This is a genomic window from Coleofasciculus sp. G2-EDA-02, from assembly GCF_040226375.1.
Lineage (GTDB): Bacteria > Cyanobacteriota > Cyanobacteriia > Cyanobacteriales > Coleofasciculaceae > Coleofasciculus.
The window spans coordinates 1-55,149 of sequence record NZ_JAVKEW010000119.1; the positions used below are offsets into that span (position 1 = coordinate 1).

Genomic DNA, 55,149 nt, shown 5'->3' on the forward strand with positions numbered 1-55,149 from the left:
TTACGGTTCGAGCGACTGGGCAGTTTGATATTTCTACAGCTAAAAGCAAGCTTCAGATTATCAACCACAAGTACTGCCAACCTATTCACCGACAGGATGGATACAGTTATGCCTAGTTTTCAACCTTTGTCCACAGAATCATCGATTAGAGGCAACGCGATCGCGTTTCAGAGATTGTTCAACCTGTTGGCATAAGATTCAGTGAGGAATTCTGAAGAAAGAGGCGAAGCAAAAGGACGAATTAAAGAGGCGATTACTCTAGTTATGCGTCAACTGACCAAGCGTTTTGGAGAAATTCCAGTGCCAATAAGCAGCCAAATTGAAGATTTATCTATTGAAAATTTAGAGGGTTTAGGAGAAGATTTTTTAGACTTCAACAGTTTGGAAGATTTGTCGAATTGGTTGGAGGTGCGATCGCACTAAAATCCTAACCACTGTAAAATGTTCCTCTTGTGACAAAAACGGTAACCTAATGAACTATCTCATGAATACTGTTACATTAGCAACGTGGATTCTCAGCCCTTTACTGGGACTGGCTATCTTACTATTCATCTTCCGGATTATCCTGACCTGGTATCCTCAGATCGATCTAAACCGCTTCCCCTTTAATCTGGTCGCTTTGCCCACCGAACCCTTTTTAGTCCCAACCCGCAAACTGGTGCAGCCCATTGGGGGTGTGGATATTACGCCGATTATTTGGGTTGGGATTGTTAGCTTATTGCGGGAGATTCTTGTAGGTCAGCAAGGATTACTGACCATGATGCACTGACTGCCCCTAACCCTTTAAGATTGGGCGGTTGCCATCATTTGCTCAACAAAATCCGTATAAACATCACCACTGAGAAACGCTGGGGTTTCTAAGATTTTTTGGTGGAAACTCAGCGTGGTTGCAACACCAGTAATGGCACATTCACGCAGGGCGCGTTTCATGCGGCGAATTGCGGCATCTCGGTTAGGTGCCCAGACGATTAACTTGCCGATTAATGAGTCGTAATAGGGGGGGATTTCATAATCGGTGTATACATGGGAATCCATCCGCACGCCGGGTCCTCCGGGTGGCAGATAACCGCTAATCCGCCCCGGTTGAGGACGGAAATTGCGTTCGGGATCTTCAGCATTAATCCGGCATTCAATCGCATGTCCCTTAAGCGTCACTTGGTCTTGAGTCAGTTTTAAGGGTTCGCCTTGGGCAATACGAATCTGTTCGGCAATTAAGTCCAATCCTGAGATCATCTCAGTGACGGGATGTTCGACTTGAATGCGGGTATTCATTTCCATAAAGTAAAAATTACCCATGGCATCCAGGAGAAACTCAATCGTACCCGCCCCAACGTAATTAATCGACTTGGCAGCCATGACGGCGGCTGTTCCCATTTTTTCTCGCAGTTCTGGGGTCAAAGCTGGACTGGGGGCTTCTTCTAGGAGTTTCTGATGGCGTCGCTGAATGGAACAATCTCGTTCTCCGAGATGAATGACGTTACCGTGAGTATCAGCGAGAATTTGAAACTCGATATGGCGGGGACGGACGATAAATTTTTCCAGATAAAGTCCTGGGTTGCCAAAGGCGGCTTCAGCTTCCCCTTGGGCGGCTTGAAACAGGCGACTCATCGCACTCTCGTCGGGAACCAAGCGCATCCCCCGTCCGCCACCACCTGCTGTGGCTTTAATCATCACCGGATAACCCATGTCTTTGGCAAGGGCTATGGCTTCGCGTTCACTACTCAACAATCCCTCACTTCCCGGTACGGTAGGTACGCCTGCCCGTTGCATGGTTTCCTTGGCGGTGGATTTATCCCCCATCGCCCGCATCGCTTCGGGTGATGGACCGATAAAGGAGATTTGATGATCGGCGCAAATTTCGGCAAATCGGGCATTTTCTGCCAAAAAACCATAGCCGGGATGAATGGCAGTGGCATTGCGCGTCAGGGCGGCGGCAATAATGTTGGGAATATTCAAGTAGCTTTTGCTACTGGGTGCTTCACCGATGCAAATGGCTTCATCCGCCAGTTGTACATGTAGGGCGTGTTGATCGATGGTTGAGTGAACGGCAACGGTGGCAATTCCCATTTCTTCACAGGTTCGGAGAATCCGCAGGGCAATTTCCCCACGATTGGCAATTAAGATTTTGGCAAAGTCCATAAAACAGCTTGCTCTATATCCGTATTCAGCTAATAGGCGAGGAGCCTCACGTCATAACTTTCAATTTGACGTGAGAGGAATCACCATAATATAATTTAGTACAGTTTGTATTGCTTAAAGTGGGGTTGGGCGTCGCCTCTCTATAAAACGCGAATCTCCTTTTGGAGAGGAGAAGCCTACAGTATAATCTTTGATTGACTGTAGGAGTACGTCACTAGCGCGGCGGGCATGGAAATACTTGAGCAGCTTCGTAGATACGATGAAGCAGGGGGAGCAGAGGGAGCAGAGGGAGCTGGGGGAGATGTTAGCTGTTGGCGTTATTTCTGCCTTCTTGCACTAGGATAAGGGGGATTGTCACCAATGGTTGCATCCTTGGGAAATCGTGGGCGATGTCTCTAATGGGATTCATCAACAAAATTGTCGAGAAGTCGTAATTTTCTCACAAGTGTTGGTATAATAAGTTAGCCAATGCGGATGTGGTGGAATTGGTAGACACGCACGCTTGAGGGGCGTGTGGCGTAAGCCTTGCGAGTTCGAGTCTCGCCATCCGCACTCCCTGGTGTATGACGGCATCGGGAAGTGATTCGCTTTGTTTGTGCAGGGTAGCCGGGGAAAAGAGGCGCGATCGCTTGCGTCTGGGTGCAGGTAAAATTTAGGCGATTAGGATTGAAGCTACCCCACACCGCTTGTATAAATAAGTTTGTATAAATAAGTCATTTGACAAATCTTTAAGCTTTCTTTGGATTTCTAAAGATTAATGGCGTGGGTGGAAAAAATCCAAAACCTTTGATCGGGTTAGCGCCTAGAGAAAGATTGCTGGTAAGATCCCTAGTTAATTTCTGGACTCTGGCGCGATCGCACGATTATCTGGAAATGGCTGTATTGCCGTTGAAGCTCAATACCAGTCAATAGCCAGTCAGTGATGTAGCAATTTAACAATTTGTAATATAATAGTTGATAATACTCAACAAAATTGTTCGGTTGACAACAATAGAGAGGTGAAGTTTATGTCTACAGTTTATAAGGAGCCAAACTTCATGCTAATCGATCTAACCGATAATGTTTGGGTCAATACCCTGATTCCCAGTGCTAACCATGCCGCGTTGCGTTGCGGATTTGCTGGATATCCGGTGAATCCTCGTTGGAATGCTGCCAAGTTTAAGGCGTGGAAAACTGGGCGTCAGTGGCGAGATGCACTAGCACGAGGCGAAATGGCGGTGCGTTCTCATGACTCAATCTTAGTTCCGGTTTGTGAGTTACACGAGGATGGATTAGATGAGAAAGAGGCGAATGCTTCAGACTCAAAGCCCGTTGCATCTGCAAATCATTCAAGGTTTAAGTTTCCGTTGAGACCTAAACAAATATTAGCCGCATTCCATGCTGTCTGAGCAAGACAAATTTTTTATGCCGGATTTTCAGGGAAGAGACGCGATTAATCGCGTCTCTCATCGTATTTTACAAAAAACAAGATGCCTGTACTAGAGATCCTAGCCTATGACAACAAGTATCTTAGAACGCAATCATATCAATATTCTTGGTAACGGCACGCAGACAATTATCTTTGCCCATGGTTTTGGTTCAGACCAAACCGCTTGGCGTCATCAATTCGCCGCCTTTGCCCCTAACTATCGTATTGTCCTCTTTGACCATGTAGGCGCCGGAAAATCCGATTTTTCTGCCTATAGTCCCCATCGCTACAGTAGCCTCTATAGCTACGCCGAGGATTTGCTGGAAATCTGTCATGAGTTAAAACTTACCAACTGCATTCTCGTAGGTCACTCAGTCAGTGGTATGATTAGCTTGCTAGCCGCGCTAATCGATCCCTCGTGCTTCAGTCAGCTTATTTTTGTCGGTGCATCTCCTCGGTATCTCAACGATGTGGGATATGTGGGTGGGTTTGAGCAGTCCGACCTAGATGCACTCTATGGGGCAATGTCGGCAAACTACTATGCTTGGGTGAGTGGTTTTGCTTCCATGGTGATGGGAAACCCTGAACGTCCGGAACTAGCAACAGAATTTGCGAATACTCTGACGGCTATTCGTCCGGATATTGCCCAAGCCGTTGCCCGGGTTATTTTTCAGTCGGATCACCGGGAGGAGTTACTCCGCCTGAGAGTACCGACTCTGATTCTACAAGCTAGCGATGATATCGCTGTACCCCTGCAAGTGGGTCAGTATATGGCAGATAACATCCCTGAGAGTCAGCTAATCAATATAAATGCAAGGGGTCATTTGCCTCACCTGAGTGCGCCAGATACCGTAACCCAGTCAATCGCGGCTTCTGTTTGTTCTTAACTTAAAGGGCGTTGATATAGGTGTCCTTTGTACCCGCCGCACTTTGGCGCTGACGACAAACTCTCCCTTGTCTACGACATCCTTCTTCACTTATTGTTGATGCTCATTATTGTCATTGGATCATCCTAATCAGCTTCCTACATTTAGACGATTTTTAATCGGACTATTGCTGATGCTGGTTGGTCTAGATACGCTTAATACCAGCAGGAGCTTGACATTGAGTTTAACATCGATTGTCTTTACTGTCATCGTTTTGTTTCCTCTACCTGCTTGGATTGTGAGTCCCTTCACCGCCACAAAAATGGGGGGAGGGAAGGAAGATGAGGGAGATACAAAAGTCAACTCAATACTCAATATTCAATACTCAAAACTTAGACAATCCCTAATCACCAATTCCCCATCACTGTCTATGCTAGGGTTGGTGGCGATAGTTGTCGGGCTGATTGGTAGTCAGTATCCAGATTTACGCCCTTGGCTCACAGGATTGGGTTTGGCAATTGGATGCGGTTTGCTAGTGCGTCGTTTCCTGTTAGAAATTGAATGGAAATTGGCAGCTGGTTCAGTACTCGCCGCGATCGCACAATCAGACATGAATACTCCTGATCAAATCATTGAGCAGGTTACACGCAAGTTGTACGAGTTATCCCTAGCCGACGCTGCGATCGCACTGCGTCAACTGGATCAGGTAACCGCCCAAGCCCTCGTCTGTTTTCCCCCTACAGCCCTACCCGATCAACTGACAACGCCTAAACTCTTTGCCGAAGCCCTAACCTATAAACGCACTCTATTCTATGCTAATTATCCGGCGACGCCCAAGGCAGCCCCTATCCTTGTCGCCAAAGGTACACAGTCTCTGGCGGTACTCCCCCTGCGAAAGGAGCAAACGACACAGGAGCAAGGTGCTATCTTATTACTCTGGTACCGTCAAACTTCCCTACCCTCATACCAGCGTCGCTTCCTGGATTTACTACTCGCACAACTCCACACCCTCCTACGTCTGCAAACCACCACGTTTCGCCTAGAACAGCTCAAAGCCCGCTACAATGCCATTCTAGAAATACCTCAGGGGGTAGTCTTTGTTGATATCGGTGGGGGACAAGGCTGGCTCAATCCTGCCGGAGCAAAGCTTCTGGGGTTAGAACCGGGTGAAGCGGAACCGAGTGCGATCGCGCAGGCGATGGCAATCTTACGCAGCCGCGTGGATAATCAGCAGGAAATTGCGACTCAGGCGGCACAGCTTTTTTCCCAACCGCAAGCAGAAATTCACGACTGGATCTGGAAGTTTAGTCAACCTCAACCGTTGGTACTGAGTGTATCAAGTCTGCCAACTGACGGTCAAGATATTCAAGGTCGCCTATGGTTATTTAATAATATCACTGAGAAATATTTTGCCCAACAGACATTAGCCAAACGTACCGCCCAACTGGAAATGGTGAATGAACAACTGGAAACGGTTAATGAAGCGTTGCGATTTACTCAGTTTTCTGTGGATCGGGCAGCTGATGCAATTTTTTGGATTGGGCAAGATGGACGAATATTATATGTCAATTATGCCGCTTGTCGGTTGCTGGGATACCCCCTGAATGATTTTCTGTCGATGAAGATTCATGACATTGATGCTAATTTTACTGTTGAGAGTTGGTCAGCACACTGGCAGGTTCTGAAACAATGTGGTTCCCTCTCTCTTGAATCTCATCATCGCAGCAAAAATGGTAAACTTTTCCCCGTAGAAGTGCGAATTAGTTATTTGGAATTTGACGGTAAGGAATACAACTGTGCCTTTGTCCGTGATATTACCCAACGTAAGCGATCTGAGAAGGCATTGCGTTGGGAACGAGAAAAGGCTGAGCGTTTATTGTTGAATATTTTACCCCAACCTATTGCCGAGCGATTAAAACAGGAAACCTGCCTCATTGCCGATCGCTTTGCAGATGTGACGATTTTATTTGCCGATATTGTTGGCTTTACCAATCTTTCGGCTCGAATGCCGCCCACACAATTGGTTTTTTTATTAAATCAGATTTTCTCCCGATTTGATCAATTAACTGAAAAGTATGGGTTAGAGAAGATTAAAACAATTGGCGATGCTTATATGATCGCCAGTGGTATTCCCACTCCTCGCAAAGATCATGCTGAAGCCATGCTCGAAATGGCATTAGATATGCAAATTGAGATTGCTCGCTTTAACAAGTTTCAGGATGAAAATTTTTGTCTGCGGATTGGGATTAATACTGGTCCTGTGGTTGCTGGAGTAATTGGCACTAAAAAATTTATTTATGATTTGTGGGGAGATGCGGTCAATACAGCCAGCCGCATGGAATCTCATGGTATTCCTGATAAGATTCAGGTCACAGAAGCTACATACAAACTCTGTCAAGACAAGTTTTTATTTGAAAAGCGGGGTCAAATTCAGATTAAAGGCAAGGGGAAGATGACGACTTATCTATTTATCGGTCGTAAATAATTTAATACTTGTTCATTGTTCTAATTTCTTCTGTTCTATTAAGATGCTTCTATCCATCCCTACACCCTACACCCTATCTCAGCCCAAAGACGCCGTGAGCAGTTAGGGCGGCTCCGGCGGTTTTGCTCTTAAGCTCATCCGCCAAGGTGAGGATACTGGGCTGCATTTAATTAAGATTTGTTATACAATTAGTAGTTTGGCGTAAATATATTGATTTTTTTTTAGTAATATCAAGAAGGCTGAAATTAGCAAAATAGGTAACATTTGTCAATCCGCTAAAGTACAGAAAATAATCCGAGAATTTGGCGGAAGCGAAAATATCGGGATTGTATAAAAATAAAAGTAATATTAATGAAGAGATGTAAATCCCTTTAGCAAATACGGAGAGACGAGGCTCATGTTCATGTCAACCCTGCTCTATCTGAATCACTACATCAGAATTGAGATGCCAAATCCAGACGTTGATAACACCATCTATGTGTCTATTTGCCGAGCTTCCGGAACCTATGATCCGGATGAGTGCGAACCTCATGTAACGGATTACCAACTCAGTGGGAAGTCCCCTGATCCAAACAATTGGATTAAAGAAGCCATGGATAGCGCGATCGCAACATTGGATAAAGCCGGGGTGAAATACTACAACCCAAAGTCTTTAACGGCGTATCCTACCTGTAGTCAACGAGTCGCTTAAGCCAACACCGCCGAATCCATCTGGTATCGTTGAGCCAGAAAAAATATCATAAGTTATTCTAGTCCTGTGACAATTGTCACCCTTGAGAAAATTTTTTGATTAGTCTCCTCAGAAGCGCTTTCACGCGGCAGGTTGTGCAAGGGCAGTTTTGTCATCCTATTTTATCGGCGATCTCCTGGATAGGAGTGTCTAAACCCGCCTCTACAAGGGTTTATTCCACTCATTTATTCATCAATGATCAGGAAATCATTGAGAATATATTACAATTAAATACAAACCGTATTATGAGAGTGCAAAATGGTTATCAGCGCTCAACTTGATTATGGCAGCATCTCCAACGCAGACAACGCTGAACAACTTGGGGAACTGCTGACGCAATGTTTCGCTAGTTCCCCTAACGATTGGCAAGTTTACCTAAATCGTATCGGTCAAGATAATTTCCGTCTCATCCGTCAAGGGGAAAAGATTGTTGGCGGTTTAGCCATTTACTCTATGGGACAATGGTACGGGGGTCAGTCTATACCCATGGCAGGAATTGCCGCCGTTGGCATTGCCCCAGAGTATCGGGGTACAGGTGCGGCTTATAAACTGATGCAATGCACACTCCAAGAACTTCATCAGCAAGGTGTACCCATTTCCACCCTCTACCCTGCTACCCAAGTTCTCTATCGCAAAGTCGGCTATGAACAAGCGGGGATTCGGTGTAATTGGCAGATACCAACCGAGACGATTCAATGGCGCGATCGCACTTTACCCATGTCTAGGGTCAAACCTATAGGCTACGAGGTTTTTCAGGATCTGTATTCTCAACAAGCACAAACCACTAACGGTAATTTAAATCGAAATCCAGCGATTTGGCAAAACCTGCTTGAAGCGCAAACTGATCAGCCCGTTTATGCTTATCTTATCGGTGAACAATCCCAACCGGAAGGCTACGTTATCTGTACCCAATCTCAAGAAGCCAATAACTTATTGCTCAATATTCAAGATTGGGCATTCCTTACCCCAGCCGCCGCACGGCGTTTTTGGACATTCTGCGCGGATCATCGTTCTCAGGTGAGGCAAGTACGCTGGTACAGTTCTTTGATTGATAGTTTAATGTTACCCTTACCGGAACAAACGGCTCAAATTCGTGATCAAAAACGCTGGATGCTGCGTATTCTTGATGTTTCTAAAGCCTTGGAAAAACGAGGATATCCTTTGCCGATTGAAACTGAATTACATTTACAGGTTCAAGATGAATTATTTGCCGCAAATAATGGTAACTTTATCTTGAGTGTTTCCCAGGGACGAGGAAACGTCACGCCGGGAGGAACTGGTGAATTCCGCTTGCATGTAAGGGCGTTGGCTTCTCTATTTACCAGTTTATTGACTCCTGAACAACTGCGACGGATGGGTTATTTAGATAGTACATCGGCAGCGTTGTCAAGAGCAACTTGGCTATTTTCTGGTTCATTACCTTGGATGCCGGATTTCTTTTAATCGGGATTAGGGATTGGGGTTTGCATTGGTGTTAAGTTAAGCTAAAGCCTATACCTTCAATTTAGGAAAGGGCGGGTTTTGCTCTAAATGTTATCGGTGATATTCAAGTTGAGTGGCTAAACCCGCCCCTACAATTGGCAGACGCTTCTTGCATCACGTCTCTACATGACTTTTTACTTTTTTTACTTGATTCATGTCACTCCATCAAACTTCTGGTCGCTGGCGCTTGGGATTAGTGCTATGTTTAATTACTGTATTTATGTGGGGTATTCTACCTCTAGCCCTAACCATAACCCTTCAGGTGTTGGATGTTTATACAATCACCTGGTTTCGTTTTCTTATGGCTTTTGGATTGCTGGCGCTTTATTTAACCACAAGACAACAGTTTCCCTCATTGCAGCAACTGCGTTCAGCGTCTCTGGGACTATTAGCGATCGCGACTCTATTTTTAGGGATCAATTATCTGCTATTTTTGCAAGGGTTGGGGCAAACTTCTCCCACAAATGCTCAAGTGCTGATTCAGTTAGCACCCATGTTTTTGGGTTTGGGCGCTTTAGTGGTTTTCAAAGAACGCTATACTCTGCGTCAATGGATTGGTGTGGGTATTCTGGTGTTGGGATTTACCCTATTTTTTCATGATCGACTCCAGACGTTACTCACCTCACGCTCTACCTATCTATTCGGTAATATAATTATCCTCTTAGCTGCTGTGACTTGGGCGATTTACGCTTTGGCACAGAAACAGCTTTTGCATAAATTACCCTCTACTACGATAATGCTGGTAATTTATGGCGTCTGTGCTTTATTGTTCACGCCGCTAACGACACCCCAATCCATCCTCAGTTTGAGTCCTTTACACCTGAGTTTACTGCTCTTTTGTGGGTTAAATACCCTGATTGCTTATGGTGCATTTGCAGAAGCCTTGGAACATTGGCAAGCCTCGCGAGTGAGTGCGGTATTAGCACTGACGCCGTTGGTAACATTAAGTTCAGTTTGGATGGCTTCGCGCTTTGTCCCCAGATGGGTTGCACCGGAACAGTGGACAGGTTTAGGGCTTTTGGGGGCTATGTTAGTGGTTTCGGGTTCGATTGCGATCGCATTAGGGCGTCGATCACCTTGAATACAGATTCAACTCGTACCCAACAGATACAGCACCAAGACTTTTAAACTGAAGTTCCCCCCATACAGATGTACTGCGCCCAGCGTCAAGCCTTATACCGTAATGGTTTGAGCGCTCAAGCCCCTCAAAAATCGTACCCATGTAGCACTTGCTATCATTAGCGATCGCTAATGATAGCAATAGACAAGAGATCGGTGAAAACCCTCGCTACATCAAGGTTGAGCGCGATTGTACCCATGTAGGGCGCGTCAAAAATCGCGCAAAGCCGCACGGTGAGGCAGTTTTGATTTTTTGGCTGGGGGAACTTCAGTTTAAATAAGGGCGGGTTTTGTTGTTCATTTATCAGTGACAAGTAGTTTGAGTGGCTAAACCCGCCCCTACAATTGACTTTTACCTATTTGCTAACTAATTAACTCGTTGTATATTAGTTCGCTTAGGGTCAAGAATTTTTTGCCCCAAACTGGGAAACTTAACCGCAATACTAATTTTATTGCCCGAACCGAAAACATGAGTTACTTCTCCGATACCAAAGGTATCATGACTGAGTAAATCGCCTTTTTTCCACTCTTTAGATTTTACTGTTGAACCTGAGGATTTTGACGAATTTTCAGTTGAGGCTGAAGGAGTTTTCTGTTTCACCTTCACCAAGGTACTACGAATTAAATCTTCGGGTAACTCATCCAAAAATTGAGACCGAACCGCAGGTTCACGATACCCATAGAGACGGCGTTCACGGGCGTGGGAAAGAAATAACTGTTCTTGGGCGCGAGTAATTCCCACATAACAGAGGCGGCGTTCTTCCTCTAAGGCAATAGGATCATCGATAGTACGGCTATGGGGAAAAAGTCCTTGTTCTAAACCAACCAGAAACACAACCGGAAACTCTAATCCTTTAGCCGAGTGTAGCGTCATTAAAGATACCGCTTGTTGTCCGTCTTCCAGATTATCTAAGTCAGACGCCAGAGACGCATTTGCCAGAAACCCTTCTAGGCTGGGATCTGCATTTTCTTCTTGGAATTGAACAACAGCATTATAGAGTTCATTGATATTTTCCAATCGGTTTTCAGCTTCGTCTGTGCCTTGGTTTTTCAAGTCATCAATATATCCCGATTCCTCCATAATAAACTTGATGATTTCTACAGCTTCTAAGTTTTCCGTATTGTCTTGGCACTGCTGAATCAATTGGGCAAACTTATTTACAGCTTTAGCAGAACGTCCAGCAATTGTATTTACCGAGGTTTCATCCCGGATAATTTCCCAGAGGGGAATGTTTAATTGTTGAGCTGCAACCACTAAATTATCAATCGTGGCTTTACCAATACCCCGGCGCGGTGTGTTTATAATCCGCAATAAACTTACTGTATCGCTCGGATTGGCAATGGTTCTTAGATAAGCCAAGGCGTCTTTAATCTCTTTGCGATCGTAGAATTTTAATCCCCCGATAATCACATAAGGAACTTGACCTCGCAGCGCATCTTCTAAGGGGCGAGATTGTGCATTTGTCCGATAAAGGATGGCAAAACTTCCCCAGTTCAGTTCTGGGTTTTGTTGATTCAGTTTCAGAATTTGTTGAACAACAAAATGAGCCTCTTCTAACTCATCTTCGGCGTGATGGCAGTAAATTTCTTCCCCTAAACCGCGTGTGGGTCTGAGAATTTTGTCAATTCGCTGGGTATTCTGTTCAATTAAATAGTTAGCCGCTTGGAGAATATTTTCGCGCGAGCGATAGTTTTCCTCTAATTTAACCATAGTGCTGGTTGTTTCATCAGGCAACCCATCGCCAAAGTCTTGCTGAAATCCTAATAAGATGGTGAAATCTGCCATCCTAAAGGAATAAATTGAGTTATGGACTAGCAGACGATTAGCTATATAAGTATGAGCTACATCGACTTCTAAGTCATACACGTCTCCCTCATACTCATCTTGCCAAACTTGCTCAATTTCCACCTCTGTTAAGGTATCATCCACCTCGACTAGCACTCTCATTCCGGGGTGGAGATGAGATAAAGGCATAAAATAATAACTTGTGCCACTGATTAATGCTTTGCGTTGAATTTCCAGTTGACCTGCATCGGCAATAGAATGCGCCATACTCACCGCTTCTTTGTATGAAACTCTCGCGGTTTCAACCCGATACTCTCGGCTATTTTTCCCTGAACGAATGCTAAAGCCAGCCGCTTCTAAGTTCGCAATATCACTACGATTAGAACACCATTGGATACGATGATAGCTAGCAGATTTTTGTCGCTCTAACCGAGGTGTACCAAACATAACCAGATTTAATGTCTGTCGTCGCAAACCATTCTGAGGACGGTAGTGAGGATAATCTGGATGCAGCCAGAGATCTTGCATTAATCGGTGAGCATTGGTGATGGTATCAATTTCTTGGTATAGGCGAAAAATCCACTCATCATTCAGACGCATACGCCGACCTTTACCATGAAATACTAGCGTTGGCAACCCATATTTAGCCGCATAATATGCTTCATAGTAAGCCGCTTCTTCATAAGAAGTCGTGGTTTTCAGTACCCAAAGCTTATCCCCATTTTCTTGGGCGATACGAACTTTAAAGCCGAGTTCATCGCATCGATAATCGTTGTGACGTAGACTTTTAGTGATGCCAACGCGATAGCCGCGATCCGCTCTGTACATCAGATACACATAATAATGCCCTTCAATGGGTGTCATTCTGGCAAGAACAATATGATGAGGTGTTCCACTTAATACCTGTTGACCCGCACGAATCGACCAGAGAGAACCACAAAAGTATCCTTTTTTGATATGAGTGATTTGATGGGGATAAAGTTGTTTTTGACCAGTCGGCGATAGAACCTTGTCTCCTACTTTCAAGGTTTCAATGGGTTTCTCGCCTGCGGGAGTTAAAACCTTGGTTCCGGGAGGAAAACACTGATCGGCATCACCGACAACAAATACGGAGCGATCGCGCCAATTCCATTGATTTTTTTCAGTTTCGCCGTTTGTGGTTAATAGGTGTATCAGTTCGTACTGGATACGGTTGGTGTCTTGATATTCATCCACTAAAATATGGCGAAATTGATTATACCAATATCCGAGGACTGATTCGTTTTGTTGGAAGAGTTGAACGGGGACTAAAATCAGATCATCAAAGTCCAGGGCATTGTTCGCCGCTAACTGGTCTTGATAATGGTGATAAACTTCGGCATAGACTCGCCCTTTATAACCCGACTGCTCTTTTTCAAAGTCTTGGGGCGATAAGCCTAAGTTTTTGGCGTTGCTAATCGCGTAGCGAATGGTACGGGGGTTAAATTTTTTATCGTCTAGATTTAATTGTTTGGTGACGATGGTTTTCACCAGAGTTTGGGCATCGGATTCGTCAAAGATGGAAAAATTACGCTTCCATTGGCGTCCTTTTTCATCTTGATATTTGTTGATATCATAGCGGAGAATCCGAGCAAACAAGCTGTGAAACGTACCAATCCACAGGGGTTTGATGTATTTTTTATAGACCTGCGATCGCAACTGGGTTTGTTCAACTTCTGGGAGTAACTCTAAACGTTGACCCCGCTTTTGAACAGCAAGTTGCTGGGCAAATAGGGTTTCAATCCGGGATTTCATCTCCCGTGCGGCTTTGTTGGTGAAGGTAACCGCTAAAATGTTTCCGGGATCGACCTTATGGGTAAGAATCAGATTGGCGATGCGGTAGGTTAGCGCCCTCGTCTTACCCGAACCCGCCCCCGCCACAACCAGCAAGGGACCGCAGAAATGTTCGACAGCGCGACGTTGAGAGGGATTGAGGTGCGTCAGAAAGTCAGTTGATTGAGTCATGGCTAGCTGAGGCAGGAGGGTAGGAGTTTGGCTATTCTAGTACAGGGTATCGTATTTTGAGGCAATCCTGTATCAGGAAGACGCCATCTGGCAATTATGATACTGTTGGCAATTTGTGTAGTTCTGTATGACCAGCAATACCCCAGCGACGAATACAACCCCTAGTCTCATTTCACCGGCGGTTACTCCAAAACCGGCTCCAGATACTCCTCCTATTAAACTAGGCATTATGGTATCAGGGAGTGGCACCAACTTTGAAGCCATCGCCCAAGCGATCGCAGATGGGCAACTCCATGCCCAAATTCAAGTGATGATCTACAATAATCCCGGTATCAAAGCCATCGCCAGAGCCGAAAAATTCGGCATTCCCATGGTTCTGCATAATCACCGGGATTACAAAAAACGAGAAGCACTTGATGCTCAAATTGTTGAAACATTGAGACAATACCAAGTTGAACTCGTCGTCATGGCGGGTTGGATGCGAATTGTTACCCCAGTCTTGATTGATGCATTTCCTAGTCGCATCCTCAACCTCCATCCTAGTCTATTACCCAGTTTCAAAGGGATTCACGCCGAGGAGGAAGCCTTAGCCGCAGGCGTCAAAATTACCGGATGTACAGTTCACTTAGTCAGCCCAGAAGTGGATAGTGGACTTATTTTAATTCAAGCCGCCGTTCCCGTGCTTCCGAACGACACGCCAGAGACGCTACACGCCCGGATTCAAGTACAGGAACATCGCATTTTACCCCAAGCGATCGCCCAAGTTGCGGCGGGGATGGCTTTAGGAGCCTAGAGTAGGGGCACGACATGTCGTGCCCCTACAGATGGTCGAGCAACTTCATATCAACTTCATATAAAACAAATCTGTTTTCACAGAATCTTTACAAAAAATGTCCAGCCAGGGGAGTATATTTACTTATATAAAGCTCTTATGCTTTTGATAAGTAAACATAATAATTAGCTGGGGTTTGCAAATAGTCGGGGATCTATCGCAAGTTTACGTTTCAACTTCTCGATGTCCCAATTTCCAAAGGAAACTGGACAGCCAATTGGTCGCCACATGAGCCACAATGGGAATCAGCAAATTCCCTGTACCGACAGCACTAACCCCCAGTAACAATCCCACAATCGTTGCCCAAACAACATAGGGCCACTGCTGGGAACCACTCAAATGTAAAATGCCAAACACCAAGCTAGAAATAATCACACCCAGGGCGTTTAAACCAATGGCGGGCAACATTACCCCCCGAAATAGCAACTCTTCACTCATACCCGGAAGTAACCCCAACCAAATCAGATCAGGTAATACCAATGGTTTTAAAACCAAGTTGAGGTAAACGTCAGCACTTTGACGGTATGCTGACCATAGGCGATAGACCACACCACTCATGGCGGTAATTCCCACGCCTATACCCAATCCGATGAGTAATCCTTCTAAGGTAAAGTCTAGGGATAAAAGTGTCACCGACCCAAATTTCAGCCAGAGTTTAGCCACGACGAGCAAAACAATCGCCGTTATCCCCATGGCAACTAACACTTGGGTGCGGGTGAGGGGTTCAAAGTCAGGGTTATCGGGAAGCTGTTTAGTCACTAACTATATAGATAAGCTACGCATAGACGACACAGAGGGACTCAGAGCATCAGCACTAATTCCAGCGCGATGTGCTACTAACATGCCCAGTGCCTCTAAATACGAGTGTACTCGCACAGCTTTGATTGCCAAAGGTTCTGGAGGCACTTGCATTGAGGTTTGGTTATCCTCAACGGCAATAATTTGAGTCCGTAACTGACTTAAGCTTAACAAGGCACTACCGCCACAGGCACTAGCGGGAATCACTACCGCATCCACATCCTCTGCCCAAATCTCTCCGGGTTGACGCCTCTTCACTTGAAATTGCGGGGCGCGACTTAATCCCACCAGCACACAGGGTAAAAACGTATAGCCTAATTCCTCGGCTGCCGATCGCGGCGACAAGTTGGGTTCTAGGGGAAGGGGCATTAATGCCGGGGCGTGGGCGCCAGGGACTTGGAAAGTTCGCACAATCAGGTGAGAGATCACGGCTTCTGCACCCGCTAGCGGATCGACCCCTTGTCCCTGTCGGTAGGCTTCTAGGGCTTCGCTTCCTAGATCATCAGGAAAACGAGCCACTACTGCGATCGCCTCTGCCTTTGCCTGTTGAATCAGCACTTCAGCCGATCGCAACAAACTATCCGGATTACCAATCGTACCCCAACTCGCACCCGATGGCGCTGTCCGCAGTTCCACATTTAAGGGGGCGTCAGTGATTACGTAGTCGGTCAGATTCAGTCCTAACGTGGCTCTGGTGGCATCAGCCGCTTGCAGATGGCGTAAACGCAGATCCGGTTCAATCCCTTGGTCGAGAATTAATCCCACCCGATTTTGATGCACAGGTTGTAACCCCCAGCATCCAGCGGCGAATTTGTCAAGCCCATAGCCTTCGACATAGAGGGCGTTGGGTAAATTCCAATAGAGTTGAGCACCATTGAGGACATTGGGGTGAGTGATTAGGCGATCGCAGATTTGCGCGATCGCTCTGGCGACGGGTAAAGCGTCTCCCGCATAGCCACCAATGGATGCGCCAATTCCTGTGGGAACGATTAAAACAACAGTATAAGGACGCACAATGATCAAGGGGTGGACGGTTGAGGATTAGTCTTGGTGACAATCGCTTCAACCTGAGCCTTTTGCTCCTGAGTATCCACAGATGTAACCGCCCAACGCAGGGGTTCTCCCTGTTTTTGCAGTTCCGTCTCAATCGCTTGATGGAGTTGTTTGGGTGACTCCTGGAGGTCAATTTCAGCAGTAATGAAGTGAGTCGTCATTTTTTAGTGGGGTAAATTACAATACAATGATGAATTGTCAAGGGGTACATATCTGGGTGGATGTCAACGCAAGTAGGTTGGGTTGAGGAACGAAACCCAACACCATCGCACTTCTGGAACATTTTCTGTCCTGACATGCTCCCCAAATGTTTCCCCATCAGGGTGAGTTGAGTCAAGTTATCAGTTTCTTACCAAACGTTATCGGTAAAACCCACCCCGACAATCCTGTGTCCTCTCGGCTGCCTCAAGAAGGTTGACCGAATTGGCGATCATAAACCTCGTCTTCCTTACCGGATTCCACTTTCAGATTGGAGCGCGGTAAGGCGATACAAAGCAAGACATACCCTTCCTCTTGCAATGCCGGTCCAAGTCCCATCCCTTCGCTTTGATCAACAGAACCCTCAATGATTTTAGCGGCACAGGTTGTACAAACGCCAGCATTGCAGGAATTGGGTAAATCTATCCCTTGTTCCTCCGCAGCCTGAAGAATCTTTTTGTCTTCTGAGACTTCTATAATGTGGGTTGTACCTTGGTGATTGATTTCGACGGTGTAAGTCTTGGGCATTATACCTCTTAGCGGCTTTCCAGGTTTACTTTCCCGGTGCGGGAAAAAATATTGACCGGGATTATTTTAACGTTTGGTGCCGGATTCCCGGCTATCCTTAAGTTTATTATGAGACCGATACTCTAGATTCTCATGGTTGATCCGATCGCATCCTCTCGTACTCACCCTGCTGAACCCTCCCTCCCGCCGTCTTGGAACTATGAGGCGACAGTGGCTCAGGTTGAGACGATTATTGAGCAAATCGAACGGGGGGAACTGGAATTAGCCGAGGTATTTGACCAATTTGCCTCAGCTGTCGAGTATTTGCGTCAATGTGAAGCCTTTCTGCAACAGCGACAACAGCAAATGGATTTGTTGATTGAGACATTAACCGATGAGTCAGATTCCCAGACTTGATCTCTAACTGTTTGCTCATCTGTTCGATAACTAATTACCTTGTTCAATCTAGCGTTTTTGGATTGGGTGGTGTACATTACCAAGGGTGCAAGCCTTGCGCCCCTACAGATTTTCTGTAAGGTGGGCAAGAGTCATAAACCTTGAAGCTTGTTATATCTTGCATCTGGCGATTAGAAATCACCGCTACACAAACAAAACCCACACCTACGTGGGTTAAAATCTAACTTGTTTAATTGTATTAATTATTCAGGTTTATTTCTGATTAGTTGATGCAAAAGAATGTCTAATCACCCCCAAGGGAGAGAAGGGCTTGATGCATCAGGATGTTGTTCTGGAACTTGAATTCCAGGAACCCAAATTCGTAATCTGTCCCATATATGGCGCAGTGTCATATACACTTCTGTAATATCAGTAATCTCAGTTTGAGCATCAATTTGATCTACCTGAGCTTCTGCTTGCTCACACATCTGCTTAAGCTGCTCAATAACCCTCTGCCTATCTTGTGAAGATCTTGCTCCCTGAAAATTATCTCGAATGAAGATAAAAATTTCAGTAAAAATTGGAATCACGGAAGATGAATCAATAGCACATGAAATTGTGTCCGAATATCCCCACCAAATAGCTCCTATGTCTGCCGCTGCTCTACCGAGTTCAGTTGCCGTATGACAAGCAAAAGCATAAACGGTACGTTGACTTAGCAGTTGTACATCATGTACATTATCACAGGACAAAGCTACATCCCCCTTGTGACCTTTCAAGGCATTACGAACACCGTGACACATAGCAAAGACAGGCAATAAATCCGCTTTAGACAATACGGCGATAAGTTCTTTGCGTGTTGCTTTCTTTTCAAAAATTGTGACACAATCCTCTGTTATAATTAGCTTTGCAATAGCGATATTTGCCTCAGTAGATGGATCATAAGCCGGAACAAATACAATCATTCAGATTCTCTCCGATTCGCTTTTCGCTTCATAAAATCTCGTGCTACTCTAAGTACATCTGATGCATATTGCTGACCAATCTCTGTACCTTCTTCAATTTGCTTTCGGAGTTCTCCTGCTGTAAAAAGCTCTCCTGTTGCCGTTTTCCAAATGACTGTAGTTGCCGGAATGATTTCCCGAATAAGCCCAGCAAAAACATCCCGACTAATATTACGGGAAACACTTTCAAAATGAGGTGTTGGTTGGTCAGCTAATAAGCGATCAATACCTTGTAAAAAGTTCCGCAGTGAAGGTGATCTTGCCTCCGCTCTATCAATATTTATATCTTTCACAAATTGCCAAGAACTAATAGTCTTGCCAAAAGCTAGTTCTGCATGACTTTTTGGACTTTTAATGTCTTCGGGTAACGGCAGTGCAGGTGATACTTCAATTCCCCATTGAGTTTTGGCGTTTTCTATAGCTGTAATCTCATCGGCAAACAGCCAAGCCTCAACTTCTGGAACAGCACAAAAGACTCCTACAGAAGGATATCCTAACCGTCTGTTAGCCTTGTCTAAAGCCTCTGGAACGCTTGCTGCATCACAGTTAACTAAAACAGCACAACTTCTTGTAATACCAGGAGGTAATCCTTGCAAGAAAGCTTTGAGGTTACTTTTAGCAACTGCATTTATTTTAATCTTATCTAGAGGATAATTAGCCGCTTCTAGAATCCAAGATATAATATGAATGTGATTTCTATTCTCAACAATAAGTTGAATTGATCCATCTTGCATAGTATCATAATACCTTAAATTAAAAACTTAAATTATAACTAAATCATAGGTTTAGTTATTTTTGCCATAACTTAAGCATAGCAAGATTGGTATATCCTGATCAATGGGCGTGACGAATTAGACTTATCTGCTAATTAGCTGACAATACTATATCTAGGGGTTTATGTCCTCAATTAGCGATCTCAACTACCACATATAGGGATTCTCTATATTTGCTGAACAGGTCTAGAGCTAATTTGAGCAATCGCTACTCACGCCAATAGATTATCAACCGCCACACTAAACCCCTCTAACACCTGCTGCGTTTTAACAACATCACCATGATTAAATAAAACCTGTTGCTGTTCTGTAATCACTAAAACCCATTGACTTTCCGGAAACACTAACCAAACTTCCTGACATCCTGATCGCAGATACTCTTTGACCTTACTAAAAACCTCTTCCGCCCCATCTGTTGGTGAAATAATCTCAGCAATTAAGGGGAAACTTTGAGATAAAACCGTAAAATCGCCAAATTGTTCCACCAGTTCCGGAGTGAGGTAAGAAACATCGGGACGACACCCCCGTTCTCCTGTCCAACAAGCTGATCCCGTGTAAACATGTCCTCCCTGACTACTGAATATTTGATGATTGATCCAATATCGAGCTAATCGTGCTTGAATTCGACCCTGTTTGGCGTTGATTCCTTGCTTCTCCACCAATTGCCCATCTACCCATTCTGTATGGTCAGGGGGATTTAGCAAATAGTCTTCGACAGAGAAAACTGGAGACTCAATCTGAGACTCCTGGGAATTCGCGATCGCGTATGCCATAATCATCCATTATCCTTTGCCACAATTATCCCCATTATCCGTAATTTGAGGAGTAACCCGTCACCCCCAACAAAGGAAAAATGACAAAGGACAAATGACCATTAAGCCAACATTTCCTGCGCCCGCTTAATATTTTTACGAACCGATTCTGCTGACGTATGCAGGGCGGCGCGTTCGGTATCAGTGAGGTTAATTTCCACAACTTTTTCCACACCTCGACATCCTAACCGTGTGGGGACACCAATAAAAATATCCTTTAAACCATACTCCCCATCCAGATAGGATGACACAGGTAAAAGTCGCGACTGATTATGTAAAATTGCTTCCACCATCGCGCAAGTCGAGGATGCAGGCGCGGAATACGCCCCCCCAGTTTTCATCAGATTCACAATTTCTGCGCCACCATGACGAGTCCGATTTACCAAGCGCTCAACTGTTTCCTCATCCATCAGTTCAGTAATCGGAATTCCTCGCACTGTGGAGTAGCGGGGTAAGGGTACCATTAAATCGCCATGACCCCCCAAGACTAACCCACTGACATCCGCAATCGATACACCTAACTCCATAGCAATGAAGGTTTGGAAACGGGCAGAATCCAGCATTCCTGCCATTCCCATCACCCGTGACACGGGTAATCCTAATATTTGCCAGACCAAGTAGGTCATCACATCCAGGGGATTTGTGACCACAATATAGAGCGCATCGGGCGATCGCGCGATCGCTTTTTCTGCCACCTCAACCGCAATCTTGGCATTAATTTTGAGTAAATCATCTCGATTCATCCCCGGTTTACGAGGTAAACCCGCCGTGATGATCACCACATCAGACCCGGTGGTATCCATATAATCATTGGTGCCAATAATCTCACGATTGTGACAATCCATCCCCTGTGCCTGCATTAAATCCAGGGCAATGCCTTGGGGAATACCGGGAACAATGTCTAAAAGTACCACATTTGCCAAATTGCGTTGGGCAATCCGGTGCGCCAAAGTGCTACCGACGTGACCCGCACCAATCACGGTGACGCGGTGATCATTGCAGGCGATAGGTAAATTAGAAGAAAATGCCATGGCTATAGATCGGTTTTGCGATCGCGACTATACAACTGGCGTGGCACAGCTAACATGGCGCAATTTTACAGCATTTTTGGGCGCAAGCCTGGATTTTTGACCAGGCTAATCGAGCAAATTAGACGTGTCACGCTACTACTTCACCCAGTGACTTCGAGTTGGTCGAGGCGAAACCAAATATTCGGGGTCGGTACATAGAACTTGACTAAGGCATACTCACCCCGCGTATCGACCACTTCCCCATCACTTTCAAACAGGTAAGGAGGAAAGCGAATATCACTGGATTTGGCTTCCACACTATTATCCAACTTTTCGCGATTCACGCGCACTAATGATCCTTTCTTGAGCTTGCCTGCCATTATTTATCTCTAATGTCGATATGAGTAAACGCTTCCAAGCCATTATCCCTCATAATTCACGTCTGAGTGTAGGGGCGACCCGCTTATACTAATTACTGCCGTTTACCCAGCGTCAGATTGCCGTGAACCGAAGCCGAGAAAACCACACTCAAAACTTTAGGCGCAGTAGAAATAACACAAGATTAAGAATTTGGAAACCCGCGCAGGCGGGTGCAAGTTTGTGTAGCTGCGGTTTCAACCGCCCAGCCAGTAGGTTGGGTTGAGACTTAAACTGAAATCTTACTTGGTCGTTGGTGACTGGCAGCTTGGGCAAAAATGAGACGAACGCCCAGACAACTTAATCCGCTCAATTGGGGTTTCACAGACGCGACAAGGCTCTCCCGTGCGACCATAGACCCACGCAACCCCACTATAGTTACCATTGACTCCCTGGACATTGAGAAAGCTGCTAAAGGTTGTGCCACCCGCCTCAATCCCCGTTTTTAACACTTGAATAATCGCCTGGTGCAGACGTTCAATTTGGTCTACATTTAATCGGGCGCAAACGGTTTGAGGATGAATCCCACTCACAAACAAGGCTTCATCGGCGTAGATATTCCCCACACCTGCAACCAGGGATTGGTCGAGGAGGGCGGTTTTGATCGAACGCTGAGACGTTTTCAGCTTCTGAGTCAAATACTCTGGAGAGAACGCATCCGAGAAGGGTTCAGGTCCTAAATTTTGCAGCCCCGTGATAATGCGATCGCACTTTTCCCCAGGTGGCACCCACCACATCCGACCAAAGGTGCGTTGATCGACAAAGCGCAATTCCTGTCCTTGAGGAAAAAACAAGCGTACTCGTGTATGCTTCTGTAACGGTTCCGTTTGCCGAATCCATAAAAGTTGACCACTCATCCGCAGATGCACTCCTAACCAGCTAGCATCCCCATTCTCAGAGTGGGTAAGTTGGGCAAGCAAATATTTACCTCGTCGGTGCCAATCGGTAATTCTCGTCTGCTTCACACCCTCCAAAAACGCAGCCACAGAAACAGGGTAGGCGATGGTGCGCGGGAGCAACACATCCCCACCCTGAATATCCTGGGCACAGGTAATTTGCTTGAGACCCAGACGAATTGTTTCAACTTCCGGCAATTCAGGCACGGCTTCGTGTGATACCGTTCCTTTACTTCTTAGCTTTCTTCTTAGCCGCTTCCACGACTATGAGTTCGTTTTCAGCAAAGTTATTGGTATTGATGCCGGCATAGTTGACTTTATCGAAACGGACGATGACAGGATAGATAATGCCGCTCTTGTCTACTGTTGCCACGACTCCCACATCGTTAAACCAGTAGGATTCTTTGCGTTTAATCCGAACTTTCGCGCCGCGTTCTATTTCTGCCATATCAGTTTTTCCCTTACGAATCTAGTTTTACAGCGTACTACTGGATGAGGGGTGTCTGCTTACTCTGTGTTTTAAGTTTTATTACAAAGATGACTTTAAAAGCCCCTTGTTTCCAGATATAGAGGGAGATAGGGCGGGATGGCGGGGTGCGGGAGCATTGTAGAGACGTAGCATGCTACGTCTCTACACCGATGGAACTCCTACTCTCCTACCCTTTTGAGTCTAATCCCGCCATCGCACCTGCACGAAATGAGCCGGTCGTCCCCAGATATCCGAGGTATCGCTAATATCCTCAACAGCCAGATTAAAGGGAATAGCCGTGGTTAGGTAGCGTTGAGCTAGGATACCAATGTCAGGGGCAAGTTGGGTAGCTGTGGCGGTGGCTAGACCTAAACCAATTAGTTGCTCAATCGGACCACGGGGTAGGAGGAGATGGGCGCCTAGGGCAAGTCCAGCCGTTAACATCATGCCAACGGAGAGATTCGTACCGCAACGAGGATGTACAGCTAAATTCCATTCCCCTTGGGTGAGACGGTTCAACGCCAGAGGAACCGCACGTCTTAAGTCTGATAAATTCACCTGACCGTAGAGGTAAAATCCTTGTTCGGTGGATAAACCGCCTAAGGTGTCATTATCCATCTCATGCACGGTGGTGGCTGTACCCGCACGACTACTACCGGGGCGTGACGTATAGTTGACATTGGCTAAATCAGCCAGAACCCAAACCGTAGCATGTTCAAGAGCATGAACCTGACGCAGCATTAACAGTTCTTGTAACCCTGGTACAAAAGGCAGTTGCTTGAGTAAGTCAGTATCTTGGCTGGGATAGGGCGTGGGAAAGTTAAAATCCCAAGTCTGAGCAGAATTCGTATAAGTCATGGCAGGAGTACTCTCAAACTAGCCGATATTCTTTCAACTTTAGCGTTCGTTATTGGGGAAGTGTTGACCCTTCGCTTCGCTAGGCTCAAGGGTATGGCGCGTGAGTGTTGAATTTTGAGTGTGTAAGGGTGGGTTTCACCATTATCGTTTCTGACCTCACAAAAGATGTGACTCGCGCCCGCCCTCATTTCCCCTGCACCTGGGCATCCCCGCACCCTCCGCACCCATAACGACGCGATAAGTTTTGCCGCGATAGAATACCAGGTAAGCATTGCTGTATCTAGACACCGTACATCTTATTCCTCTCTAGTGGTCTCCCCCGTGCAAAAAACGCTCTCGCATCCTCTGGTTTCCCCCGTGCAACAAGAGCGAAGCATCCTATGGCTTCCCCCTTTTTAAGGGGGACGGGAGGGGGATCTATAAGGGGGACGGAAGGGGGATCTATTGGGGGACGGAAGGGGGATCTATTGGGGGATCTATTGGGGGACGGAAGGGGGATCTAAAAGGGAAGATGGGGATCGCAATTTGACAGACGTAGCAGGCTACGTCTCTACATAACTTTTGACGTTTGACTTAACCTCATGAGTAATTTTCCAGACTTATCCAGCCACGGTTTCAGGGTCGTTCGAGAATTAGGTCATAATCGCGCAGGTGGGAGAGTCACCTACCTGGCGGTGCCAATTCCTCCCCTGACGTCAAAGGGAATACTGAAAGAACCCGTTGTGATTAAACAGTTTCAGTTTGCCCAAAGTGAGGCACACTGGTCTGATTATGAAGCCATCGAACGGGAAATTCAAGTGTTACGTGGATTGAATCATCCAGGAATTCCTCAATATTTGGGTTCATTTCAAACCGCAACCGGGTTTTGTTTAGTCCAGGATTATAAAAAAGCCGCGTCTTTAGCTGTTCGGCGTAGTTTTGACCCCGATGAGATTAAGCAAATTGCTGTTTCATTACTCAATATTCTAGTTTATTTACAAAATCGCATTCCGCCGATTAGTCATCGGGATATTAAACCGGAAAATATCCTAGTCGATGATGAGTTAAATGTCTACCTGGTTGATTTTGGGTTTGCCCATATCGGCGGTAGTGAAATTGCCATGAGTAGTGTGGCGAAGGGGACGATTGGGTTCATCGCTCCGGAATTACTGTTTAATCAACAAGTGAGTGAGGCGTCGGATCTCTATGGGTTAGGCGCAACGCTGATTTGTTTACTCACGGGTATTGCCTCAACCGATATTAGCCAGTTAATTGATGAAGACTATCGGATTAATTTTAAACATCGGGTTCCTCGGCTGAGTTTACGTTGGATTGAGTGGCTGCAAAGGATGGTGGAACTGAAACCAAAAGACCGTTTTCTAGATGCGGAAACCGCGTTAGAGGCGCTGAATCCAATTTATGTGATTCGAGTACCAGAGGTGAATCTCAATGTCTCGTGTTTGGAATTCACGGCGAAGAAATTGGGGGAAAAGATAACTAAAAAGGTCATTCTGACAAACTCTGTTCCCGATACGGTATTGGCAAGCCGTTGGCAAATTGCCCCCCATCTGAGTGATCCCCCGCACACGCCTGATTTCCATGAATGGATTTACCTTGAACAAAGTCATTTCGTCAGTAATCAAGTGCTGGGCAAAATTACCGTTGATACGCGCAAGTTGATGGCGAATAAGCTCTATGAGCGGGAGATATTAATTCACAGCAATTCCCATCCGGAAACCCAAAGCTTAACCCTAAAGGTGAAGACAGCACCTGTGCCGATTCCAGCGAAGAAATTACCCTATTTTTCGGTAGGATTATTGATTTTCTTTGCCGCCGCCGCCACCTGGGTGGAAACAATGGCATGGGATGGTATTGTGAGTCATAGTGGCACAGTTGGTGTTGCGATCGCGATTTTCATTTCGGTGTTAGTGGCTCTGTTGGGACTTGTGGCGGCGATTACGTCGGGGTGGATTAGTCAGGGGATGGCAAAGGTGCGATCGCGCTTTGGGGTCAAGGTGAGAGCCCTAGATACCGTGGCTTCCGTTTTTTTTGCAGGTGTCGCGGCGATATTTGCCGCCCGATTTGGCGCTCAATTTCGGGCGACGGATATGGCAATTGCGGCATTTGCGGCGGTGGATGCGGTAGTATTTATGGCGGCATTTGAAGGAGAAGGCGTTGCTCAAAGTTGTGTGCAACGGGGGTTTAGTCAAGGGTTAGCATTTGGGGTTTCTGTCTTATCCGCCGCCTTGGGAATTAGTTTAGGAATGGCTTTAAAGTTAGGGTTTGTCAATGGCATAGTTTTGGGAGCAATTTTAGGCACAGGTTTTCCTTTAGCCACGTTGATTCTTTATCCGCCATTGGATCGGGCAAAACGCATTGCGCGTTATCGGAAATTTGAGCAGGATTTAATTAAACCGTAATCAGAAGGCTGATGAATCAGGGCGGGTTTTGTTGTTCATTTATTGGTTACAAGTAGTTTTAGTCGCTAAACCCGCCCCTACAATTGTTCCTAAATCTGCCCCTACCATTGCCGTGGTACGTCTCGATAGATTCCTATTAAAATACTAATGAAATTTGATGAACTCGATGCCCAAATGCGGGTTTATGAAACCGCCCATGCTCACTACGTTTGGCCGGGATTATTTTCGCTGGCGACAAGCAGATGCCCACAGAAATGCGTTAAACTCTCATAGTTATTGGTGTTTGCGGAAAGATGGCAAAACTGCCAGACAAGCCACAGCTCGGTTAGAACGCTTATCGGTGGCGGATAAAAATGAATTGTTATTCCAGCATGGGATTAATTTTAATCATGTACCGAATTGGCATAAACGAGGGGTAGGATTGTATTGGGAATCCTATCAAAAGCCGGGATTAAATCCCCTGACTGGTGAGACAACCGAAGCAAGAAGAAAACGGATTCGACAGGAGTTAAATCTGCCAATGAAAGACCAATATAGTCAGTTTATTCGCGATTTATTGAGCGAAATTAATCGGTCGTCAAGGCATTCCTAATTCGTCGGGACAGTCGTAATTCGTAGGGGCAAAGCATTCGCGCCTAGATATATCATTGAACTGACCAAATTTTCATCGCGAATGCTTTGCCCATATCCCAGCCATAAGTCATAGATTAGACAAATTGTACCAATGACCCATAACCAATGACCAACCATGAACGATTTCCAAATATTAAAACAAATTTTTAATGCCTTTGATCCCTTTCGCCCGTTACCTCCCGGTGATCCTACCTATGTGGATTGTGAAGAGGTGCGGGGTGATTGTGATATTTTAATTGAACTAGGACGGTCAATTTTATTATCAGATAGAGTTACCTGTAATCTCTATGCCGGACATCGGGGGGCGGGAAAATCTACAGAATTGCTGCGGTTATTAGAAGCATTAAATGAATTTATCACCGAACAGAAGATAAAGCATACTGGATAGGTTATCACCTAAAAACACCGTAGCCAGTAGGGTGGGCATTGCCCACCTGATAGATTGGTAAAATAGTGGCATAAATTTGACAATTAAACCGGGCGCACGTCGGTGTAATGTGCAACTCAATCATTGGTCAATTGGCGATAACCCAAAGATTCGCCGCCTGTTGGCGCAAGATTCCTTAACTGATGAAGAAAAGGAACAAATCCTACAAGCGCTGGATAACTATTTTGAACACCTGAAACAAACCGCAGGTTATCAGTCTCGCGATTTAATTGTGCTGCATCCCGATATCCCCAATCTGGACATAATGCTATCTAAATTTGACCGTTGTCACTACCACACCGAGGACGAAGTGCGCTACATTGTTGCGGGTGAAGGGGTGTTTGGTTTTGTGCGTCCCGATGGTTCTCAGATGGAATTAACCGTGCAGCCAGAAGAATATATTAATGTCCCCGCGAATACAGAACATTGGTTTCATCTCACTCCATCCCGACGGGTTAAAGCTGTGCGCTATTTCACCACGACAGAAGGTTGGGTTCCAGAATATACGGGGACAGCGATTAATTTTGAGGCGTAAATTTAGCCACGGTAGGAGCATAGCACACCTAATTTTATGGATTAAAATTCCGTCCGGAAACCGTAGGGGCGCACTGACGTGCGCCCTTTGCCGACGTGCGCCCTTTCCTGACGTGCGCCCGATTCAATCATAAAAATGATCCCGCAATTTTAGCCGTGTCACGCCTGTAGGGGCGGGTTTAGGAACTAACACGACTTGTCATCCATAAATAAACAACAAAACCCGCCCTCCGCCCTAATTGGGTTTTCATTATCATTGAGTAAAGGGCGACCCGATTCAATTGAGTGGATACAAGTGTTAGTTTGTGCAAGCGGGTCGCCCCTACACGAGATTCAAATGTGACCTAATTTTTCCCAAAAAACCCATTTTTCGTCTTAATCAATTCAATACATCGTTAAATACCATTTAATTCCAGCGATTACACCAAGATGAACAGGATAAAACAAGTAAAACCATCGCGTTTTTATTCCCGCTTTTGCATTATGTAGTAGAATAAATAAGGGTGCAATAACTCCAGCCAATTCGATAAAACCACCCCCAACTGCGACGTAAAGGATATGCAGTGAGATATAAACCAACCACCCTTTTAAATTAAACTCCCCCGGCTTCAACTTTGACATTAGATAGACGATTGGCAGCGTAAAGAATCCTGCCTCGAAACGAGCGGCTATGGCAATCGTGGTAAACAATAAAACAATAGCCGCCTTAAGCAGACCATTATTAACCTGTTTAGCGAGTCGAATCGCCATCACGCCAGCCGCCAGCACGAACAAAATATTCAGGGGAGGCGTTGCTGAGAAAATTAAGGAATAAACATGAGAATAAATGGGTTGTGAGACAACTCCCAGAAGCATAAGTCTAAATACATAATTCCAAATATTTGAAGTGTAGTTTTCCCCTTGTGCCGCTAGCCAAGCAAAGAGAGGGAAGCTCAAACGCCCGAGAGCAACCATAATCGTTACTTCTGGGAAAAATACCCGTCCGACATGATCGATAAGCATCAGCAGACAGGCGATTAATTTAATGTGAAATGAATTTAGCAATTTTAATACTATGTCTTGGTTATACCAAATCTGGGTTAACTACCCCCTGGATAATTCAGTCCGCCCAGGCAACTTAGTTTGTGTGGTTCCGCGATTAAAATCGCCGTGGCTTTCCCGATAGGAGTGGGTTTAGTAGAGTTATCGGTTTTTTCCCAAACGTTATCGGTGAAACCCGCTCCGGAGAGAATTTATCCCTTGATCCACCCTAAGAGCGATGAAGGATGCTGGTTGAATTACCTAACCTGGTAGCTTAGCAAAACCAATCAGAATATAAATAGGAGAGTTTACATGGCTGATAATTATAGAGCAGAACGCACGGTTTCTGCGGTATTTAAAGAACAAGATCAAGTCGATGCCGCCATCCGACGCCTGGTGAATCGCGGCGTTCCCTCAGATCATATCTCGGTGATGGGTAAAAATTTTCAATCTCAAACCCGAATTACCGGATTTATTAGTAAAAAAGATGTTATTTTAGGCGGACTCAGAACCGGGGCAATTTTTGGCTCCTTATTTGGTTCGTTCTTAAGTCTGTTAACCGGTGTGGGTGTTTTATTGATTCCCTTTGTGGGTCCTGTGGTGTCAGCCGGTCCTTTGAGTGCCGTACTATTAGGGGCTGCTAGTGGTGCCCTCGCCGGTAGTGCTGGCGCGGGTTTAGTCTCGGTACTGGCTGCTTTAGGAATGCCAGAAGAAAAAGCAGCGGTTTACCAAACACGTCTACAAGCTGGTGAATTTCTAGTGATGGTAGAAGTTCCAGCGGGAAAATCGGGAGAATATCAACTCTTACTGCAAAGTGCAGGTGGGGAAGAAGTCCATACCAGCGATATGACGCTACCTCGCCCCTGTCCCGGCAAATGTAACGATCCTAGTGATTTGTCTCCCGAAGTGCGATCGCATCTATCTGAAGACGCTCAGAAAACATTCATCGAGCGCTACAATAGCGTGTACGATGAGAATCAAGACCCGATCCAGGCAGAACAAGCCGCTTGGCAAACCATTCATCAGCAGTATGAACAAGACAATACGATGTTGACCCTATAATTACAGCGCGGGACTTCCCACCGTTTAAGCTAAAGTGATTGTTGTGTAGATAGTTGAATTAAGATGTTACGCAAAATTTCCTTGGGAACGGTGGGACTGTGGGTTGGGGGAGTACTTACTATCATCGGCTTTGTGGCTTATGCCACCGAGAACGCGACCTTAAATTTAGTAGGATTTTTCTACGGCGTCCCCATCTTACTGGGTGGTTTTGCCCTGAAAGCTGCCGAACTCAAGCCTGTACCCTTAAGTCAACCCACACCACCGGACGTGTTACAACAGCGACAGCAGACGGCTACTCCCATTCAAAACCAAATTCGCCAAGATGTGATGCGTTATCGTTACGGTCAAGACGCTCACCTGGATAGCTCCCTGGAAAGTTTGGGTCTCTCTCCTAGCGATGAGGAACGCCCTGTCCTCAATAGTTTACGAGAAACTATAGTGGATGGCGCTTACACTTTAGTACTGGAATTTTACTCGCCACTGATTCCTTTTGAAACATGGGAACAAAAGCGGGAAAAGATTGAGAAGTTTTTCGGTCCGAATATCCGAGTTGAATTGAGCCAATCTGAGGAAGACCAGGTTGATGTGGCGTTGATTGCGGCATCCCAAACCTGATTAAATTGAGACTATTAGGCACGAAAGTGGGGAGATGGTGTGCTGTTTAGCTTTATAACCCAGCCACCTCCACTTTCTTGCAGATTCTTTCAATGAGTGAATCCATGATCTAGTGAGCCTCAGATGCTTGGCGATGCTGATGTTTAGAGCCATACAGCTGACTCAAAGGTGTGGAACTAATACTATGGACGAGAATAGAGGCAAAAATCATCAAGCTGCTAACTACCCAAACCTGATGATTACCTGTGAGGCGCAGCGCTAAATGAGAGTAGTAAAGAGCCGCAACGCCAATTGGACCAAACCAACCCACGAACAGAGAATCTGAGACACCGTGTAGGCGCTTAATCCAAGGACTGAGAGCCAAGATTGCGGGGAGGCGGCGCAAGAGCAAGACGGCTACCACTAGCAGTAAGCCTTTCCAGCCCAGTTGCAGCCAGTCTTGCCAGGGCATTACCAAACCCAATAACAGGAAAATGGGTAGAGTAAAGAAGCGATCCACAGCTTCTTGGATGCGCTCTTCCTGAGTTCTTTGCTGAGTATTCACGAGTCCATCAAAGACTAATCCTGTTATAAAAACAGCTAGAATACCATCGCTACCTAGTAACTTCGCTGCCCCCAATGCCAAAAGTGAAAGGGCAATCGTATAAGCGAGAACCGACTTTTTCTCAATTAAGTCCTTTTTTTCAGCCCAGACTAATAATCGACCTGCCGTATGACCCAAAAATACAGCCACTAAAACAGCGACACCGATTTCCCAAAGTATGGTGTGCAGCAACCAATGGGAAAGAGCTTCTTTTGGCGATCGCGTCAGGAATAGAATGGGTAGATAAACTATCGGATACGCTAACCCATCATTCAACCCTGATTCACTGGAAATGAGGTGACGTAGGCGTCCGGGAATATTTTCCTCAGCAATGACACCCGTAACAATATCCGTCGAGACAACCGGGTCAGTTGGTGTTATCACTGCCCCAATCAGCATGGCTACCCCAAAGGGGATATCCAATAACCACCATACCAGTAAACCACTGCTCAACCACATTAGGGGCATGACTAGCCCCAGTATCACCGTTAAAGACTTCCAATGTCGGGGAACATATCCTTTGGGTATGCGGAGAGCAACACCCATTAAACCAATGGCAAGGGTTAAACGAGCGGCTTCCTCAATTAGGAGTTCTTTATTGCCCCACCAGCTACTTATATCAAGCCACCCCAGAACATCTGAACTCATCAGAACGCCCAACAGCAGCGCAATCGTCGAGTCGGAAAAATACATCCGCCGCAGTGGTTTAGAGAGTAGCCCCACAGCCACAACCAGTGCGGCGATGGCGGTTATAGCAATGTTTAGCTGATTCATGATGAGTAGGATCGCGCCGGTTGACAGGGATTTATTGACAATTTAGTTAATATTTTTTTAACTAAATTATCGTTTTTACCAAAATTTGAATCATTCTCTCTAAGTTAAAACAAAACTGTAATGTTCTAAATATACCCCTAGGTAGATTATCGTGAGAGTAAGGCAATTACATTGAGATACATAAACTACCTGAAAGGTTAATTTTAAAAAGTCCATTTTAAAATAACTCCAAATCTTTGAGTTCAGTAGTTCTTTTTTACTACGGCTTTTATAGCCGCACGATATACCATTGCAAATATTCTCCAGGTTCCATGTCTAATTCACAAGAGGTTTCCATTAAATACTTGGCTTGCTCCTCTACAGAGGAAAACTGCTGCAAATCACGGGGTAAATTATCCTGTCGTGTTGCTAAAATGGATTTAAGTTTTTCCAGTAACTCCTCCGGTGTGATAAATTGCTCAGGTTGATTCGTTTCCAGAACCACATAAGCATCTTCTTGATACATGATTGAATCTGGCATGGTTCATTTCAGGATTTAGTTCAACAGTTAATAAAAATCGTTAATTACATCCACGGTAACTAGAATACTGCCAATGGGCTAGATTATCCACATAGCCGAGCAGCAGGAGACTATTATAAATATACTCTCCTACATTTAGCTTCAACTGACTAACATCATTATGTTTCTCTCCCTAGAATACGAAAGAGCCTTAGAATCCCTCGGCTATGACTATTTTGATGAAGTCGCCGCCGCCGAATTTCCCTGTCATTCCCTGCGGTTCCGCAATGACCAACTGCTGCCAATTTTAGGGTTAGACCCGCAAAGGGTAGCAGATAGTGATTTTATCCAGGCTTTTGGTAAATTTGTGGGTATACGACCCTTTTTAGCCTTGCGTTATCACGGGTATCAGTTTGGCGAATATAATCCCAGATTGGGAGATGGTCGCGGGTTTCTCTATGGTCAAGTGCGGGGAACCGATGGTGAACTCTATGATTTTGGCACGAAAGGTTCCGGGACAACTCCCTATTCTAGGGGGGCTGATGGTCGATTGACTCTTAAAGGTGGAGTACGGGAAGTCCTCGCGGCGGAAGCGTTGCATAGTTTGGGTGTGCGTACTTCTCGCTGTTTAAGTCTGATTGAAACCGGGGAACAGTTGTGGCGAGGGGATGAACCATCTCCAACTCGTTCATCGGTGATGGTACGGATGAGTCGTTCTCATATTCGATTTGGCACGTTTGAACGGTTGCGCTATTTTAAGCGTCGGGATTTAATCAAAACGCTGCTTGATCATGTAATCAACTGTTACTACACCCATCTATTGCAACAGAAGGATAGAGTTGAGCAATATCGCCAATTTTATGCAGAGTTAGTGAAACGAGTGGCAGAGTTAGTTGCCCAATGGATGGCAGCAGGATTTTGTCATGCTGTTTTAAATACGGATAATATGTCGATTACGGGGGAAAGTTTTGATTATGGTCCCTATGCTTTTATCCCCACCTATAATCCTGTGTTCACGGCGGCGTATTTCGACTATTACGGACGCTATTGTTATGGCAATCAACCAAGTATTTGTCGGTTAAATTTGGAAATGTTGCAGCAGCCGTTAGCCATGGTGATTCCGGTTGCTGATATGGAAGCTGGGTTAACGGCTTATGACGAACACTATCATCAAGCTTATCGACAGTTGATGCTGAATAAGTTGGGATTTGAGCAAGTGAATAAACCCCAGGGCGATGAGTTATTGAAGAGGACGATTGAGTTGTTAAAAGAAACTCAGGTGGGATATCATGCCTTCTTCACTGAATTAACCCAGCAGTTTCACCCAACTTGGCGCGATGATGCTTCACAAATTTTTCATCAGGCGTCTTTTTGCCAGTCTGCTGAACAGGAATTATCATTAGCCAATTGGCGCGAATTATACCAACATATCTTGCAGGATTTGTCAACGGATGATTTGGAGAAAATGACTGAGCGGTTACAGGAGAAGAATCCGAAAACTGCATTACTACGACCTGTTATTGAAGAAGTTTGGGCAGCTATCGATCGCGAGGATAATTGGCAACCCTTTGATGAGTTGGTGAGAAGCTTACAAGCGAAACAATAACTTGTTCTCTCAGAAATGACTGGACTTTGGACAAAAGAAAAAGGGTTCGCCCACAATGTTGACGAACCTATGGATAGAAAATCATGAAAATCAACTAAATTAAGACGCCCGATGAGAGTTTTTTTCTCTTGTTTTGTCTTTTTTGAGAACAGGATGTCGCTGACGAGGAGGTACAGAATGTCAACTGAGTTGTGCGGGTAATGATATAATCCCTGGTGATTACGCTTCAATGACAACTCGTAAATTGCCGCGTTTTCGCACAACTCGACAGGCAGTTGCTCCACTAGAGCGCTCAAATTCTAAATCTAATACCGTCTGCCCAATTTTTAGGTTTTGTAGTGATAGATACTGAACGGATTCAGGAAGCGTGGGATCAACAATTCGGAGGCAATTCCTGGGCGTATCGGGTATCAAGTTCACCATCACCTGGAGGAGTTGGAAAATCGTCCCCGTTGCCCAAGCTTGGGGTGAACAAGCCACAGGATATCGCACGGGGGTGCTATCGGGGGTGCGTTCATAGCCACAGAAGAGTTCGGGTGGACGATAATAGGGTTGTTGGATGGTCATGTCGATAATCCCTTGAGCCACTTCCAACGCCTGATCCACTAGTCCTAGCGATCGCAATCCGGCAATAATCATCCCGTTATCGTGATGCCATACTGATCCGAGGTGATAGCCCATGGGATTATACGCGGGAGAGAAGCTACTTAAGGTGCGAATTCCCCATCCACTAAACATATCCGGCGCTTGCAATCGTTCGGCGACATTTTGTTCCTTGTCTTTTGATAAGATATCTAATCCTAGACAATGCCCCGGATTGGATGTGATACTATCTACAGGTTTTCCCTCACCATCCAACGCCAAAGCACAGTAGCCGAGATCGCACAGCCAAAAGTCCCGATTGAAGCGGGTTTTCAAGTCTTGGGCTTCCTCATGCCAACGTTCTGCCAAATCTAACCGCTTTTTGATACGAGCAAGCTGGCTTAAGCGCATCTTCGCCCCATAAACATATCCTTGCACTTCCGCCAGAGTAATCGCCCCTTCCGCTAACTTCCCTTTGGCATCAACAATACAGTCTCCAGAGTCTTTCCATCCCTGATTCCGAAGTCCACCTTTAGATTTGCACTCATAGCTAATATAGCCCGTCTGCTGACAACGGCGATCAATCCAATCCATCGCCGCTAAAGCATTATCCCATAACTGATCCAACAGTTGCTGATCATAAGTCCAGGCATAATAATCAGCATAGAGCATCAACCACAGGGGCGTGGCATCGACTGTACCATAATAAGGCGTGTGGGGGAGTTCGCCACAGCGAGCCATTTCACCCAGACGCAACTCGTGGAGAATCTTACCTGGTTCTTCTTCCCGCCACTCGTCCTCAAGTTTACCCTGATACTCCGCCAGGGTAATCAGCGTTTGACGCGCAATCCCCGGATCGAGGATCAGCGTTTGGGTTGCAGCAATCAGGGAATCCCGTCCAAATAACGTGGAAAACCAGGGAATTCCAGCACAGAGAATCTTACCCTTGCCAAAGGTTTGACCTAAAAGATAGATATCCTGTTCAGCGCGTTCAATAATCTGGTTTAAGACTCGATTATCCGTGCGAATCCGAGTCACCCCTTCTCGCCAATCCCGCTCCTCTATCGCCTCCGCCGCGATCGCTTGTTTTATGGTTGTCGGCGCGTTTACCACAGAAGCTGGACGATTGTCAACAAAGGGCTGTAAGCGATACCCAAATTTCTGGGTTTCGTGAGAATTCAATTCCAACCGCCAAATTGCCGTATATCCCCTAAATTCATCAGGCTGACGGTGATAAAACTGAATTCGAGACTCCATCAACACCTGATCCAATCCCTGATAGGCTAAGGTAAGTTCCCCGGTTTCCTCAACCAAGGATTTTATATCGCAGTCCAAAGCATTATCCTCTTGAGGGATAACCTGTCGCATTAAAGTCCCTATCTGCTGACGGAGATAACCGCGAATTTGGAATAGATCGGCAAAATCGGCATCAAAACTTAAACTGAGTTCAAACTCAACGGGTTGGGTGCTGTAGTTGGTAATCTTCAGGTTTTCAAACAGTCCACCCTGTAGTACAATATCGCGTTGAATGCCAATCGTTTCCGCCGGAATACGTCCCTCAACATAAGGATTCGCACAGAGAACCGAAAGGGCAAAACCTCGTCCGGCTGTACTGCTGAGTAAAATGGGTGAGAGTCCCTCAATCTGTAACTCTAGGCGACTGAGAAACCGAGTATCTTGACAAAATAACCCCAAGCTTTTATCGGATTCGTCATCAAGACATCCGGCAATATTGCCTAGGGGATCAGTAATCAAGAATAGGTCGTCATCTTTCATCGTAAGTGTCGATTGGAGTCGTTTTGTCGTCCTGCATTGCAACTCTGGAATCGGCACTTGTTCAGCCGGCGCAAAGGTTCTACCGTTGAGTTTTAGGATAGTTAGAGCTGTTGCTGTTTTGTCGTTCCGGGTATCTGTATCAGACATAATTGAAAACCTAAATATAAAACATCAAACGTCAAACATCACCCATCCGTATTCGTATTGTTAGGAGTTCGTAGGGGTTCGTAGGGGCGAAGCATTCGCGCCCAAATTTTTCGGTTGTACCGTTTAATTATCATCGCGAATGCGAGAGTCCAGTCAACGGGCAAATATGACGCTAAATCATAGATTTTGGTGTGGGCTGATTAGGTGATGGGCGGGTTTAGTCAAATTTCGGAAAAGTGCCAAACAGTTATCTGTAAAACCCGCCCCTACAGATTGTTTCCTTCTGCGACATCCGTCCACATCCGAGGCGACAATGGGTATCTTATACGCCAGTGCCGCGATCGCAGCTGATCCAAACGGCTCATATCGACTGGGAATAATGCAGACATCGGCGGCGGTGTAGTAGAGCCAGGGGTTGTCTATGAACGGTTTTGTTCATGATTCACCTCATTCAATTTTATCTCTGATATCTTCTGTCGGGTGCAGAAGGTTTAACGTATGTCTTGAAACCTTCTGCCATCTGCCATCTGCCTTCTATAAACTTAGCTAGCTAGAAGCGTGGGGACGTGCAGATGACCATTGTGAGCAAACCGTTCGGCTAGAATTTGGTTGTAGACGGCTTCGTATCCATCAACCATGCGTTTCACTGCAAAGTTGGTTTCAACATGTTCCCGACAGGCTTGTCGATTCAGTTGAGGTATTTTCACGATCGCATCCACGCATTCATCGACTGTATCGCAGAGGAACCCTGTCTTGCCATGAACGATAATTTCTGGGGCTGAACCTAATGCCATGGCAATCACCGGAGTGCCAGATGCCATAGATTCAATCATCACCAGTCCAAAGGGTTCGCGCCAGGTAATCGGGAATAGCGTCGCCACCGCACCTCCCATCAATTCATTTTTCTTTTCGTGATTGGCTTCACCCAAAAACTCAATTTGTTTACCATCAATTAAAGGTTCCACTTCCGCCTCAAAAAAGGCTCGATCTTTGGGATCAACCTTACCCGCTATTTTCAAATGCCATCCGGAACGCTTGGCAATTTCAATCGCTAACCTGGGTCCTTTTTCCGGGGATATGCGCCCAACAAACGCCAGATAGGGTGGCTGTTTGGGCTGAGAGTAAAACGTAAACCGTTCGGGTGCGATCGCGTTATAAACCGTTGCCACATAATTCAGTCCCAACTCAGGGCGCTGCTGGGAATTGGAAATACTGACAAAATGTTGTTGACGATGCTTGGTAAAAATCTGCTCAACTAATGGCGAAAATGTACCATGAATTGTATGCACAACTGGCGTTTTTGTCAAGTTCGTGTATGGAAGCGCCGGGTAATCTACATGAGAATGAATCACATCAAATTCATTAGCTCGTTCAAAAACTTTGCTCAACTGCATCTGCTCATAAATGGCGTATTCTTGATGCGTTACGTCGAGAGAACGCAAGGCTTTTTTACATCCTGATGCCAACTTTGCCAGTGTCTCTGAATCACCGGATGCAAACAATGTTACCTCATGACCCCGACGGATGAGTTCATCAGTGAGTAAACTCACCACTAATTCTGTACCACCATAAGCTGGGGGAGGTACACGTTCCCACAACGGTGCAATTTGAGCAATCCGCATTTTGAAAATTTCCATTAAATTCCCATTTAAAGTGAGATGGAATGAAGAAACGTTAGTAATTTGGGGTTAATTAACGTGGCGCTGGTCACTTCAACAAGGGTGTTCTTCGGATTCGCGACCTTGTTTGTTAAGGTGTATGGATCAAATTATACCAAATTTTAAAGGGGAGCTAGTTTTGCCAATTCGTGAACTCTACCCCTGACAGGTAGGGAAAACCGTATAGTGACTTTGTTCCTCGTTCATCTGAGGTTTGAATCAGGGCGGGTTTCGTTGGTCACTTATCACTATCCCCATTCATTAAATCCCTAAACCCGCCCCTACAATTGAATGATTATTGGAATGATGATTGGAGGAGAGCGATCGCACCTTACTTTTCCCCGATCCGGCGTTATTTATTTCTCCCTCGCGTCAGAAAAGCTTAAATACTACAACTATATTGCATAACCTAATTTTCTAGACGCATTCCGGGGTATATTTGACAAAAAAGCCAGTTTATGCATCTACTGTCTGCTTCAAAACAGACAACAGGTGGAATCGGGATACAATGATCCACCTGTGAGAGGAAGTGCGATCGCAGGTTCATGACCCCAACAACCCCACTTAAAATTGAGCCAACTGCTTGAAAATCCTCAGCACCGTATATAAATCATTACCCGGATTCAGCACGACGCTAATAGCATGGGCTCTCGCATTCGCGATGAACATTTAATCGTACAACCAATCCATCTGGGCGCGAATGCGAGAGCCCCTACCGCCCCTACGGGGTCTACCGTCCCTACGAATGACCAATGACCAATGGGTTTTATCGCGTCCCACTCAATTTCCGCCCTAACCGATGGAATCCCCCCATAGCTCCCACTAACTCCGGATACACCGGCACCAATGGGGACTTCTCTCGACTAAACCGCACCGCCAATGTGCGAATCAAGGTCAAGATTTCCGGGCGTTCAATCTCCGCGATCGGGAATTGCAATAACGCCTCCAATGTCTGCGGTGTACCAATCCGACTTAATGCCATTGCCCCTTGCTCCCGGACAAACCAATCATGATCCTTGAGCAAGGGCATTAATGCCTGCAACGCGGGTGCAGTACCAATACGTCCCAAGGCTGTCGCCGTTGCGCCTCGGATATCGCCATCGCTATCCTTTAATAAAGGAATTAACGCCTGTAGCGCCGTTGGAGTTCCAATTCTGCCCAATGACTCAATCCCCTGTTTTCGCACCCGTTTATCCTGATCTTCCAACACTGGGATTAACGCCGTCATGGCGGGAGTTGTCCCCATCCGCCCTAACGCCGCCGCTGCTTCCTGGCGCACCACCGGATCAGTATCTTCTAACGCCGGAATTAACACCTCCAACGTCTGGGGATTTCCCGATCGCGCCAAAGCCTCAGCCGCTTCTTCCCGTACCACCGGATCAGCATCTTGCAGCGCTGGAATTAACGCATCCATTGTTTCCCTTGTCGCAATTTTCCCCAATACCATCGCCGCTTCTTGGCGAATCTGATTCTGGGGATGATTCAAAGCCTGGATTAACGCCTGCACTACTGTAGGATTTTCCAGATGAATCGCGCCACTGGCTTGCCAACGGACAAAGCTATCCGGGTGATTGAGCACCTTAACCAATTCCTGCAAGGCTTCTGGTGTGCCAATCTGCGCCAATGCCATCGCCGCTTCCCCCCGCACATAACTATCCTGATCATGGAGGGCAACAATTAACGCCTGTATCGCCGCCGATGTACCAATCCGCCCCATCGCCGCCGCTGCTTCCCCGCGAACCACGGTATCCTCATCCCGCAGGGCGGGGATTAAAGCTTTCACGGTTTCGGCATCGCCAATATAACCCAAGGCGGTAGCGGCTTCCCCACGCACATACCAAGGTCCGTTATTCAGGGCTTTAATTAACGTGGCGACGGCTGGGGGACTGCCAATTTGACCCAAGGCGGCAATTAACGCGGCGACGAAATCCTTGCGGGTATAATAGTGTTTCTCATCCAATTCCTGCTGTAACTTTTGTGCCATCTGGGAATTGGTTTGCCCCAAGGCGACAACGGTGGAAGCAATGAAGCCAAGGAAGGGATAATGGTGCCACAGTTCATAAATGTGGTCAATCACTTCGGTGATTAAGGGATGAGACAATTGATCACATTCGGCGATCGCACGTCCAGTTAACAGTAATAGGGTGGAGAAGATATCATCTTTTTCCTGAACAATGCAGGAGAGTAAGGGAATTGGATCATCCATCAATCCCGCCAGGAGACTAATGCTTTGATGCCAATCATACTCCCACAAATGGGCTTTCACCAACGCCATACCCTGACTGGGATTCTCTTGAATCTGCCGTCGTAAATAACAGGCGGTTAAATAATCCTGAGTAATCCGGTGAATAAACACATAACGATCGCCTTCTTGGGTCAATCGGTGTATAATTCCCTGTTCTCCAGATAATTGTACCAGAAGTTGGGCGGGGGTTTGTTGGCTTAAGGGCTCTAACCCCTGATCCTGGGCGAGGGCGTTGGCGATTTCCTGTTTCAATTCCTGGGAATCAAACACATCTTGCCCTTTACAGGTCAACTGATAAGCCAAGTCTTCCAATAAGCGGATTTTCATCCCACTCTCTTGCGCCCGATGGTGCGTCCATTGACTCAGGAGATACTCGACGGTTTTGTGATAAATTTGACCACGACGGGCGGGTAATGTCAGGACTTGCTCATAATATAAGCTGCACAGTAAATATAGTAATCGGGGATTTTGTGCCAAGCCACGCAGTTGGGGATTTTGTCGCAGTTGTTCAATTAAGCTAGCCGCAGAAATCCCGTCCTTTTCTGAATCTGTGCCATGTTTAAACCAGGTATGAATAAACCGTTCAATCTGGGGTTGACTCAAGGGAATAATTTCGACTTCCTTTGCCCCATTAATAAACGCGCCGCCATAACCGACTATCCGCGAGGTACAAATAATCGGACAGGGATGGGTTTCCAGGAATTGGTTGAGTTTAGCGGCTAAAGCATTGCGATCGCGTTTGGGAACTTCATCTAAGGCATTGAACAACAACAGACATTTCCCCTGACGCAATTTCGCCTCTAACCAGGGTTGAATATCTACCCAGGTTGTGGGATAATCGCGTTGAACCAGGGATGCGATCGCCACGGTGATATCATCAGCGGTTTCATCCAAATCCACTAAGCGGATAAATAGGGGAAAAACCACATCCTCAACGGTAATTTTGGCATCCACCAATTTTTGCCGTTCACCTGCTGCTGTCAATGCGGCTTCCCGTCGCAGTAGCGCACTTTTACCCATTCCTGGATCAGCCAAAACCATCAGGCGCTGATAGTTTTTCTTTGCCTGTTCCCAGGGAACGCGATAACGTTTGGCTTCCACGTCGCGACTTTTTATGGCATAAGCGCGTTTAAGTTCAGCCTCTGATTCCGCGTATCCCCAGAAAGTTTCCACCTCATGGCGATAATTGCGTTCGCGGGTAACTTGAATGGGGATATAGAGGGATTTACGGGGAATCGGGTGTTGGGTGTGTAAAAGGGTTTTATATTTAAAATGGGATTCGATATCCTCGAGGAATCGGCAAACCGACTCAATATGTGGATCATGGTTCAGTGGGCGAGGATCTTCGGTGTGGGTATCTTGAGAACTTATCATATTCGTACCCCTGTTGATTAAAGCGGTTTTGTATCAAGCAGCAAAAGTTATAGCGCTGGCTTATGGATGGCACGCTTCGTGCCTACTACGAGCGAACGAACTTGGGTGAAGTCAGGGCTATGTACGGTGTCGGAGTTGCGATCGCGTTTATTCTGGATGGTCTTAACTCACGACTTAAAGCGGATCGCTATACTATGATCTTATAATTATATCCGTTATGATTCTAGGTTTTCATCCCTGAACCCAATTGTGTCATTCTGAATGGAGCGAAGCGGAATGAAGAATCTCTACAAACGTGCCGCTTGCCACAGATACTTCACCAAGCCTAGTCTACCTGCAAAGGCAGTGAATAGAAAAGCATAACATATTTTAAGCCAAATTGTGTTATTTTTAGGGGAGCGATCGCGCAACGAAGACTATGTGCCAATATGTCGCAAACACATAGCACTACGTCTCAAACCAATCCGCACTCAAATCACGCCATTGAGGATTTGCCGATTCAATCAAAGCAATCTTTTTAGCACGCAACCACCCTTTAATCTGTTTTTCACGGGCAATAGCTTCCCTAACATCTGAAGTTTCCTCATAATAAACGAGTCGATTAATATTATATTTTTGAGTAAATCCAGGAATCAGCTTTTGTTTATGTTCGTATACGCGACGATATAAATCATTTGTCACGCCAGTGTAAAGCGTTTTTGAACGATTCGTCATCATGTAGACATAATACGTATTCACTTTCTTGGTTGGATTAGCATAATTGGAGCATTTTTCGGAATATGAAACCTTGGTTTCTTCAGCTGAGTAATGAGATGCTTCGCTCCGGACTCCATAGATGCTTCGCTTCGCTCAGCATGACATTGTTATATCACTATATTAGTGTCATTCTGAATGGAGCGAAGCGGAATGAAGAATCTCTCGCCTATGTAGCACCTCCATCGGATAAAAGTTAATTGACGCTCCTCGCCTTAAAAGTGCGAGGATTCTTGGTTCTTAGACACACCTTACAATTATCTATCCTTGCGGCAATCCTTAAACCAAAAGCCCGTAGAAAACTACTAAGCGTCGAGTCTAAGTTAGATAACCCCAGAGGGAGCCTGCTCCCCAAGCGTTTAGGCTTTCTCTATCGAGTTTAACCCGCCTCTTCTAAATCGATAAAAAAACCGTATCAAAAGATACAAAATAGAGTGAGACGATCGCATAAATCCATAGACTCCAGTGATAGAAGGACATGACATGTTCCCTACCGATGGTGATTCAACTTAAATGGATTGCCAGTGCTATATTATCCTAGTTATAATAAAATCACCTAAATCTTAAAAAAATGCCATGAATGATTTATTCAGAAATACTTTTATACAAGCATTAGGAGTGGCGGCATTAATTTATATTAGTTTTCAACTTCTGGATTGGGGTATAGAGGTAATCCTTCGTATTTTAAGAAGTTTCGATAATTGGTATAGAATCTATGGCTCGAAATGGGCTGAAGAAGTTGCCATTACCTTTGGTGTACTTTATCTGCTTTTCGCGGCTGTGATTAATAGTAGAAGTCGTTAACAGGGCAAAGGTTTAGAAATAGAAAAAATAGATTTTACGGTTAAAGACGTTTCGTGCATCGCGTCTGTAGGGGCGGGTTTAGAGAATTACGTTTCGCTATTGATGATAACGTCAATTCAAAACCCGCCCTGATCATCTGTCGCTTTTGAGTCTCCCCCTCACCCCATCTCCCTGCACTAATTATCCATCCGTCGCACAGCGAAACCCAGCCAAAATTTGACGCACACTGGGATAATACCAATTACGGAAACTACACCGCATCGCCCACGGACGAGTTGTCCAGCTACCGCCGCGCAAAACCCGATGTTTGCCATCAAAATAGGCTTGAGAATAGCCGCGATAGGGATAACTAACAAATCCTTTGTATCCATCAAACCAACTCGCTGTCCATTCCCAAACATTCCCCAGCATGTCATAGCAACCTGATGCACTTTGCCCTTGGGGATAGGCGTTGACGGGAGTGGTGTGTCCTACCGTATTATCGTAGTTACAAGCATAAGATGTGGGTTCCGTATCACCCCAGGGATAAATGCTCCGACAACCATTTTGTGAATCCCAACTCGCCGCTTTTTCCCATTCAGCTTCACTGGGTAATCGCTTGCCGACAAAATTAGCATAAGCCTCGGCTTCATACCAACTCACACCATAGACCGGATGATTATCCCAAAAAGGTTCATCAGACCAATAGAGGGGATAGGCGACAGGATTATCCTGCAACCACTTCCATCCTTCCACAGACCACCAATTATGATTTTGATATCCCCCCGCTTCAATAAAGGCGCGATACTGTTGACAGGTAACCGGGTAGCGATCAATCCAGTAGGTGTTTAAAAAGACGCGATCGCACGGACTTTCATTATCCATCGCATCAATCCCATCACTTCCCATTTCAAACTCACCCGCCGGAACTTCTATCATCTGTCCTTTATCTGGGGTCTTATCTCCTTTAGGCTCAAAGGGATTATTCAGGACTAATGACCCAGGCGTGCGCCCAGTTTGGTAAAGGGTATTATCATTAGCAGATAAGCGGTGTAATTGCAAGACAAAGGCAATAGTTTCAGCATGTTGACTCTCATGTTGAAGTAACCACCGCCATAAACGTTCTTGGTGATCCAGGGGCGCAATTTCTAGATAGTCAAAGACTTGAGTCCTCACAATATCCAGATAGTGTCGAATTTCTGCCAAGGAGGGTAAATTTTGGCGATCGCACTTGGGTAAACCATCCGCCGCAAAGAGCCGATGATACTCTGGAAACAGGGGTTTGTTGCCAGCATAGCGTTCTAGAATCCAAGAGGCTTCCGTAAAAGCAATGTGACCCAAATGCCAACCCACGGGACTAAATTCCGGATGAGCTTGTCGGTAAAATCTGGTCTCATCAATGCCTTCAACGAGAACTAAAGTACCCATGCGGCATTTTTCCATCGTTTGACGGATGCTTTTTCTGCAAACATGAATTGATGTAAACTTCACAATAGTCTCCCACTCCAACTCGACTAGTTTTGGCACAACTTTTCCTCCAGTTTCTGGCGAATCGGGTTCACAAGCAAGATAGTATGTAAACGCAACGACATAGAGCAAGTCAACTACCGCGCCTATGCTAAACATAGACGAGGTATCCAGCCGTACAAGATGGATGACAAAGAACAAATGACAAATGACAAATGACAATTTCCTTCCCGCCAAAACCCAGCAGCTTACTGAATCTACATCAATTGCCCTCGCCCGTGCGATCGCACGCCACGATCTTCTCACACCCCTTACCCCCCAACCCATTGCCACAACATACATCCAGCAGGGACAGGGGGAAACACCCATCCTGTTACTACATGGCTTTGATAGTTCCCTCTTAGAATTTCGCCGCCTGTTTCCCCTCTTAGCGGAACACCAGGAAACATGGGCGGTAGATTTATTAGGATTTGGCTTTACCGATCGGGTATCTGGGATTAAGTTTAGCGCCAGCGCCATTACCACTCATCTCTATTATTTCTGGAAAACCCTAATCCAAGTCCCCGTCATTCTGGTTGGGGCGTCAATGGGAGGGGCGGCGGCGATTGATTTCACCCTCACCTATCCCCAAGCATTGAAAAAGCTGGTATTGCTCGATAGTGCAGGTTTCACCAGTCCCCCACCCATTGGCAAGTTCCTGTTTCCACCCTTTGATAATTGGGCGGTTGAGTTTCTGCGGCGTCCCAAGGTGCGAGAAACTATTAGTAAAAACGCCTATTTTGATCCGACATTTGCTTCTGTCGATGCCTTACTGTGTGCGGCGCTGCATCTAGAAATGCCGGGATGGCAGCGGGCATTAATTTCATTTACCAAAAGTGGGGGATATCCACCTTTTGGTCAAAACCTTAGCCAAATTCAGCAGCCGACGTTGATTTTATGTGGAAAAGATGACCGGATTTTGGGAACCAAGTATGCCCACAAGTTTGAAGCAGTTATTCCTAATTCTCAACTAATCTGGATTGATGACTGTGGTCATGTGCCGCACCTAGAAAAGCCGGAAATAACGGCAGAATACATACAGCAGTTTAGTTAGGGAAGGGAACCGGGAATATTGTAGAGACGTTGCATGCAACGTCTCTACAATGTTATAACCATTGTTTAAATGGATGCCGAACCAAATTAGCATTATAATATTTAGCATCTCCCGTCACTTCTTGACCAATCCAATCGGGTAAATCTAACTCTTGATTTTCATCACTCAGTTCTACTTCGGCAAAAATCAATCCTTCATTTTCACCGATAAACTCATCCACTTCCCAGACCAAACCCTTAAACTCTATCCTATAGCGCGTTTTTTCAATCAAGGGGCGATCGCACAATGTCTCTAGCATCTCTTGAGCATCTGATCCGGGGATAGGATACTCATACTCGGCTCTAGAAAAACTCTCAGTTTTCCCTTTAATCGTCAGATAGCCCTGATCTCCGACTAAACGCACGCGAACCGTCGTCAGGTTTTGGGTAGCAATATAACCTTGACGATAGAGCATTCCTTGACCAAGGGTGCGCCATTGATCGCCTTTAACTAAAAATTTTCGTTCAATTTCGATTGCCATGGCTGCAATTAAAGTAAACTAAAACTAGTATGAAGTACCCAAAAATTTACCAAGCTGTCTACAATTCCTGTCGCCGAGTCATTGCCATTACAGCATTGACAGTAAGTTCAGGCAAATTACCCAAAGTGGGCAACCTGTCCGATCCTGAGCATACCATCGGCAGGTCATCCCCCTGCCAAACCCAAACCTGTTGACGGGTGGGGTCAATTAACCAGGCTAATTGTGTACCGTTGCTCAGACAATGGAGAATCTTCTTCTGTAAGTCTAGGGTACTTTGGTCAGGGGAGCGAATTTCAATCAGCCAGTCTGGTGTACCATCGAATGGTCCATCCTCCTCAGGAAGACGCGCGATCGCAATAATGGAAATATCCGGTACAGGTGAGTAGGGAGGCACTAAACAGCGTAATTCTTGCACCGCTTCAAACTCATCGGTATGACGGTTAATATAATTAACCAGATTACGTTGTAGACGCGAGTGAAACAGAGTCGGCATTGGCTTTTGAATAGCACACCCATTAATCAACTCCCATGCCGGAGAAGACTCAATATTGGGTTGAGACAGAAACTCAGCGAGTGGGGTAGTTATGAGTGGACTCATAGCAATGCGGTTCGGATCAACTCTAATTTAATTTTTTCTCCCCCTGCATCCCAACAAGGGCGGGTTTAGTTAAGTTATCTGTTTGTGCCGAAACGTTATGGGTAAAACCCGCCCCTACAGATTGGCTTCTCCTGCTCCCGGAGCACCTGTGCCCCTGTGCACCTCTTAACTACCAATACCCAAACGCACCGCCAACGCGGGCGTGAAGGGAATCAATGTTGCCACCATTAAAAACAGCGCCACCAAACCTAAAATTGCTCTCGTATCATCGGGTTCCGTAATTTCATTGAGACTAGGACGCTCCAAAGAACGTTGCAAAAACAAAATGATAATTGCCCAATACAAAATCAATGGATTAGCTGGATTCGCTAGCGCCACAATTCCCAAGATGATCAACGTAGCAATCGTCGTGCCGCGAGCCGTTTTGCGTCCGTAGATAGCTTGAACAACCCGCCCCCCATCTAACTGTCCGGCGGGCATTAAATTCAACGCGCTAATCACTAACCCCAACCAACCCGTAATCGTTAAGGGGTGAACATCAACAATCGGTGCTTGCATAGACGAACCCAAAATGATCCGGGCTAACCCACCAACTAAAACCGAACCTTGGAAAAATTGAGCCGGAACCTGAAAGGTACTGCCTTGATGAGACAAAACCAAGCCCAGCAGCAGCAGTAACACCGACGCAATACCACCCGCCCCAGGTCCAGCTAAAGAAATGTCAAACAAAGCTTTACGGTTAGGCACCAAGGATTCAAAGCGGGTAATCGCCCCAAAGGAACCGATTTGTAAACTGGGAATAAAAAAGGGGAAACTTAGGCGAACCTGATGACGCCGTGCTGCCCACCAATGACCGAGTTCATGAACTGCCAAAACTATGCAAATCCCCAAACCCAGAGGTAAGGTTTCCTTAAACCGTTCAGGCGTGGTAAACAAATCAAAATTGAGCAAAAATCCGGCAGCTTCTAAGCTAGTGGCGAGGGTAGACACCAGCAACACCCCTGCCAAAATTTTCTGTGGAATCGTTAGCGGTTGGGGATCGTTGCTACTGGGTAAAACAATCACCACCGGCTTCCCTTCAGGATCTTCGACTAAAAAGAGTCGGTAGCGATCGTCCAACCGTTGTTCTAAACTGGCAGATAAACGGGAATGCACCGCCTCTGGCTCACCGCCGCGCAGATTCCCCTTAAAGATCACCCCTTCCTGGTAGGGAATGGTTTCTGTGGCAAAGAATGTATCGATACCAAAAATTCCCTGGATAGTTTTGAGATCTTCTGGCGAAATGGGTGTAACATCAGTCCCTGCCGGACCACTACTGTCGGGTGATGGAGAGGTTTTTGCGGCACTGTCTCCTGGCGACGGCAAATTTTGGCTGTCGCTGGTATCTGATTTCTCATGGAGTAACTGGTTGGCACGCTTGTGCAAGATGGCATCTTCACCTTCCTCGCGCAAACGTTTGCCTAGGAAAATATAGATCCCGGTTGAAACCACCAATAAAAATAAGATACCAACAATATTCAGATAAATTCCGGCAGCCAATAGGACAAAAAATATCAGCCAAGGAACCGTCAACACCAGGGACTGCAACCAGGCGAGGATGCCAAGTTTGCCGTAAGATAGGGCACGCTTAAATCCCCAACCGATGACACCAAGTGCGACAAGGAGAAGTAAAACTGTTGCAGTCGTCTCTGATCCGTTGAACATGTTTAATGAAACTTGTAGCAGCTAGAGGCAATAGTTCTACTGTAACTGAGTCGGGAAGCTGCGGGAAGTCGCCCTTGATGAATCACTCACCACTGTTCTGATACGTGAGTAATGCTTGTCTAAGATTGCCTTGCTGTTGACTCAACAGGCGATCGCAGACTGTGGCATCCTCTCCTGTCCAGTGCATCAGTAGTGCCAGTTTAACCCGCCGCCCACTGCTCTCGAGTAAAAACCCGGCTTCGTCTCGGCTAAGGTCAGTCAGGTCTTGTAGAATTCTTAAAGCACGGTCATGGAGTTTTTTATTGGTGACCGCGACATCGACCATGCGATTGCCGTAGACTTTGCCCAGTTGCACCATCACACCCGTAGACAGGATATTCAATACCATTTTGGTCACAGTTCCGGCTTTTAAGCGCGTTGAACCGGCGAGGATTTCTGGCCCGACAAGTAAGCGAATATCTAAATCCACCTCATAACTAACTTGTTCGGCGGGGACACAGGCGAGCAAAATTGTCGTGGCGCCTCGCTGTCGTGAGGCTTGCAGCGCCCCGCGCACATAGGGTGTTGTCCCACCTGCGGTAATGCCAACTACGACATCGAGTTCCGTCACCTGACGATGCGCGATCGCTTCGCTGCCATCTTCTTGTTGATCTTCCAAGTTTTCCGAACTCCGGATTAACGCCCCTGCACCACCCGCGATAATCCCTTGCACCAGTTCGGGTGGGGTACAAAAGGTGGGAGGACATTCAGCCGCATCCAATACCCCTAAGCGTCCGCTGGTACCTGCACCGACATAAAACAGACGCCCCCCTTGTTTCAGGGCTTGCGCCGTGCGATCAATCGCTTGTGCCAGTTGAGTCCGAACGGCGGCGATCGCACGAATTGTTTTCTCATCCTCGCGATTAAACAAATCCACTAACTCTAGCGAGGTGAGTTGGTCTAGATTCTGACTCTGAGGGTTCACCTGTTCCGTTAGCAGATAACCCCGCTCCTCCAACTTTTTCATCGCTTATCTCGTGAGACTCTGGGTTCAGCGAAGCAACCCGGAGAGGAATAGAGGTCAAACCGTGTCGCAAGGGCGCGATAAGGTTTGACAATCCAGGTGAAGGCACGATGATTAACCCCGTGCTTCGCTGCAACAACTGGACTTTTCTGACAGTAAATTGCCCTAGTCTTTTCCAATTAACGTCACTAACTGAAACTTGAGTTTTGGTGTCTCCAGAACACCAACCTATATAAATCTTTCCCGCTTTTTCGGCTACAACCTTGTCTCCTTTTCTGAAGTTATGACGAGTAACTGTACCGCCATACTTGCGTCGCCTGCCACCCTTAGATGGAACACAAAGATGTAATTGTCTGCGACTAACGGGCGGTCTACGGACTACCGCAAACGACGCTGGTGTAATCTGAACACCACCTTCCCAGTTACCATGCTTGGCTTTACTGGAATGCCATTCCCGCCATTGAACAAACTCAAACGTGGCTAAGGTCACTCCATCGACGGCGTGTGTCACTGGTGTAGAGCAAGCTTTGTTTTTCTTGTCTTTGGCTAATCCCAACCACTGTCTAAGCTGCGTCGTTCCGTTACCGTCTCTTTGCCATCCCTGATGAGTTTTAACTGGAGCTAACTTAGATAGCCAAGTTAGCATCTGTCGTTGCCCTACCATTACCGGAGAGAAGCCGACACCAGAACGAGCAGACTTGCGACCACTGGTTTTGTCCACATCAGCCATGACTAACTCATAGTGAATGGCGCTAACAGGGAACAACTTAAACAGCTCTTTAACCACCCGCAACTCTAACTGTTTATTAGCTCGAATCGAGGGAGGTAGTTTAGCTTGTCTACGATTCTCAAACCGCTTTTGACGATGACACCGCTCAGAGTAGGGTAACTTTCGGTTAATTCGTCTTCCCCGTCTTGCTCGACGTATGACTCGCCGTAATTCCATCCGTTCTTTAACCGTTTTGAACGGTAGAACTAGATGAGCCATCCAGAGGGTGGCAAGCTTTGATTGAACGGCGGCGCCTGAGTAGCATTTGCCTGGGTCTATTCCTATGGCTATCGGCTGAGTGTTCTCCCCTGTTTCAAAGGTTAACTGAATGGCAAAACATTCTAAATCGTTATGCACAACTTTAGCTTTACCTTATTTTAACCAACGTCTAGCACGACTAGCTTTGGTTGGCATCAAGGGTTTACCTGACTTTGATAGAACTGGTACTCGTAACATGGAGATAATCCTCACGAGTTAAGTTATCAGTTATCAGTTACCAGTTATCAGTTACCAGTTATCAGCCAATTACTGACCACTGATAACTGACCACTGACCACTGACCACTATGTCCCTTCCCGCATCTAAACCAAGATGTCCTGTACAGACGTAGCATGCTACGTCTCTACTAGCGACTTGACAAAAAGCCTTAAAGATAACTTGGACTAGGGAAGTATCCAAGAGTTTGTACCAGGTTTAGACTCTGTGCGGTATTCAACGGTTTAAAGGGTCCGTTTGTCCGGCAATCCCTAACCAAAGAGCGATAGCTAGGTTAGGGTTGTTGAATTACTTCACTATAATTGCGCTTACAACAATCCCTCTAGCTGACGGCGAATTCGATCCAGATCCGAGATCTCTGGCTCTTGAGTTGGCGCAGCATCGGCTTGCCAGTCCGTTTTTTCCACATTTTTTTCCGGCGGTAATGCCAACATCCCGCTTTCAACTAGCTGGCAATCATAACCGGCACTTTGGCAGAATTCTTCAATTTCCTCAACCTCCAGCGCTTCCACAGAGGAGCTAGGGAAATCCTGGGCTTCTAGCATCCCGCCAAAACGGATCGCGTCGTCCTCTGACTCAAACATCAACACCACATTGCGATCGCCGATTTGCAGGGTGTGAATCCCCTCGTTTTCTGTACGAGCATTGAATAAGAGAACATAGACTTGTTTTGGTGCAATCATAACCTGTTCAGATGGGAGTGATCGACAGACAAAAAAATCGTCTTTACCCAGAATATCGGTTTAATACCCAATCTGCTTTTATTGCCCCCAATACTTCCTTTAAACCTTCTGCCTTGGAGCCTTCTCTTCTGCCTTGTCCTTAAAGCAATTCTCCTATGGGGGAAGCCCTGGCTCTTCAGAGCAGGGAGGAACACCAGCCACTCGACCATAACGAGCGATAAATCTCTGGTTTGGGTTCTGTTGATGGCACAACCACGCCCACATCTGATCGCCGCAGCAGAAGTGCCACCACTCCCCCGGATGGCGCTGAAATCCTGCCTTTTGCATGATATCCCGTAACAGTTGCCGATGGGCATGATAGGGGAGTTGCCACTGTTGGGCGTAGTAATCTGGATGAGATCGGGGTGAGAGTTCGTCAATCTCCGAACCCATGTCAATCGTCTCACCCTTGTGATTAACCAGAGTAATATCCACGGCTGCACCGGTACTATGAGGCGGTGGGGTTAAGGGGTCAGGACTCGGTAATGCCCAAATCTGATAAACTTGCTGCCAGATGATCTGGCGTTGTGTTTCCGATAGAGTCGCTGGGTTTAGGTTTTGCGATCGCACGACTTCAGCGAAAGTATGGTTGACCATAAATTGCTGAACCGCTACCGGACGATAGGCATCAAAAATCAGGATACGCCAACCAGGACATCGCTGTTGGAGGTCATTTTGAGCTGCAATTAATGCCTCCAAAACCGTCTGGCGCAAATGATAGGGAGACGTCTTCCCATAAGGAGCGCCCAGTTTTTCATAAGGATGAGGGGATTCCACCGCGAACTGCTCTAAGGGTATGGGAACGAGGGGTTCTCCACAGTCTCGAATCAGAATCTGGTAATAGGGTTTCATCATGATTTGTCTTTGGTCATTAGTCCTTTATTTTCTAGCACCGCCATCAGACTAATAACTCAAGACAGGTACAAAAAATCCCCTGACCGTCAGAACAAGCGTTCAGGGGCTAAAGAATACAGTGTTTCCTTTTAGAACATATCCAAATCAAAGAGCGAAATAATCAGTATATTGCCGGAAATTTGGCAGTTAGTTCCTTTGTATCACCGTAGAATCACGGAGAAGTTCGTGTAGTTTTGTAAATAAATGTTAAATTTATTAAAAAATGCGGGCTGTCAGAGTATGATCAGCTCAGCTATGGTTAACTAAAATCAAGTTTGAGAAAGGATAAAGAAAAAGGACTTACGCTGAGACACGGAGATACTGCTTAGATAACTCAATGGCGTAAGCCCTTAATAAGTCGTATGTGCTTAACTACTATTGTGTATTTCTACTTAGGTAATTTCCTCCGCAATAGTTATGATTCTTAATACGCGATTTAGCGGATTTATCTCTCTCGACAAGAAGCGTCAAAACTCTCACACTAGGTCAGGGCGGGTTTAGTTAAGTTTAACCGACAGTGCCAAAACGTTATCTGTAAGACCCGCCCCTACAGATCGGCTGTTCCCTCTGCTACTTCTCTATCTGCACAGCTACTTACCGCTTCCCGTCTCCGCTCTTATGGTTGCAAGTCGCTTCCGGAATCGGATCGTAACCCCCTGGATGAAATGGATGACAGCGTAAGATGCGCCGCAGTGCGAGGATACTCCCACGCCACACTCCAAAGCGTTCAATGGCTTGTAGGGCATAGGTTGAACAGGTTGGGTGAAATCGACAGGTTGGCCCAAAGATAGGGGAAATAAAGGTTCTATAGCCTTGAATTAGCCAAATTAATAAAATTTTCATCATTACAACTTGATACTATGATAATGTATTGCCTAAATCTTCACAACCCGCCATTCATCCCGTCGCGCTCAAGGGAGGGTCTTCTGGCGGATCGCTCAGATAAGGCACTCCTGTGTTATTCGTGTTAACTCTTGCTTGACTCATTACCTTTGTTTGAATCAATTCCCGCGTTATGGCTCCAGATTAGTATTGTGGCACTGGGGCTAGGTGTGATTGTGCTATCCGCTGAGACACTCCATCGTCACACTTCGACGAGTTCAGAATTAGCACGCAAAGTGGTTCACATCGGTACAGGCAATGTGATTTTAGTGGCTTGGTGGTTACAAATTCCCGCCTGGGTTGGTATAGCCGCATCCATCATCGCTAGCGCGATCGCACTGTTGTCGTATTATGTGCCATTTCTGCCCGGTATCAACAGTGTAGGACGTAGAAGTTTTGGCACTTTCTTCTATGCTGTGAGTATTGGTATCCTCATCGCCTGGTTTTGGTCGCCCCATCAATTCCACTATGCTGCCATTGGAATTTTAGTCATGACCTGGGGAGATGGACTAGCGGGACTGATTGGTCAGCGATTTGGGCAGCATAAGTACCAAATCTGGGGGATGACAAAAAGCTGGGAAGGTTCTGTGACGATGACTCTGATCAGCTATGGAGTCAGTTGGTTAATTCTATTTGGCGTCCAGGGTAATGTTTGGCAAACCTGGTTAGTGCCTATAGCTGTCGCGTTAGGGGCTACCGCTTGGGAAATGTTCTCGAAGTGGGGCTTGGATAATCTTACCGTACCTGTAGCCAGTGCGGCTTTGGCGTTTTACCTTCATCAACTGTTTCCTCTAGTTTGAGTTTGATGATCATAATCTACACATTTTGTAATATATTGTTAATATAGTTAAAAAATCATCCTCAAGACAGATCACGTTTTACAACACTTTCTTGCCAAACGTAGATATAGCATGAACTTCTTCAATCCCACAGAGCCAATTATTCGGATCAAACAGCACGAACTCGACTACCAAGACCGTCAAGGATTGTTACGCCTGCATTGGCAACTCGGACACAAGACTCTGCTATCTGCCTTTTATACCCGTATCGACCAGGTATTCCTGTTCTGGGGTCTAATTTGTGCCCTGATTTTCATCACCGCCCAATTTTTGCCGATTAGCTGGAAACTCCAAGCCGGACTTTGGTCAGGACTCACCCTAATGGGCACCGCAGCTATGGTGGTACTCACTAACTTTTGGGTAAAAGTCGAACGCCTCAACTGGTTACTTTATTTTTGGGGAGTCCTTATGGTTGGTGGTGTCATTCTCACCGATTTGAGCATCTTCCTGGGTTGGGGAAATGTGTTGATTCGCCTTTGTCCTCTATGGTTGGGATTGTGTGCCGTGGGTTATTTAGGGACAGGAATAGGGATGCTATCCGCCTAACACTGGACAACCGTGGACAACACGATCATTCCATTGATGGATAGCCAGTCTCAGCAAACGCTACGTTATTGGGGTCATGGAATCTATGGGTGCTTGCCAGCTCATAGTTTAAAAGCCGTCTAGGTT

49 protein-coding genes, 1 tRNA gene and 5 pseudogenes are annotated in these 55,149 nt (G+C 46.0%); 23 read left to right on the plus strand and 32 right to left on the minus strand.

Annotated features, from left to right (window positions below):
* Positions 1-201: 201 nt before the first annotated feature.
* Entirely contained in the window at positions 202-423 is a 222-nt protein-coding gene (locus RLO19_RS13200) for a DUF4351 domain-containing protein (protein WP_446357037.1), read from the plus strand.
* Between the two features lie 61 nt (positions 424-484).
* Positions 485-769 (plus strand): YggT family protein, encoded by a 285-nt coding sequence (locus RLO19_RS13205; protein ID WP_446357039.1) that lies wholly within the window; start codon positions 485-487, stop codon positions 767-769.
* Positions 770-783: 14 nt separating this feature from the next.
* Here the strand turns inward: RLO19_RS13205 and accC are convergent, their stop codons facing one another.
* Positions 784-2,139: an acetyl-CoA carboxylase biotin carboxylase subunit gene (gene accC, locus RLO19_RS13210; protein WP_446357041.1), complete on the minus strand. Its 1,356-nt coding sequence runs from the start codon at positions 2,137-2,139 to the stop codon at positions 784-786.
* Positions 2,140-2,609: 470 nt separating this feature from the next.
* On the opposite strand from accC, the gene RLO19_RS13215 reads away from it, so the two are divergent.
* The 7 genes from RLO19_RS13215 to RLO19_RS13245 all read left to right on the plus strand — a co-directional run bounded on the left by RLO19_RS13215 (position 2,610) and on the right by RLO19_RS13245 (position 10,191).
* Positions 2,610-2,691 (plus strand) — tRNA-Leu (locus tag RLO19_RS13215).
* 455 nt (positions 2,692-3,146) lie between these two features.
* Positions 3,147-3,527, plus strand: a complete 381-nt coding sequence (locus RLO19_RS13220; protein ID WP_446357043.1) for a hypothetical protein — start codon at positions 3,147-3,149, stop codon at positions 3,525-3,527.
* A 106-nt stretch (positions 3,528-3,633) separates the two neighbouring features.
* Complete coding sequence (locus RLO19_RS13225; RefSeq protein ID WP_446357045.1) at positions 3,634-4,434, plus strand: alpha/beta fold hydrolase; 801 nt, start codon at positions 3,634-3,636, stop codon at positions 4,432-4,434.
* A gap of 217 nt (positions 4,435-4,651) precedes the next feature.
* Entirely contained in the window at positions 4,652-6,898 is a 2,247-nt protein-coding gene (locus RLO19_RS13230) for an adenylate/guanylate cyclase domain-containing protein (RefSeq protein ID WP_446357046.1), read from the plus strand.
* Positions 6,899-7,295: 397 nt separating this feature from the next.
* Positions 7,296-7,589, plus strand: a complete 294-nt coding sequence (locus tag RLO19_RS13235; RefSeq protein ID WP_446357048.1) for a hypothetical protein — start codon at positions 7,296-7,298, stop codon at positions 7,587-7,589.
* A 297-nt stretch (positions 7,590-7,886) separates the two neighbouring features.
* A complete protein-coding gene (locus RLO19_RS13240; protein ID WP_446357050.1) occupies positions 7,887-9,071 on the plus strand; it encodes a GNAT family N-acetyltransferase in 1,185 nt (394 codons plus the stop codon).
* Positions 9,072-9,264: 193 nt separating this feature from the next.
* Positions 9,265-10,191, plus strand: coding sequence for a DMT family transporter (locus RLO19_RS13245; protein WP_446357051.1), 927 nt, complete (start codon positions 9,265-9,267; stop codon positions 10,189-10,191).
* 405 nt (positions 10,192-10,596) lie between these two features.
* Here the strand turns inward: RLO19_RS13245 and RLO19_RS13250 are convergent, their stop codons facing one another.
* Positions 10,597-13,998, minus strand: coding sequence for a UvrD-helicase domain-containing protein (locus RLO19_RS13250; RefSeq protein WP_446357053.1), 3,402 nt, complete (start codon positions 13,996-13,998; stop codon positions 10,597-10,599).
* Positions 13,999-14,125: 127 nt separating this feature from the next.
* Between RLO19_RS13250 and purN the strand changes: the two genes are divergently transcribed.
* Entirely contained in the window at positions 14,126-14,791 is a 666-nt protein-coding gene (gene purN, locus RLO19_RS13255) for a phosphoribosylglycinamide formyltransferase (RefSeq protein WP_446357054.1), read from the plus strand.
* A gap of 204 nt (positions 14,792-14,995) precedes the next feature.
* Here purN and RLO19_RS13260 read toward each other — a convergent pair whose 3' ends face one another.
* From RLO19_RS13260 to RLO19_RS13275, 4 genes are all read right to left on the minus strand, one after another.
* Complete coding sequence (locus RLO19_RS13260; RefSeq protein WP_446357056.1) at positions 14,996-15,589, minus strand: CPBP family intramembrane glutamic endopeptidase; 594 nt, start codon at positions 15,587-15,589, stop codon at positions 14,996-14,998.
* A gap of 3 nt (positions 15,590-15,592) precedes the next feature.
* A complete protein-coding gene (locus RLO19_RS13265; RefSeq protein ID WP_446357109.1) occupies positions 15,593-16,645 on the minus strand; it encodes a DUF3326 domain-containing protein in 1,053 nt (350 codons plus the stop codon).
* Between the two features lie 2 nt (positions 16,646-16,647).
* Complete coding sequence (locus RLO19_RS13270) at positions 16,648-16,842, minus strand: hypothetical protein (protein ID WP_446357058.1); 195 nt, start codon at positions 16,840-16,842, stop codon at positions 16,648-16,650.
* Positions 16,843-17,086: 244 nt separating this feature from the next.
* The gene (locus RLO19_RS13275) at positions 17,087-17,407 is read right to left on the minus strand and encodes a 2Fe-2S iron-sulfur cluster-binding protein (RefSeq protein WP_446357060.1); all 321 of its coding nucleotides are present in this window, start codon (positions 17,405-17,407) and stop codon (positions 17,087-17,089) included.
* A 132-nt stretch (positions 17,408-17,539) separates the two neighbouring features.
* Between RLO19_RS13275 and xseB the strand changes: the two genes are divergently transcribed.
* On the plus strand, positions 17,540-17,803 hold the full coding sequence (gene xseB, locus RLO19_RS13280; RefSeq protein ID WP_446336494.1) for an exodeoxyribonuclease VII small subunit: 264 nt from the start codon (positions 17,540-17,542) through the stop codon (positions 17,801-17,803).
* Positions 17,804-18,090: 287 nt separating this feature from the next.
* Here xseB and RLO19_RS13285 read toward each other — a convergent pair whose 3' ends face one another.
* The 8 genes from RLO19_RS13285 to RLO19_RS13320 all read right to left on the minus strand — a co-directional run bounded on the left by RLO19_RS13285 (position 18,091) and on the right by RLO19_RS13320 (position 24,021).
* Positions 18,091-18,747 carry a hypothetical protein gene (locus tag RLO19_RS13285; RefSeq protein ID WP_446357061.1) on the minus strand — a complete coding sequence of 219 codons (657 nt, stop codon included), beginning with the start codon at positions 18,745-18,747 and terminating at the stop codon, positions 18,091-18,093.
* Complete coding sequence (locus RLO19_RS13290; protein WP_446357062.1) at positions 18,744-19,520, minus strand: hypothetical protein; 777 nt, start codon at positions 19,518-19,520, stop codon at positions 18,744-18,746. Before RLO19_RS13290 ends, RLO19_RS13285 begins: the two co-directional genes overlap by 4 nt.
* A 251-nt stretch (positions 19,521-19,771) precedes the next feature.
* Positions 19,772-20,338 carry a Uma2 family endonuclease gene (locus RLO19_RS13295; RefSeq protein ID WP_446357063.1) on the minus strand — a complete coding sequence of 189 codons (567 nt, stop codon included), beginning with the start codon at positions 20,336-20,338 and terminating at the stop codon, positions 19,772-19,774.
* Between the two features lie 95 nt (positions 20,339-20,433).
* Complete coding sequence (gene mdh / locus RLO19_RS13300; RefSeq protein WP_446357065.1) at positions 20,434-21,402, minus strand: malate dehydrogenase; 969 nt, start codon at positions 21,400-21,402, stop codon at positions 20,434-20,436.
* Between the two features lie 140 nt (positions 21,403-21,542).
* A complete protein-coding gene (gene ndhO, locus RLO19_RS13305; RefSeq protein WP_446357067.1) occupies positions 21,543-21,761 on the minus strand; it encodes an NAD(P)H-quinone oxidoreductase subunit O in 219 nt (72 codons plus the stop codon).
* 279 nt (positions 21,762-22,040) lie between these two features.
* On the minus strand, positions 22,041-22,901 hold the full coding sequence (locus RLO19_RS13310; protein WP_446357069.1) for a DNA-formamidopyrimidine glycosylase: 861 nt from the start codon (positions 22,899-22,901) through the stop codon (positions 22,041-22,043).
* Positions 22,902-22,923: 22 nt separating this feature from the next.
* Entirely contained in the window at positions 22,924-23,142 is a 219-nt protein-coding gene (locus RLO19_RS13315; RefSeq protein ID WP_446357071.1) for a photosystem I reaction center subunit IV, read from the minus strand.
* Between the two features lie 222 nt (positions 23,143-23,364).
* Positions 23,365-24,021, minus strand: a complete 657-nt coding sequence (locus RLO19_RS13320) for a DUF6391 domain-containing protein (protein WP_446357073.1) — start codon at positions 24,019-24,021, stop codon at positions 23,365-23,367.
* A 581-nt stretch (positions 24,022-24,602) separates the two neighbouring features.
* Here RLO19_RS13320 and RLO19_RS13325 point away from each other — a divergent pair.
* Together RLO19_RS13325 and RLO19_RS13330 are read left to right on the plus strand one after the other, a co-directional pair.
* On the plus strand, positions 24,603-26,420 hold the full coding sequence (locus RLO19_RS13325) for a serine/threonine protein kinase (RefSeq protein ID WP_446357074.1): 1,818 nt from the start codon (positions 24,603-24,605) through the stop codon (positions 26,418-26,420).
* 217 nt (positions 26,421-26,637) lie between these two features.
* A pseudogene (locus tag RLO19_RS13330) lies at positions 26,638-27,012 on the plus strand (tRNA(His) guanylyltransferase Thg1 family protein); the annotation flags it as partial.
* On the opposite strand, the gene RLO19_RS13335 reads toward RLO19_RS13330, so the two are convergent.
* Positions 27,009-27,170 carry a hypothetical protein gene (locus RLO19_RS13335; RefSeq protein ID WP_446357076.1) on the minus strand — a complete coding sequence of 54 codons (162 nt, stop codon included), beginning with the start codon at positions 27,168-27,170 and terminating at the stop codon, positions 27,009-27,011. The pseudogene RLO19_RS13330 and the gene RLO19_RS13335 overlap by 4 nt on opposite strands.
* Here RLO19_RS13335 and RLO19_RS13340 point away from each other — a divergent pair.
* Positions 27,169-27,405, plus strand: a pseudogene (locus tag RLO19_RS13340) (ATP-binding protein); the annotation flags it as partial. The gene RLO19_RS13335 and the pseudogene RLO19_RS13340 sit on opposite strands and share 2 nt — an antisense overlap.
* Positions 27,406-27,517: 112 nt before the next feature.
* Positions 27,518-28,015 (plus strand): 1,2-dihydroxy-3-keto-5-methylthiopentene dioxygenase, encoded by a 498-nt coding sequence (locus RLO19_RS13345; RefSeq protein WP_446357078.1) that lies wholly within the window; start codon positions 27,518-27,520, stop codon positions 28,013-28,015.
* Between the two features lie 383 nt (positions 28,016-28,398).
* Here the strand turns inward: RLO19_RS13345 and RLO19_RS13350 are convergent, their stop codons facing one another.
* Positions 28,399-29,058, minus strand: a complete 660-nt coding sequence (locus RLO19_RS13350; RefSeq protein WP_446357080.1) for a TraX family protein — start codon at positions 29,056-29,058, stop codon at positions 28,399-28,401.
* Between the two features lie 288 nt (positions 29,059-29,346).
* On the opposite strand from RLO19_RS13350, the gene RLO19_RS13355 reads away from it, so the two are divergent.
* Together RLO19_RS13355 and RLO19_RS13360 are read left to right on the plus strand one after the other, a co-directional pair.
* Positions 29,347-30,096 carry a ChaB family protein gene (locus RLO19_RS13355; RefSeq protein WP_446357082.1) on the plus strand — a complete coding sequence of 250 codons (750 nt, stop codon included), beginning with the start codon at positions 29,347-29,349 and terminating at the stop codon, positions 30,094-30,096.
* A 63-nt stretch (positions 30,097-30,159) separates the two neighbouring features.
* On the plus strand, positions 30,160-30,711 hold the full coding sequence (locus RLO19_RS13360) for a DUF2854 domain-containing protein (RefSeq protein ID WP_446335095.1): 552 nt from the start codon (positions 30,160-30,162) through the stop codon (positions 30,709-30,711).
* Between the two features lie 109 nt (positions 30,712-30,820).
* On the opposite strand, the gene RLO19_RS13365 is transcribed toward RLO19_RS13360, so the two are convergent.
* Both RLO19_RS13365 and RLO19_RS13370 read right to left on the minus strand, forming a co-directional pair.
* Positions 30,821-32,068, minus strand: a complete 1,248-nt coding sequence (locus RLO19_RS13365; RefSeq protein ID WP_446357084.1) for a cation:proton antiporter domain-containing protein — start codon at positions 32,066-32,068, stop codon at positions 30,821-30,823.
* Between the two features lie 268 nt (positions 32,069-32,336).
* Entirely contained in the window at positions 32,337-32,588 is a 252-nt protein-coding gene (locus RLO19_RS13370; RefSeq protein WP_446357086.1) for a chlororespiratory reduction protein 7, read from the minus strand.
* Positions 32,589-32,748: 160 nt separating this feature from the next.
* Between RLO19_RS13370 and RLO19_RS13375 the strand changes: the two genes are divergently transcribed.
* Entirely contained in the window at positions 32,749-34,173 is a 1,425-nt protein-coding gene (locus RLO19_RS13375) for a protein adenylyltransferase SelO (RefSeq protein ID WP_446357088.1), read from the plus strand.
* A 219-nt stretch (positions 34,174-34,392) separates the two neighbouring features.
* Here the strand turns inward: RLO19_RS13375 and RLO19_RS13380 are convergent, their stop codons facing one another.
* The 4 genes and pseudogenes from RLO19_RS13380 to RLO19_RS13395 form a co-directional block, all read right to left on the minus strand.
* On the minus strand, positions 34,393-36,678 hold the full coding sequence (locus tag RLO19_RS13380) for an amylo-alpha-1,6-glucosidase (protein ID WP_446357090.1): 2,286 nt from the start codon (positions 36,676-36,678) through the stop codon (positions 34,393-34,395).
* Between the two features lie 285 nt (positions 36,679-36,963).
* Positions 36,964-37,083: pseudogene (locus RLO19_RS13385) on the minus strand (glycosyltransferase); the annotation flags it as partial.
* A gap of 137 nt (positions 37,084-37,220) precedes the next feature.
* Positions 37,221-38,300 (minus strand): glycosyltransferase family 4 protein, encoded by a 1,080-nt coding sequence (locus tag RLO19_RS13390; RefSeq protein ID WP_446357111.1) that lies wholly within the window; start codon positions 38,298-38,300, stop codon positions 37,221-37,223.
* An 802-nt stretch (positions 38,301-39,102) separates the two neighbouring features.
* Positions 39,103-41,955 carry an NACHT domain-containing protein gene (locus RLO19_RS13395; protein WP_446357092.1) on the minus strand — a complete coding sequence of 951 codons (2,853 nt, stop codon included), beginning with the start codon at positions 41,953-41,955 and terminating at the stop codon, positions 39,103-39,105.
* A gap of 62 nt (positions 41,956-42,017) precedes the next feature.
* Here RLO19_RS13395 and RLO19_RS13400 point away from each other — a divergent pair, with 62 nt between their 5' ends.
* Positions 42,018-42,161, plus strand: a complete 144-nt coding sequence (locus tag RLO19_RS13400) for a hypothetical protein (protein WP_446357094.1) — start codon at positions 42,018-42,020, stop codon at positions 42,159-42,161.
* A gap of 241 nt (positions 42,162-42,402) precedes the next feature.
* On the opposite strand, the gene RLO19_RS13405 is transcribed toward RLO19_RS13400, so the two are convergent.
* Positions 42,403-42,672 carry a GIY-YIG nuclease family protein gene (locus RLO19_RS13405; protein ID WP_446357113.1) on the minus strand — a complete coding sequence of 90 codons (270 nt, stop codon included), beginning with the start codon at positions 42,670-42,672 and terminating at the stop codon, positions 42,403-42,405.
* A gap of 612 nt (positions 42,673-43,284) precedes the next feature.
* On the opposite strand from RLO19_RS13405, the gene RLO19_RS13410 reads away from it, so the two are divergent.
* Positions 43,285-43,512, plus strand: a complete 228-nt coding sequence (locus RLO19_RS13410) for a hypothetical protein (protein WP_446357095.1) — start codon at positions 43,285-43,287, stop codon at positions 43,510-43,512.
* 180 nt (positions 43,513-43,692) lie between these two features.
* Here the strand turns inward: RLO19_RS13410 and RLO19_RS13415 are convergent, their stop codons facing one another.
* On the minus strand, positions 43,693-44,934 hold the full coding sequence (locus RLO19_RS13415; protein WP_446357115.1) for an SUMF1/EgtB/PvdO family nonheme iron enzyme: 1,242 nt from the start codon (positions 44,932-44,934) through the stop codon (positions 43,693-43,695).
* 232 nt (positions 44,935-45,166) lie between these two features.
* On the opposite strand from RLO19_RS13415, the gene RLO19_RS13420 reads away from it, so the two are divergent.
* A complete protein-coding gene (locus RLO19_RS13420; protein ID WP_446357097.1) occupies positions 45,167-46,051 on the plus strand; it encodes an alpha/beta fold hydrolase in 885 nt (294 codons plus the stop codon).
* 52 nt (positions 46,052-46,103) lie between these two features.
* Here RLO19_RS13420 and RLO19_RS13425 read toward each other — a convergent pair whose 3' ends face one another.
* The 8 genes and pseudogenes from RLO19_RS13425 to yidD form a co-directional block, all read right to left on the minus strand.
* Positions 46,104-46,571, minus strand: a complete 468-nt coding sequence (locus tag RLO19_RS13425) for a CYTH domain-containing protein (protein WP_446357099.1) — start codon at positions 46,569-46,571, stop codon at positions 46,104-46,106.
* 58 nt (positions 46,572-46,629) lie between these two features.
* Positions 46,630-47,169: a Uma2 family endonuclease gene (locus tag RLO19_RS13430; protein ID WP_446357101.1), complete on the minus strand. Its 540-nt coding sequence runs from the start codon at positions 47,167-47,169 to the stop codon at positions 46,630-46,632.
* A 165-nt stretch (positions 47,170-47,334) separates the two neighbouring features.
* A complete protein-coding gene (locus tag RLO19_RS13435; RefSeq protein ID WP_446357103.1) occupies positions 47,335-48,873 on the minus strand; it encodes a site-2 protease family protein in 1,539 nt (512 codons plus the stop codon).
* An 82-nt stretch (positions 48,874-48,955) separates the two neighbouring features.
* A complete protein-coding gene (murQ, locus tag RLO19_RS13440) occupies positions 48,956-49,879 on the minus strand; it encodes an N-acetylmuramic acid 6-phosphate etherase (protein WP_446357105.1) in 924 nt (307 codons plus the stop codon).
* 91 nt (positions 49,880-49,970) lie between these two features.
* Positions 49,971-51,101, minus strand: a pseudogene (locus RLO19_RS13445) (RRXRR domain-containing protein); the annotation flags it as partial.
* Positions 51,102-51,448: 347 nt separating this feature from the next.
* Positions 51,449-51,823 carry a DUF3110 domain-containing protein gene (locus RLO19_RS13450; protein ID WP_446336337.1) on the minus strand — a complete coding sequence of 125 codons (375 nt, stop codon included), beginning with the start codon at positions 51,821-51,823 and terminating at the stop codon, positions 51,449-51,451.
* Positions 51,824-51,976: 153 nt separating this feature from the next.
* Entirely contained in the window at positions 51,977-52,714 is a 738-nt protein-coding gene (locus tag RLO19_RS13455; protein WP_446357117.1) for a M15 family metallopeptidase, read from the minus strand.
* A 636-nt stretch (positions 52,715-53,350) separates the two neighbouring features.
* Positions 53,351-53,599, minus strand: coding sequence for a membrane protein insertion efficiency factor YidD (gene yidD / locus RLO19_RS13460; protein WP_446357119.1), 249 nt, complete (start codon positions 53,597-53,599; stop codon positions 53,351-53,353).
* Positions 53,600-53,730: 131 nt separating this feature from the next.
* Here yidD and RLO19_RS13465 point away from each other — a divergent pair, with 131 nt between their 5' ends.
* Complete coding sequence (locus RLO19_RS13465; RefSeq protein ID WP_446357107.1) at positions 53,731-54,438, plus strand: diacylglycerol/polyprenol kinase family protein; 708 nt, start codon at positions 53,731-53,733, stop codon at positions 54,436-54,438.
* A gap of 111 nt (positions 54,439-54,549) precedes the next feature.
* Positions 54,550-55,017 (plus strand): annotated as a pseudogene (locus RLO19_RS13470) (hypothetical protein); the annotation flags it as partial.
* Positions 55,018-55,149 lie beyond the last annotated feature (132 nt).

Coding starts and splice junctions, on each gene's coding strand:
- RLO19_RS13235 (WP_446357048.1), top strand. CDS start 7,296: ATGTTCATGTCAACCCTGCTCTATCTGAATCACTACATCAGAATTGAG.
- RLO19_RS13365 (WP_446357084.1), bottom strand. CDS start 32,068: ATGAATCAGCTAAACATTGCTATAACCGCCATCGCCGCACTGGTTGTG.
- RLO19_RS13375 (WP_446357088.1), top strand. CDS start 32,749: ATGTTTCTCTCCCTAGAATACGAAAGAGCCTTAGAATCCCTCGGCTAT.
- RLO19_RS13435 (WP_446357103.1), bottom strand. CDS start 48,873: ATGTTCAACGGATCAGAGACGACTGCAACAGTTTTACTTCTCCTTGTC.
- RLO19_RS13315 (WP_446357071.1), bottom strand. CDS start 23,142: ATGGCAGAAATAGAACGCGGCGCGAAAGTTCGGATTAAACGCAAAGAA.
- RLO19_RS13325 (WP_446357074.1), top strand. CDS start 24,603: ATGAGTAATTTTCCAGACTTATCCAGCCACGGTTTCAGGGTCGTTCGA.
- RLO19_RS13420 (WP_446357097.1), top strand. CDS start 45,167: ATGACAAATGACAATTTCCTTCCCGCCAAAACCCAGCAGCTTACTGAA.
- yidD (WP_446357119.1), bottom strand. CDS start 53,599: ATGAAAATTTTATTAATTTGGCTAATTCAAGGCTATAGAACCTTTATT.
- RLO19_RS13245 (WP_446357051.1), top strand. CDS start 9,265: ATGTCACTCCATCAAACTTCTGGTCGCTGGCGCTTGGGATTAGTGCTA.
- RLO19_RS13390 (WP_446357111.1), bottom strand. CDS start 38,300: ATGCGGATTGCTCAAATTGCACCGTTGTGGGAACGTGTACCTCCCCCA.
- RLO19_RS13405 (WP_446357113.1), bottom strand. CDS start 42,672: ATGATGACGAATCGTTCAAAAACGCTTTACACTGGCGTGACAAATGAT.
- RLO19_RS13250 (WP_446357053.1), bottom strand. CDS start 13,998: ATGACTCAATCAACTGACTTTCTGACGCACCTCAATCCCTCTCAACGT.
- RLO19_RS13320 (WP_446357073.1), bottom strand. CDS start 24,021: ATGACTTATACGAATTCTGCTCAGACTTGGGATTTTAACTTTCCCACG.
- RLO19_RS13410 (WP_446357095.1), top strand. CDS start 43,285: ATGAATGATTTATTCAGAAATACTTTTATACAAGCATTAGGAGTGGCG.
- purN (WP_446357054.1), top strand. CDS start 14,126: ATGACCAGCAATACCCCAGCGACGAATACAACCCCTAGTCTCATTTCA.
- xseB (WP_446336494.1), top strand. CDS start 17,540: ATGGTTGATCCGATCGCATCCTCTCGTACTCACCCTGCTGAACCCTCC.
- RLO19_RS13290 (WP_446357062.1), bottom strand. CDS start 19,520: ATGCAAGATGGATCAATTCAACTTATTGTTGAGAATAGAAATCACATT.
- accC (WP_446357041.1), bottom strand. CDS start 2,139: ATGGACTTTGCCAAAATCTTAATTGCCAATCGTGGGGAAATTGCCCTG.
- RLO19_RS13430 (WP_446357101.1), bottom strand. CDS start 47,169: ATGAGTCCACTCATAACTACCCCACTCGCTGAGTTTCTGTCTCAACCC.
- RLO19_RS13240 (WP_446357050.1), top strand. CDS start 7,887: ATGGTTATCAGCGCTCAACTTGATTATGGCAGCATCTCCAACGCAGAC.
- RLO19_RS13370 (WP_446357086.1), bottom strand. CDS start 32,588: ATGCCAGATTCAATCATGTATCAAGAAGATGCTTATGTGGTTCTGGAA.
- RLO19_RS13270 (WP_446357058.1), bottom strand. CDS start 16,842: ATGACGACTCACTTCATTACTGCTGAAATTGACCTCCAGGAGTCACCC.
- RLO19_RS13355 (WP_446357082.1), top strand. CDS start 29,347: ATGGCTGATAATTATAGAGCAGAACGCACGGTTTCTGCGGTATTTAAA.
- RLO19_RS13335 (WP_446357076.1), bottom strand. CDS start 27,170: ATGGTTGGTCATTGGTTATGGGTCATTGGTACAATTTGTCTAATCTAT.
- RLO19_RS13220 (WP_446357043.1), top strand. CDS start 3,147: ATGTCTACAGTTTATAAGGAGCCAAACTTCATGCTAATCGATCTAACC.
- RLO19_RS13360 (WP_446335095.1), top strand. CDS start 30,160: ATGTTACGCAAAATTTCCTTGGGAACGGTGGGACTGTGGGTTGGGGGA.
- RLO19_RS13225 (WP_446357045.1), top strand. CDS start 3,634: ATGACAACAAGTATCTTAGAACGCAATCATATCAATATTCTTGGTAAC.
- RLO19_RS13400 (WP_446357094.1), top strand. CDS start 42,018: ATGGATGGCACGCTTCGTGCCTACTACGAGCGAACGAACTTGGGTGAA.
- RLO19_RS13295 (WP_446357063.1), bottom strand. CDS start 20,338: ATGATTATGGCATACGCGATCGCGAATTCCCAGGAGTCTCAGATTGAG.
- RLO19_RS13395 (WP_446357092.1), bottom strand. CDS start 41,955: ATGATAAGTTCTCAAGATACCCACACCGAAGATCCTCGCCCACTGAAC.
- RLO19_RS13275 (WP_446357060.1), bottom strand. CDS start 17,407: ATGCCCAAGACTTACACCGTCGAAATCAATCACCAAGGTACAACCCAC.
- RLO19_RS13455 (WP_446357117.1), bottom strand. CDS start 52,714: ATGAAACCCTATTACCAGATTCTGATTCGAGACTGTGGAGAACCCCTC.
- RLO19_RS13450 (WP_446336337.1), bottom strand. CDS start 51,823: ATGATTGCACCAAAACAAGTCTATGTTCTCTTATTCAATGCTCGTACA.
- murQ (WP_446357105.1), bottom strand. CDS start 49,879: ATGAAAAAGTTGGAGGAGCGGGGTTATCTGCTAACGGAACAGGTGAAC.
- RLO19_RS13205 (WP_446357039.1), top strand. CDS start 485: ATGAATACTGTTACATTAGCAACGTGGATTCTCAGCCCTTTACTGGGA.
- mdh (WP_446357065.1), bottom strand. CDS start 21,402: ATGGCATTTTCTTCTAATTTACCTATCGCCTGCAATGATCACCGCGTC.
- RLO19_RS13380 (WP_446357090.1), bottom strand. CDS start 36,678: ATGTCTGATACAGATACCCGGAACGACAAAACAGCAACAGCTCTAACT.
- ndhO (WP_446357067.1), bottom strand. CDS start 21,761: ATGGCAGGCAAGCTCAAGAAAGGATCATTAGTGCGCGTGAATCGCGAA.
- RLO19_RS13415 (WP_446357115.1), bottom strand. CDS start 44,934: ATGGAAAAATGCCGCATGGGTACTTTAGTTCTCGTTGAAGGCATTGAT.
- RLO19_RS13285 (WP_446357061.1), bottom strand. CDS start 18,747: ATGATTGTATTTGTTCCGGCTTATGATCCATCTACTGAGGCAAATATC.
- RLO19_RS13425 (WP_446357099.1), bottom strand. CDS start 46,571: ATGGCAATCGAAATTGAACGAAAATTTTTAGTTAAAGGCGATCAATGG.